Consider the following 57,671-nt stretch of genomic DNA (forward strand, 5'->3'; position numbering starts at 1 on the left):
TTGCGTTGGGTCAAGACCGTCGCTCCCGCAGCCTCGCCCTCCGCGGTTCCACAACCCAAGACTCCTCCGCCGGCGGCGCTGGCGGTGAGGGCCAACGACCCCCGCCGATCCGCGCACCGATTAGAGTCGGTCGAATCGTGAACGCTCGACCGGCGCCTTACCCGGACGCTATCCGGCAGATCGTGGTATTTAGCTGTGGCTATAGAGCCTGTGTCTGAACTTGTTGGGGTGGGTTGTGTTAGGGGTGTCGGGCTCGTCGTCGGGTCATGGTGAGGATGGCGGCCCAGTGGGTCATGGTTTCGTGGTGGTCGGTGAGTCGTTCGTAGTCGCGGGCGCAGCGGCGTCGTCGGCTGGTCCAGGCGAAGGTGCGTTCGACGACCCATCGGCGGGGAAGGATTTGTAGGCCGCGGATGGTGGGGTCGCGTCGGACGATCTCGATGGTGATGTCCCATAGTTCTTTCGCGGTGGTGATCAGGGCGTCGACGTGGTAGCCCTTGTCAGCCCACAGGTGTGTGATGCCGTGTCGGTCGGCGTCGGCGAGCAGGGCTCGGGCGGCGTGTTGGTCTTGGACGTTGGCGGGGGTGACTACGACGCCTAGTAGGAGGCCGAGGGTGTCGACGGTGATGTGGCGTTTGCGGCCGTTGACGCGTTTGTAGGGGTCGAAGCCGCTGGTGGAGGTGGGGACGGTGGCTTCGGCTGTTTCGGCCACGGATTGGGAGTCGATGCAGCCGGCGGATGGTTGTGGGTTGCGGCCCAGGGCTTGGCGGAGGTTGGCGCGGAGTCGGTCGGTCAGCTCGATCGTGTTCAGGTTGTCTGACCAGCGGGCGAACAGGCCGTAGACGGTCCGCCAGGGTGGGAAGTCCGCGGGCAGGGCCCGCCATTTCACACCGTTGTCGACCAGGTAGAAGATCGCGTCCAGGACCGCACGCCGGTGATGGCGTTCGGGTCGGCCACCGGAGGGCAGTTGGCAGGCCGGGACCGGTAGCAGCGGCTCCAGGATCGCCCACTGGGCGTCGGTCATGTCGGTCGGATACCGGCGGGTGCGGGTGAGACAACCGCACTGGCACGACACCGCCGTGGCAGGCTTGGCCTCGGTGAGCTGGGCAGGGTTCAATGACATCGCGGGCTCTTGAGGGTGGGTAGGTGTAGGAACCGTCTACCTATCAAGAGCCCGTACCCATACCCCCCACGCCACGCCGAACACCCCTAACACACCACCACCAAACCAGTTCAGACACAGGCTCTATAGCGACAGCTAAATACCACGATCGCTGGCGTGCTCCGACTAGCATGCGGACAAACCGGCTAAAGCGCCCAACCCGAGGTGTCGCTGTGGCCAAGCCCGCGAGATCTAGTCGACTTCCTGTCGTCCTGACGGCAGAAAGTCGACTAGATCCAGAGTTTCCGTCGGGAGGGCGCAGACTCGGCGCCGGAAGTCATTCCGGGGAAAGTCATGGTCGCTATGGCAGCAACAGACTTCCCCAAAGCCCCGACCGGCGCTCAACGACCCGACCCAACCCGGCACTCCGCACAGCCTCGCAGAACGCCCAAGTCATCGCCATGATCAAACTAGGCTGAGTGGCACTGGGTCCGGACCACCACGGACGTCGCGGTAGCTCAATCTCATAGCCTGTGGCGAATGTCCGCGATGCGCGCCGCGCCCACGGGGCTGAGCCTCATGATCCGGTCGTGGCTCTGTCCAGCAACGACCGGACGGTCCGGAGCGCTGGCCGAAACGGTCTATCATCCGCCCGAACGGACATGCCGCACAGGCAGTGGCGTTTGGCGGACAGAGTGTGCGCTTCCGGCCGTCGATCTCCGCTGACCCTCGCAAGTGCAAATGACCATGCGGGCACACAGCAAGGAGAATCCATGACACGTAGAGGTCGGTCGCGCCGTTCCGCGCTGCGAGTGGCTCTCGCCGCGGCCGTCGCGCTCTCGTCGCCACTCCTCCTAAGCTCAACGGGCACGCCGGCATCGGCCACCCCGCCCACGCCCAACGCCGTTGTCACCTGGGACGCTCTCGCCCAGGAGTCCATTTGGGACGTCGCGCAGCAGGGCCCGCACGTGCAGGCTCGCAGCTTCTCGATCATCCACGGCGCGATCTACGACGCGGTCAACGCGATCGCGCGCAAGCCGTACCAGCCGTACCTCGGTGCCCCGCCGGCGACGGGCAGTGAGTCGGTTGACGCCGCAGTGGCGACGGCGGCGTTCCGCACGCTGGAGTGGCTCTTCCCGGCTCAGCAGGCGGCGCTCCAGACGAAGTACGACAACTTCATGGCCGGTGTCCCCAACGGCTCGTCGAAGACGGCCGGCGCGGCGATCGGGCAGAAGACCGCGAACACGATGATCGCGTTCCGGACGAACGACGGCGCGTTCGGCTCGCGCCTGTGGCGGGAGGGCACCGGTCCCGGCCAGTGGCGCCGTACCCCGCCCGGGTTCGGCTCGGACGGCGGCTGGGTGATGGACCTGAAGCCGTTCCTGATTCCGGACGCGACGATGTTCACCACGTCCGGCCCGCCGGCGCTGACCAGCGCGCAGTACACGCGGGACTTCAACGAGGTCAAGGCGATCGGTGCGGCGAACAGCACCATCCGTACCCCCGACCAGACCGACTCCGCGCGGTGGTGGCACGACCGCAGGCTCACCGAGTGGGAGATCAAGCGGCAGCTCGCCGTCAAGAACCGGCTGACCAACCTGCAGGCGGCGCGGATGTTCGCGATGGTCGACATGACCGAGATGGACGCGCTCATCGCCTGCTACTACGAGAAGTACCGGTGGAGCTTCTGGCGCCCGTTCACCTCGATCCCCGAGGCGGGCACCGACGGCAACCCGAACACGGTGGCCGACCCTGCCTGGACGCCGCTGCTCATCACGCCGCCGCACCCTGACTACACCTCCGGCCACGCCTGCTTCACGGCCGCGTCGATGGGTGCTCTGGCGTACTTCTACGGCACCGACCGGATGTCCTTCAGCGCGACGAGCGCCGACACCGGCACCACCCGGCACTTCGACCGCTTCTCCGAAGCGGTCGCCGAGGTCATCGAGGCCCGGATCTGGGGTGGCATCCACACCCGTACCGCTGACGTGCAGGGCGCGCTCATCGGCGCCAGGACGCTGGCGTACATGATTCCGCGCTACTTCAGGCCGACCCGCTAGGCCTAAGAGGAGGGCCGGGCCATAGGTCCGGCCCTCCTCGCCGTCTACGCTCTAGATCGTGCGCATCGGCACCTACAACGTGGAAAACCTCTTCAACCGCGCCCGAGCCCTCGACCAGCGCACCTGGTCGGCCGGGCGGCCCGCGCTGGAGGCGTACGAGCAGATCAGCGAGCTCCTCGAAGAGCCGCTGTACACACCGGACATCCAGGCCGGCATCCTGCGGCTGTTGCGCAGGCTCGACCTGCTGAACAGCGACACGGCCAAGTTCGCCCGCCTGCGGCAGAACCGCGGCCGCCTGCTCCGCCGCTCCAAAAAGGACGGCGTGCTGGTGGTGGCGAGGGGGCGCGGCGACTGGATCGGCTGGGTCGAGCTGACCACGGACCGCGTCGACGAGCAGGGCATGCTGAACACCGCGCGGGTCATCCACGACGTCGGCGCGGACATCCTCGGCGTGATCGAGGCGGAAAACCGCATCGCCCTCAAGCGCTTCACCGACGCCGGCCTGCTTGTCGGCGGCGCGCCGAGGTACCCGCAAGTGATGGTCGTGGACGGCAACGACGAGCGCGGTATCGACGTGGGCGTGCTCGCCACCGGCGCGTACCCGCTTGTCTCCCAGCGCAGCCACGTGGACGACACCGACGAGGTGGGACGCGTGTTCAGCCGCGACTGCCCGGAGTACCACTTCGCCACCCCGAGCGGCGGCCGGCTCGTCGTGCTGGTCAACCACCTGAAGAGCAAGGGCTATGGCGGCAAGATCGCCTCGGACACCACCCGCCGCCGCCAGGCGAGCCGCATCGCGCAGATCTACCGCGACCTGGTGGCGGACGGCATCACGGACGTGGCGGTGGTCGGCGACCTCAACGACACCCCGGAGAGCGAGCCGCTGGCCCCGCTGCTGACCGGCACGGACCTGCGCGACGTCTCGACCCACCCGTCCTTCGAGGACGGTGGACGCCCCGGGACGTACGGCTACTGCACGGCCCGCAACAAAATCGACTACGTGCTGCTGTCGCCGTCGCTGTGGGCGCGCACGAAGGGCGGCGGCATCTTCCGCAAGGGCGTCTGGGGCGGCAAGCGCGGCGTGCTGTGGCCCATCTACGACACGATGACCAAGGCTGTACACGCCGGCTCCGACCACGCCTGCATCTACGCCGACATCGACCTCTAGATTTTTGAGCTACCGCGATGTCCGCGGTGGTCCGGACCGCTGCTCCCGCGGCCTCACCCTCCGCGATTCACAACCGAACCCCGGCCGGCGCGGCCGGCACCGCGCCATCCGCCAGATCGGTGGAGGGTCAGCGGAGGCTGGTGGCCGCGCGGAGGTGGTCGAAGATGATCTGGTCGACGGGTGAGACGCGGTGGCGGTCGGCGTGCGTGAGCCAGGCGACTTCCTCGATCTCGCTGCTGGCGCGCAGTACGCCCGCGTAGTCGGCGGTGTAGCAGGTCATCCGGACTGTGATGCCGGTCGCGTGCCCGTGCGCCTGCGCCTCGAAGGTGCCGAGGTGCGCGGCGCTGTCCGGCGCAATCGCCACGCTCAACTCTTCGCGTATCTCCCGGACCAGCGTGTCGACGTCGCTCTCGCCCGGCTCCCGTTTGCCACCCGGGAGGTAGTACACGTCCTTGCTCTTGGATCGGGTGCTGAGGACCGCACCCTCGACGAGGTGGATCCACGCGATCTTGTCGATGACGGCCACCCGCCCATCATCAGAGTGGCCGCGCCGGCGATCAAGGGCCTTGCCGCCGGGTGGGCCTCTGGTCCTGGATGATGCTGGTCCCACAGCGACCGCGCGGACCCGGTTCCTTTGATCGGTTCGGTCGGGTGCGCGAAAGATCGTGGTATCCAACCGCCCCCAGAGAGGCAGTTCGATACCACGATCTGCCGGACGGCTGCCCGCTTGAAGATCTCTAGTCGGCGGTACAGGTCGTGTCGTTGAGGGTGGCGGTGGTCGGGGGTGGGTTCGTGCCGCTGTACGTGGCCTGGAAGCCGAACGTCGCGTTGCCGCCAGCGGGGATGGTCGTGTTCCAGTCCTGGTTTGTCGCGGAAACCTGGGTGCCGCTCTGGGTGACCGTCGCGTTCCAGGCGTTGGTGATCGCCTGGTCGCCCGCGAACTCGAACCGCGCCGTCCACCCGCTCACCGGTGCCGCGCCGGCCGTGACCTTCATTTCGGCGACGAAGCCGTCCTGCCACTGGTTGCTTACCGCGTAGCGGAAGGTGCACAAGGCCGTGCCCACCGTCTGCGTCGTCGCCGCGGCCTGCGTGGTGGGCGCGGGCGGCCGGGTGGTCGGCGCCGGCGGCGTGGCCTGCGGCGGCCGCGTTGTCTGGGCGGGCGGCCTCGGCGCGGGCGGCGTGGTCTTCGCGGGCGGTGTCGTCTGGGCGGGCGCTGCCGTCTGGGCGGGCGGCGAGGTGGGGCGGCCCGCGTAGCTGAGGCCGAAGCCGTACGGGAACAGGGCCGGCTTGCCGTCGCCGGCGTTGATGGGCTGCTGGGCCACGTTGCGCATCCAGGTCATCGGCAGCTTCGCGCTCGGGTTGTAGTCGCCGAACAGTACGTCCGCCACGCCCTGCCCCTCGGTGCCGGGCAGCCACGCGGCGACCAGCGCCGCCCACCCGCCGACCTGCGCGGCGATGTCCAGCGGGCGGCCCGAGACCAGGACCACGATCACGGGTACGCCCGACGCGCGCAGCCGCGACAGCACCCGCAGGTCGGCGCTGTCCAGCCCCATCGCACCGGTGCGGTCGCCCTGTCCCTCGGCGTACGGGGTCTCCCCCACCACCGCGATCGCCGCCCGGTACGAGGAGTCGATGCCGGTGCCGTCCCGGTTGTACGTGACGGTGGCGCCCGAGCCGACCGTCTTGCGGATGCCCTGAAGGATCGTGGTACCCGGCGTGATGTTGCCGGCCGAGCCCTGCCACGAGATCGTCCAGCCGCCGGACTGGAGGCCGATGTCGTCGGCGCTCTTGCCGGCCACGAAGATCTTGCCGCCGCCCTTGGCGAGCGGCAGGACCTTGCCCTCGTTCTTGAGCAGCACCTGCGAGCGGCGTACGGCGTCGCGGGCCAGGTCGCGGTGCGCCTGGTTGCCCACCGTGGGGGTGAGCGCGCGGTCGGTGAAGCGCCGCTCGAAGAGGCCCAGCTCGAACTTCTTGGTCAGGATGCGGCGGTTGGCGTCGTCGATCCGCTCGATCGGGATGCGGCTGGCGTCCACCTCGTTGCGCAGCAGTTGGAGGAACTGCCTGTAGTCCGTCGGCACCATCACCATGTCGATGCCCGAGTTGATGGCGGTGGCGATCTCCGCACCGGTGAAGCCGCGCTGCCCGTCGATCTGGTCGATGCCGGCCCAGTCGGAGACCACGAACCCGGTGAAGCCCAACTCGCCCTTGAGCAGGTCGGTGAGCAGTCGCCCGTGGCTGTGCAGCTTCTGCCCGTTCCAGCTGCTGAAGGAGACCATGATCGAGCCGACGCCCTGCGAGATGGCCGCCTGGAACGGAGGCAGGTGTACGGCCCGCAGCTCCGCCTCGGAGATTTCGGTGTTGCCCTGGTCGCGACCGCCGCTCGTGCCGCCGTCGCCGACGTAGTGCTTGGCCGTGGCAAGGATCGACGTGGGCCCGCCGAGGTCGCCGCCCTGGAGCCCGCCGATGATCGAGGTCATCGCGGTCGGGATCTCGGCCTGCTCACCGAACGACTCGTACGTGCGCCCCCACCTGTCGTCGCGCGCCACACAGACGCACGGCGCGAACGTCCAGTCGATGCCGGTGCCGGCGACCTCCTCCGCGGTGGCCCGGCCGACCGCCTGTACGAGCCCCGCGTCCCGGGTGGCGCCGAGGCCGATGTTGTGCGGGAAGATCGTCGCGCCGCGCACGTTGTTGTGCCCGTGCACGGCGTCGATGCCGTAGATGATCGGGATGCCCAGCGGCGTGGCCTGCGCCGCGCTCTGAAACCCGTCGTACATGTCCGCCCACCCGGTCGGGCTGTTGTCGGCCGGCGCCGAGCCGCCGCCGGAGAGGACCGAGCCGATCCGGTACGCCGCGATGTCCTGCGGGCTGGTCAGCGCGGCCCGGTCCACCTGGGCGAGCTGGCCGAGCTTGTCTTCCAGCGTCATCCGCCCGAGCAGGTCGGCGACCCGGGCCGGCACCGGCTGCGCCGGGTCCTGGTACACCGGAGCGGCCCGGCCCGCCGTCGCGCCCGCGTCGTGCGCCGGCCCGACGAGATCCAGCGCCGAGGCGACGAGCGTGGCCGCGGCCAGGCACACGCAGACGACCGTGACCGCGATCATCGTGCGCCCGTGGCCGTCCAGGCGCGGGATCTTGCGGTGCTGCGCCGGAGCGTTGGGCTCCTCGTCCTCGGTGGGGGGTGTCGCGGGCATGCGGGACTCCTTGGTGGACAAGCCGAGTTTGCCGCCGATCAGGTACCGACGGAAGTGCCCTTGATCCCGCAGTGACCCGAATCTATGCGCATCCCCGCGACGGGTCAACCCGGCTGTTGATCAGGGACTTCGTGTGGCGACACGCCGCCCGACACACCCACCAACTCCCTGATCAACAGCAGGAACTGGGGGGTGCGCTGGTCGCGGACAATGCGAGCATGGGGGAGCTGGATGGGCTTGGAGTTATTGGGATTGCGCACTTGCGGGGTGGGGGTTGGGGGCGGTGCGCACTGGGTTGGCGATGTTGTACGTGCGGGGGGCCGTGAGCGCTCGCGACGGTACTGTTCGGCGTAGTGGTCGGGTGCCGCGCGGGGCCGAGCCGCTGGAGTTGGCGCTGTTCGGGGCCTTGGAGGGCGAGCTGCGGCCGCGCCAGCTCGCCGACCGGCAGTGGGTGCGGGAGGCGATCGGCGACGTCCGGCGGGACCTGATCCGCCGCGGGCTGGTCCGACCGCAGCGGCGCCGGGTGCTGCTGCCGCTGGCCCTGGTGGTCGTACCGCCGTGGCTGCTGGGACGGCTCATCGAAGTGGTCAGCGTCCACATCGGACTCCTGACGAGCGTGGTGCTGGTCGCCGTCGCCTGCTGGTTCCTGCCGCGGCGTACCCTCGCCGGCGCCCGCGCGCTGCGCCAGCTCCAGGCCCGGTACCCCGCGCCGACCGACTCGGACCGCGTGACGCCTGATGGCATCGGGCCGGCTGTCGCCCTCTACGGCCCGGCGGCCCTGGTCGCCACAATGCCGCGCTTCGCCCGCGAGGCCGGCCTAACGCGCTTCGGCGGCACCGACGCGGCCTAGCGGCCTTACGCCGGGGCCGCAGAGCAAGCGAAGCCCGCGAGGCGGCCTTACGCGCTTCGGCGCCGCCCACGCGCCATGGCGGCCTGACGCCGGGGGTGACGCGGCGTAGCCGCTTTAGGTGGGGCTGGGGAGCCAGCGGAGGACGAGCGCGAGTGCCTCGTCCAGGCTTGTCGGGCGGGCGATCGCCGGGGGCAGGCCGGCCCGGGGCCAGCCGGGCCCGGCGGCGGCGACAAGCGGGGTGCCGCGGAGGCTGTTCAGCTGGGTCGGGTCGGCAGTGGACGGTGCGTGCGACCAGAGCACCACGACGGTCGGTCCGAGGCGGCCGACCACGGCGGCGAGCGCGCGGGGTGGGACGCGGGCGCCGAGCAGCAGCGAGCGGTGCCCGCGCTCGGCGAGCGCGGCCGCGAGGGCCTCGACCGGGAGGCTGTGCTGCTCCTCCTCGGCGCAGGCGAGCAGGGTACGCGGGGCGGGCGCGCCGGCCGGGCGGGGCACCGCGGCGAGGGCGTCGGAGGCCGTGCGGGACAGCAGGTGCTCGACCTCGACGAGGGCACCGCTGGCGGCGTGCCGCTCGCCGACGCCGGCCAGCACCGGGCGGAGCAAATGGTCCCAGGTGTGCACCACGCCGCGTTCCCGGATCATGCGGGTGATCACACTGGACATCGTGGCGACGTCGAGGCGCATCGCGGCCCGGGCCAGACCGCGGGCCTCCGGGCCGGCACCGCCGACCGGGATCGTGTTTCCGCCACCGGCGCGGGCGCTGGGAATGCCCGCCGCGGCGGGCCGCTCGGACACGTCGAGCGGGTGGACCGCGAGCGCGGCTCGGGCCGCCTCGGCGGCGGGCATGCCCTCGCCGGTGAGGCGACACATCACCTCGAGGCGGGACAGGTCCTCCCCCGTGTACCGCCGGTGGTGGCGGGCCTCGTGCTGGTCCGGGCCCAGCCCGTACCGCCGGTGCCAGCTGCGCAGTGTGGTGACCGCGACACCGAGCCGGCGGGCCACCTCGCCCGCGCTCAGACCGTCTTCGGCCACAGTGCCCACGGCGTCAGGGTAACGTACGGTAGAGTCGCCATTGCGTCGCTTGTTGCATCGATAGCGTCACAGGATCGATAGCGTCACAGCATCGATTGACCGCTTGCGAGAGAGGGGCAGGATGGACCCGGCACTTGCCGCCGCGTACGCGCGCTGCCGTGCCCTGCACCGCCGGCACGGCCGCAGCTACTACCTGGCCACCCGGCTCCTGCCCGCCTGGAAGCGCCGCCACGTCCACGCGCTGTACGGGTTCACCCGCTACGCCGACGAGATCGTCGACCGTACCGACGGGCTCTCCGGCGCCGAGCGTGCCCGGCAGCTGCGCGACTGGTCCGACCGCTTCCTGGCCGGGCTGGCCGGCGAGCGGGTGGACGATCCACTCCTGCCCGCGGTGCTGCACACCATCGAGGTCTTCGCCATGGACCGGGACGACTTCGGCACGTTCCTCGCGAGCATGGCGATGGACCTGGCGGTGCGCGAGTACGCGACGTACGACGAGCTGCTGTCCTACATGGAGGGTTCGGCGGCCGCGATCGGCGCGATGATGCTACCGATCCTGGAGCCGGCCGACCGCGCGCTGGCCCGCGAGCCGGCCCGCCAGCTCGGCCTCGCGTTCCAGCTCACGAACTTCATCCGCGACGTCGCCGAGGACCTCGACCGGGACCGGGTGTACCTGCCCCGCGCCGACCTCGCGATTTTCGGCCTCACCCGGGCCGACCTCCGCGCGGCCGCGGACCGCCGCGCCGCCACACCCGCCATCAAGGCCCTCGTCGCGTACGAGGTGGGGCGCGCCCGAGAGCACTACGCCTCGGCCGCGCCCGGGGTGCCGATGCTGGCCCCCACGTCGCAGGCGTGCATCCGGGCCGCTTTCCACCTGTACGGCGGGATCCTCGACGAGGTCCAGCGCGCCGGGCACGACGTCTTCACGCGCCGGGCCGTGGTGCCCAACCGGCGGCGCCTGGCGATGGTGGCCCGCTGCCTGCTCACGCCGCCCGGTACGCCGGTCGGGCTGCCCGCGGCGCGGCGGCCCTGAAATGCGGACCGCTGTCGTCCTCTTCACCCGCGACCTGCGCGTGCGGGACAACCCGGCGCTGCACGACACCTGCGCCTCGGCCGAGCGGGTGGTACCTCTTTTCGTGGTCGACCCGAGCATCCGCTCCTCCCCCAACCGGCAGCGCTTCCTCGCGCAGTGCCTGGCCGACCTGCGCGAGTCGCTCCGCGCGCGCGGCGGCGACCTGGTCGTCCGGCAGGGCGACCCGGTTCGCGAGGCGGTGCGGGTGGCCCGCCAGGTGGGCGCTTCCGGGATCGGGCTGGCCGCCGACCACAGCGCGTATGCGGCCGCCCGCCAGCGCCGCCTCGCCGAAGCCTGCGAGGCGGAACGGCTGGCGCTGACGCTCTTCGACGGCGTGACGATCGTGCCGCCCGGTGCCCTGAAGCCCACGGGCGGCGGCGACCACTACCGGGTCTTCACGCCGTACTGGCGGGCGTGGCAGGACGCCCGCCGCCGCAAGGTGCTCGGCGCACCGGGCCGTATCGCGTTGCCGGACAAGCTGGCGGCGGGCCGCCTCCCGTCCGCGTCTGTGAAGGGCGGGTCCCCGGACGTGGTGGCGGGCGGCGAGAGCGCGGCCCGGGAGCGGCTCACCGCCTGGCGGCGGCGGGCCAATGAGTACGCGAAGGGCCACGACGACCTCGCCGGCGACCGTACGTCGCGGCTCAGCCCGTACCTCCACTTTGGATGCGTCTCGCCGCTCGACGTCGAATCCGAAGTGGACTCCCCGGAGTTCGTGCGGCAGCTGTGCTGGCGGGACTTCTACCACCAGGTGCTCGCCGGCTTCCCGGAGCTGCCCCGGCGCGCGTACCGCCGCGGCGTCACCGAGGACTGGCGGGACGACCCGGCCGCGCTCGACGCGTGGAAGGAAGGGCGGACCGGCGTGTCCATCGTGGACGCCGGCATGCGCCAGCTGGTCGCCGAGGGCTTCATGCACAACCGGGCCCGGCTCATCACCGCCAGCTACCTGACCAAGCACCTGTGGGTGGACTGGCGGGAGGGGCCGCGTGGTTCGCCCACTGGCTGCTGGACGCCGACATCGCCGACAACTGGGGCAACTGGCAGTGGGTGGCCGGTACCGGCAACAACCCGAGGCCGAACCAGCGGTTCAACCCCGAGCGGCAGGCCACGCGCTTCGACCCGGATGGCCGGTACCGCGAGCGGTACCTCGGCAGCCGGCCAGAGAGCGGCCGGCAAAAGAGCGGCCGGCAAAAGAGCGGCCGGCCAGGGAGCGGGTAGCTCCCTGGCCGGCGGAGGGGGTTCAGTTGACGATCTGCTCGCAGTTGGTGTAGGTGTCGCTGCCGCCCTCGCCCTCGCAGAGGTCGGTCACCGCGCCGGTCGTCTCGGCCTGGCCGGTCCCACCATCCAGGTCGTCCCCACCGTCGCCACCCAGGAGGGTGTCGCTGTCGGCCTCGCCGTTGAGGTCGTCGGCGCCGATCTGGCCGTCGATGTAGTCCTCGCCGTCGCCACCGAAGATCGTGTCGCTGTCACCGAACGTGGTGGTCGGCGAGCCCGAGTCGCCCCAGATGAAGTCCGGGCCGGGGCCGCCGAAGATGAGGTCCTCGCCGCGCCCGCCGTACACGTTGTCGACGCCGCCGCGGGCGCAGATCGTGTCGTCGCCGCCCCGCCCGTCGATCACGTCGTTGCCGTCGGTACCGATGATGACGTCGTCGCCGGCCGTGCCGGTGTTTCCGCTGACCGTCTCCTGCTGCCCGTTGCAGGTGACCACCGCGAACGCCGGCGACGGCACCGCCACCGCCGCCGTGGCCAGCGCCACGATGGCCGCGGCGACAAATCCGATCCGTCGTACCATTTCTGCTCCTCTGGTCCCAGGCCAGCACCCCAACGGCGCGGCCTCAGGCCAGACTCCGGACCGACCTCAGCGCCACATCACCACGCGGTCATCATGGGCCTTCTTCGCTAGGGACGGGGAAGATTTGAGCTACCGCGATGTCCGCGGTGGTCCGGACCGCTGCGCGGGGTCCCCGGGGAAACGTGGAGCGCAGCGGAGCGTTTTCTTGGGGTGCTTTCCCGCGGCCTCACCCTCCGCGGTCCACAACCGCGCTGGCCGCGCCTACGACGACACGTGCGTCAGGCGGCGCGGGCCCAGTGGGAGCGGACCGCGCTCGCGGCCGAGAGCACCCGAATACTGGCGTCGCGCGCGGTCAGGCCGGCTCGCGTGGCGGGGATCAAGAGCGCGGCGCCGCGGGCCACGCCGCGCTGGCGGGGGTCGACGAGCGTGCGGTGGCGCGACTCGTACGCGGCGAGGGCGGCACCGTGGTCGTGCGGGTGGGCGGCCAGGGCATCGGCCAGCGTGGCGGCGCCGGCCATGGCGAGCGTCGAGCCGTCGCCGAAGAGTGACACGCACGACGCCGCGTCGCCGAGCAGCGTGACGCGGCCGTTGGACCACCGTGGCAGCCGCACTTGGCAGACACCGTCGAGATACAGGTCGGGCGTCGTCCGTACAACATCGAGAAGCTCAGGCACCCGCCAGCCGGCGTCCGCGTATGCGTCGGTGACCAGCGTCCTGTGCCGCGCGATGTCCCTATGGTCGAGGCCCGGCACCGCCGGGCCGCGAAACATGAACGCGGCGAGCGCCCGCCCGCGCGACGGGTGGATGGCGACCGTGCGGCCGGGGGCGGTCCACATCGTCACGTCGCGGCCGCCCTCGGGCTCGCCGGGAAGCGGCGCCGTGGCGATGTGGAGACCGAGGTGGCGCACGAACGCCGCCTCCGGGCCGAACGCCAGCCGCCGCACCGCCGAGTGCAGCCCGTCCGCGCCCACGACCAGGTCGAAGCGGCGCGGCGCGGCGTGCGCGAACGTGACGTCGACCCCGCCCGCGTCCTGGTCGAGGGCGGTGACGTGGTCGCCGAACACGTATTCGACAGTGTCCCGGCCTGCCTCGTAGAGGATCGTGGCGAGGTCGCCGCGGGGTAGCTCGACCTCGCCGCGCCGCGCGGACCCCATCGGGATCCGCCCCACACGGCGGCCACGGGAGTCCACGAAGGTGAGGCCGGTGACGGCGGTGGCCGCGGCGCGGAGGTCGGGCACCACGCCCATCCGCTCGGCGACGGCGAGGGCCGGGCCGCGCACGTCGACCGGGCTGCCGCTGGAACGTGGGGCGCCGGCCCGCTCCACCACGGTGGGCCGCAGGCCGGCGCGGGCCAGCCAGTACGCGAGGGTGGGGCCGGCGATGCCCGCCCCGGAGATCAGCACAGTACGCATGCATTTGACGGTAGCTGCACTCAGTGCAGAGTTGCAACGAGTGCAGAACTGCATCGGGTGCTAGCCTGATCACGTGCCGACACTTCGCGACCGCAAGCGCGAGCGCACCCGCCGGGCGCTCGTCGAGGCGGCCACCGACCTCTTCGAGCAGCGTGGTTACGAGCGCACGACCGTCGCCGACATCGCGGCGGCGGCGGACATCGGCACGCGGACGTTCTTCAGCTACTTCGGGAGCAAGGAGGAGGTGCTCTTCCCCGAGGCCGACGACCGGGTGCGCGCGGCGGTAGCCGCGATCGAGGCGCGCGGCCCCGGCGACCGCCCGATGGACACGCTGCTCAGCGCGCTCGCCGAGGTCAACCAGGGTGGCGACGAGATGGTCGGGCGGCTCGCCGCGCTCCGGGTGCGGCTCACGCAGACCGTGCCGGCTGTCCGCGGCCGCGCGCTCCAGGTGCAGCTCGACGCCCAGCGGGAGATCGCGCGGCACCTCCACGCGGCGTACCCGCGGGAGCTGGACGAGGTGGCGGCGGGCGCGCTGGTCGGCGCGTTCGTGGGGGCGGTCACCGGGGCGCTCCAGGTGCTGCTGGACGACCCCGACGCGCTGCCCGCCGACTCCGACGAGCTGGGCGACCGCCTCCGTACCGCCACGGAAATCGCACTGCGACCCTGGCGGAGCGTGTGAGAAAGTGGCCGGCGATGACCGAGCTGCGTACCGAACGGCTGCTGCTGCGTCACTGGCGCGAGGCAGATCTCGACCCCTGGGCGGCCCTCAACGCCGACCCCGAGGTCCGCGCCCACCTCGGCGGCCCGATCGCCCGCGAGCAGTGCGCCGCCTCCATCGCCCGCTACGAGGCCGACCTGACCAGCCGCGGCTGGGGCTGGTGGGCGGTCGAGGTTATGGCGAGCGGGCAGCTCGTCGGCTTCGCCGGCCTTGACCCGGTGGACGACGGACTGCCGTTCGGCGGCGTCGAGGTCGGGTGGCGGCTGGCCCGGTCGGCGTGGGGCCACGGCTACGCGACGGAGTCGGCACGGGCGGTCCTGGCGTACGGGTTCGACGCGCTGGAGCTCCCGGAGATCGTCGCCGAGACGATGGCGGAAAACCTCCGCTCCCAGGCCGTGATGCGCCGGCTCGGCATGACCCACGAGCCGTCGTACGACTTCGCCGGGACGGCGGCCAGCACGTCGTCTTCCGACTCGCCCGGCCGCCGTCCCCGTAGGAGGGGTCAGGACAAGCTCATCCGGTCGAGCACAAGCGTGGCGTACCCCACCAGGTCACCGTCGAGGAACGGCACCCGCTCGTCCCGTCCCGCCTCCCGCACCCAGTAGCGCAGCTCGTCGATCGCCTCCTGCCCCGCCTCGATGCCGAAGACCCGGGTCTGCGCGATCGCGGTCGCCCACCGCACCAACGGGCGCGGATCGTCGAACTCGGTCGTCACGCCGAGCAGCCCCATCGAGACCCGCGCCGTCGCCGCCAGCGCGTCGTCCACATCGGACGCCAGTGCGGCGAGGGCGGGCAGGCTGGCATCCGCGTCCTCCGGAAACCACCCAAGCGTGTACGCCGCCACGGCCCGCACGCCCGGCTCGTCGTGCCCCAGCAGCGCGCGCAACAGCGGCAACCCCTGGCGCACCGCCTCGTGGGCGGACACGGCCACGTGGGCGAGCATCGCCTCCTGCTCGCGGTCGGAGAGCGCCTCCACGTACGCGGCGTCGCCCTCGTCCTCGTCCCACTCGTCGTCGCCCGGATGCGGCGCGGCGGCGAGCACCATCCCACCGATCTCGGCGGTGCGGCGGCGCTCGGCGATGGGCAGCCCGTCGGGCAGCCAGGACTCGTCGTACCCCACGGCGATCGCGGCGAGGAGCAGCACCAGCTCGCCCTTGTCGGCGCCGTCCGGGTCGGCGAGCACCTCCAGCAGGAACGGCACCGCGTACGCCGTGGCCTCGTAGCGCGTGCCCTGATGGTAAATATTGCCGTGCAGCTGCCAGCGCGCCTTCTCCCGGCGATCGGGATCGGCTGCGCACAGGTCTCTTATCTGATCGGGTACGTCGGTGGCCGGCCCGTAGGCGTGCGTGATCCGGGCCCAGTCGACGTCGTCGAGTCGCTCCAGCACGTGCGGCATCGTGCCACCGCGAACGCTGGCACAAGCACCCCAACGCGAGTGGCCGGACACCGGCCGGACCAGCCACAATGTCCCGGCGTACTGGCGAGGCTGAGGGGGCGGCGAGCATGCGAGACCTGGTGGATCCGATCGATCCGGTCGTGGACGCGGCGGAGGCGACGCCGTTCCCGGACGTCGAGGAGTACCGCGCGGCGGTCGAGCGGATCCGGGCCGCCGCCGAGGCGTACTACAGCGGCCCTGACCTGGCGATGGACGACGCGACGTACGACGGGCTGATGGCCCGGGTCGCCGCCACCGAGGCCGTCCACCCGGAGTGGAAGGCGGCCGACTCCCCCACCGAGGCCGTCGGCGCGGGTGGCGGCGTGGTCGGCGACATCGAGCACAGCGAGCCGATGCTCAGCCTCGAAAACGTCTTCGGCGCCGACGAGCTGCACAAGTGGGCCGCGCGGCTGGAGAAGATCGTGGGTCGCCCAGTCGCCGGGTACACGGTCGAGCCGAAGATCGACGGGCTGGCCATCGCGGCCCGGTACACCGACGGGGTCCTGACCTTGGTGGCGACGCGCGGTGACGGGCGCGCGGGCGAGGACGTGACCGCCCAGGCCCGCCGCGCCAAGGGCCTGCCGGCGCGGCTGCGCGAGCCGGTGACGGTCGAGGTGCGCGGCGAGGTCTTCATGACCGACGAGGACTTCGCCGAAGCGCAGGTGCTGCGCACCGGGGCGGGCGAGCCGGCGTTCGCGCATCCGCGCAGCGCCGCGGCGGGCACCCTCCGCGCACCGAAGCGGGTGTACGAGGCGCCGCTCTCCTTCTTCGCGTACTCCGCGCACGGCGTCGCCGAGCCGACGGCGCACTCGGCCGCGATGGAGTGGCTCTCGGATCTTGGCGTGGCCACCACCGCCTACACGCTCTGCGGGACGGTCGACGAGGTGTACACGGCGGTCGAGGCGCTCACCGCCACCCGCGGCACGCTCGGCTTCGGGGTGGACGGCGCGGTGGTGAAGGCCGACCAGCCCGCCGACCGGGCCGCGGCCGGCTCGTCCACCCGCGCGCCGAGGTGGGGCGTGGCGTACAAGTTTCCGGCCGACACCCGTACCACCAAGCTGCTCCGCATCGAGGTGCAGGTGGGGCGCACGGGTGTGATCACGCCGGTCGCCGTGCTGGAGCCGGTACAGGTCGGCGGCGTGATCGTCACCTCGGCCACGCTGCACAACTTCGAGGACCTGGTACGCCGCAACGTCCGCGCCGGCGACACGGTCTTCGTCCGCCGGGCCGGCGACGTGATCCCCGAGGTCACCGGCGCCCAGCTGGACCTGCGCCCGGCGGACTCGGTGCCGTTCGAGCCGCCGGCCGACTGCCCGCGCTGCGGCGGCGAGATCGACCGTTCACAGAAGCGGTGGCGGTGCACCCAGGGCCGGGCCTGCGGTGCCGGGGTCGCGCTCGAGTACTACGTCGCCCGTAACTCCATGGACATCGAGGGGCTCGGCGACAAGATCCTGCACGCGGTGGTCGCCGCGGGGCTGGTCACCGACCCCGCCGACCTGTACGACCTGGACGTGCCCACCCTCGCCGCGCTCGAACGGCTCGGCGAGGTCTCCGCCACCAAGCTGGTCACCAACATCCAGGGCTCCAAGGCCCGGCCGCTGTCGCGGGTGCTGACCGCCCTGGGCGTACGGATGACGGGCCGCTCGATGTCGAGGCGGCTGGCCGGCCACTTCGGCACCATGGACGCGCTGCTCGCCGCCTCGGTGGACGAGTTGCAACGGGTGGACGGCGTGGGCCCCGAGCGGGCGGTGACGATCGCCGCCGAGCTTGTCGAGCTGACCCCGCTCATCGCCCGCCTCGCCGAGCGCGGCGTCAACATGACCGAGCCCGTCGACGCCCCGGCCGCCGCCGGTACCGGTGGAATGCCGCTGCAACGCCCGGACGGTACGCCGATGACGGTGGTGGTGACCGGCTCGGTGCCCGGCCTGACCCGCGACGAGGGCAACGAGGCGGTGGAGAAGCTGGGCGGCAAGCCGTCCGGCTCGGTGTCGAAGAAGACCGACCTGGTGGTGGTCGGCGACGGCGCCGGCTCCAAGGCCACGAAGGCCGAGCAGCTGGGCATCCGCGTCCTGCCCGCGGAGCGGTTCGCCGCCCTCCTGAAGGCCCACGAGGACGGCGACCCCGACGCGGTGGCGGAGATCCTGGCCTAGGGGCCATACCGCCAATCCGATTCCAAACAAAGAGATCCGAGCTACCGCGACGTCCGCGGTGGTCCGGACCGCTGCTCCCGCGGCCTCACCCTGCGCGCTTCACAATCCAACCCGTGGTGGGCGCGGTCCGCCCGCGTTTGCTCTGCTTCCGTGAAGGACCCAGGCCAAAGTTTTGTGAACGTTTCCCGTTGCTGGGGCAGCAGGAAACGTTCACAAAGGGCCGACTCCGCTGAGTCGGCCCGGAAGGGGCGCCGGCTCCAGGGCAGTCGTTGCGGGCGCATCGGTGCGCCCAGCTCCAGAGCCCACCGGGCCCGCCGGGCCGCCAGATGCCGCGTGTTGAGGTTGTGCGAGCGCGGAGGGTGAGGCCGCGGGAGCAGCGGTCTGGACCACCGCGGACATCGCGGTAGCCCAAATCTTCTGCCCTTGAGCAGATCCTCTAGGGGATTTCGATCGTGTACTCGGCGGTGTGCACCTGGCCGCCGACCTGGAAGTCGAAGAACGCGCGGTAGCGGCCCGCGCTCGGGGCGGTCAGCCAGAACTTGACCGCGCCGTCGACAAGCTCCATTTCGGGGTGGACGTGCACGTACCCGAGGTCGCCCTCGCGCACCACGACGAGGTGGCCGAACGCACCAAGGTACCGCTCCAGCTGGGCCGGCCCGGGCGCGCCGGTGCGGCTGACCCGGAAGAGCATCGGCGCGGTCACGCCCACGGTCGGCGTGCCCTCCATCGACACCGCGAACGGCCCGGCGGTCGCCTGCGCCGCCACCGGTGGCAGCGCGGCCGGGGTGTGCGCGCCGGGCACCTGGTGGTCGACGCCGAGGACCAGCGGGACCTGGGTGCCGTCGGCCGCGGTGACGGAGAAGTCGGCGTAGACCCGGTAGCCGCCGGCCCGCGCCAGCTTGAGGGGGACGCTCCAGGTGCCGTCGGGGGCCATCGTGGGGTGCAGATGCTGGTACCCGGACAGGTCCCGGCCCACCACGATCATGTGCAGGGGCTTGTCGTGTACCACCGCGAAGCGCGTCGCCGCCTGCTTGTCAGCGCCCACGATGCGGAACGTGTAGTCCACAGCGGCGCCGGCGGCCTGGCTGCGCTGGGTCGGCTGGAGCGTGTACCCGCCGGCGCTCACGGTCGTCCCGGTGGCCTGCGCCGCCGTGCTCGCGTCGCCCGGGTGGTTGTGCGCCCCTGTACCGGCCGGGTGCTGGTGCCCGTCGCCCGCCGAGAGGCCACCCGGTCCGCCCGGTGAGGTCGGCACGCCGGCCGGCGCGGTCGCGACCGGCGCACCGGTGGCCGAGTCCCCGGTGCCCAGGCGCCCCAGCCCGAACCCGGCGAGCAGCGCCACCACGAGCCCGCCGCCCAGCAGCGCCAGCCGCGTGTTGCTCAGCCCGATCCCGGACGGCGCGGCCTCCACATCGGACTCGGCTGGCTCGGGCGCGGCTTTCGCCGCGGTGTCCGTCGCCTTGGTCGCCGTCGCCGTCCGGGCTGTGACGGCCGCGTCGCCCTTGCGCGCCGCGGCGGCTGTCGGGGCGCGCTTCTTGGCTCCCGGAGTGCCCGAGCCGCTCGCCTTCCGGGGGCGGGTGCCTGGGCCGGAGCGGGCCGGGCGCTTAACCGCCGGCGCCGGGCGGCGGCGCCAGGCGAGGAAGCCCGCGACGGCGGCGACGATCGCCACGGCCCAGCCGGACCAGGCGATCCAGCCCACGCCACCGTCCTCCTCCGCGGCGGCCGGGGCAGCGGCCGGCGGCGGGGGCGACGAAGCCGCCGGGGCCGTAGAGGAGCCGGTCGAGCCGTGGCCGGACGAGCCGTGCTGCTCGACGGCTGCGACAAGCGCCGGGTCCGGCTGGTTGGTCGGCGGGCTCCACCCCTGCGGAGCCGCCGTCGCCTTGCCGTTGTAGCGGAACGACATCGTGCCCCGCACCGCCTCGCCGTCCGAGGCGACCGACAGGTAGCTCACCGAGTACAGGCCGGCGGTGGGCAGGTGCGCCACCGACACCACGGCCGGGAAGCCCGTCGCGTACTCGCGCGGCTCGAACTTGCCCTCCACCATGAAGTACTCGCGGATCGGCTTGTCCAGCGACTTGGGTGAGCCGTACGTCCAGCCGTTGTCGATGCGCCCGCCGCTCGGTGCGGTGATCGTGAAGAACGCGTTGGAGGCGACCTTCTCGGTGAAGTACAGCTCGACCGATGCCGGCGGCTCCGTCACCGTGGCGCCCTCGGCGGGCGTGGACATCGCGAGGGTGCCGTGTGCCGCGGCGGGCGGCGCGGCGGCGAGGACGGCGGCCGCGGTCGCGAGCAGGAGCGCGAGCGAAGCGGAGAGCGCGCGGCCGAGCGTCGTGGGGAGGGGGCGCATCGCCACATCTTCACGGCTTTACGAGGCCGAAACAAGAGACATCGGACGACTTGGCAGGCGTTACGTCCCGGATCGCACCGTCCCGGGTACCAGCTCCGCGAGGTCCTCGGGGGCCTGGCCGGCGATGCGGAGGGCTTCGACAAGGCGGCGGTATAGGTCGTCGGTGGCCAGTAGCTCGGCGTGCGTTCCCTGCGCGCGGACCCGGCCGTCCTCCAGCACCACGATCGTGTCGGCGTCGAGCACGGTGGAGAGGCGGTGGGCGATGGTGACGACCGCACCGGCCGCCGCCCGGTCCCGGATGCACTCCTGGAGCGCCGCCTCGGTCAGGCCGTCGACCTGGGCGGTCGCCTCGTCCAGGAGCAGCACGTCCGGCGTACGCAGGATGGCCCTGGCCAGTGCGATGCGCTGGCGCTCACCACCGGAGACCGCGCTCGACGTGAGCGGGGTGTCCAGCCCCTCGTCGAGGGTGTCCACCTTGGTGTCCAGCCGGACCGCGGCGAGCACCGCGCGCAGTTCCTCCTCGGTCGCGTCCGGGTGGGTGAAGAGCAGGTTGTCGCGGATCGTGCCCGGGACGATCGGCGTCTCCTGCTCGACGTACGCCAGGCGGGCACGCACGTCGCCGTGCCCGTACGTGCGGTAGGGCCGCCCGTCCAGGAACATCTCGCCGCTCTCCGGTTCGAGGAAGCGCAGCATCAGCGAGAAGAGCGTGGTCTTGCCGGCACCGGACGGACCGACGACCGCTGTGTGGCCGCGGCGCGGGATGTCGAGGTCGATGTCGCGTACCGCCGGTTTGGTGTCCGGGGTGTAGCGGGCGGTGACGCCGCGGAGGGCGAGGATCGGATCGGCCGGGTCCGGCTCCCGGACCGGCGCGGGCGCCGCGGGTGGCGGCGCGGGCTCGACCTCGATGGCCTCGATCTGTCGGATGCGGGCCGCGGCCGCGATTCCGGCCTGGAGGGCCGTGACGTTCTGGGTCAGCTCGGTGATGGGCCCCATCAGCTGGAACGCGTACAGCAGGAACGCGATCAGGCTGGAGATCTCCAGCAGCCCGCGCTCGGCCCGCCAGGCGCCGATGCCCAGGATCGCGATGACCGAGAGCTGGATGCCGCTCCACGCGATGGTCCACACCACGGCGGTACGGCGTGCGGCGCGGATGCCGTACTCGGCGGACTCCCGCGCGTCGGCGACGATCCGCTCACTCTGCCGGTCCTCGGCGCGGCTCGCCTTGACGGTACGGATCGCGCGCAGGGCGCCGTCGAGCGTGCCGCCGAGCCGCCCGACCGACTCCTGGGCGGCCTCCTGCGCCTTGGCGATGGTCGGCATGAGCGCGGCCATGATGGCGCCCACGATCACGACGGCGGCGAGGGTACAGCCGAGCAGCACGAGGTCGAGCACGCCCATCAGTACGAGCGTGGCGAGCATGGCCAGTGAGCTGTTGACGATGCCGACGATGCTGCTGGACGCCTCGCGCAGCAGCCCGGTGTCGGAGGTGGCCCGGGTGACGAGCTCGCCGCTGGGCCGCCGGGTGATGTCGCCGACGGTCGCCGCGAAGTACCGCCGGATGATCGAGATCCGCGCGTCCAGGATCACCCGCTCGGCGAGCGTGTTCAACAGGATCCACTGGCGCAGCGAGATGCCGGCGCCGACCACCACGAGCGCGACGAGCGCGGTGAGCGGCCAGGCCATCGAACCGCCGAGCGAGTCGAGCACCCACTTCGTGACCAGTGGGGTCGCGAGGCCGGCGGCGTTGGCGACGAGCCCGAGCAGGAGGCCGACGACGAGCGTCGGCGTGTGTGGCGTGAGGAAGCTGGCGAGGGTACGGATGCGTGGCCCCATGCCTCGGAGTGGAACACGGGCGTTCCATTTCGGTCAAGTGGAATACCTTAAAGGCACACTGATAGCCTGCTCACGTGGTGGACACGCAGGAGACGGCGAGCCGTGCCCGCACCCGGCAGGCGATCATCGACGCCGCCATCACCGTGCTCGGAAAGAACCTGTCCGCCCCGCTCAGCGAGGTCGCCACCGCCGCGGACGTGGGCCGCACGACGCTGCACCGCTACTATCCGGAGCGCTCCGACCTGATCAAGGCGATCAAGGCGGAGAGCGTGGTCCGGCTTCAGCGGGCCACCGAGCGCGCCCGCCTGCACGAGGGCACCGGCGCGGAGGCGCTACGCCGGCTCTGCGAGGAGTATTTCGAGCTCGGCAACGTGCTGAATTTCATCTTCAGCGAGCACCAGTTCCTCACCGAGGCCGACTGGTGCGAGTTCGGCGCGGCCGAGGACAGCTTCGAGACACTTGTCGAGCGCGGCCACGGCGACGGCTCGATCGACCCGGACCTGCCGACGAGCTGGCTGGAGAGCGTCCTCTGGTCCCAGCTCTACGCCGCCTGGAGCTACGCGGCCGAGAGCGGCGAGTCCCGGCACCAGGTGCTCCGCCTGACTCTGCGCACCCTGATGGGCGCGATCGCGCCAAGACCGTGAGCCAGGACACCTATTGAGGGACGGCCAGCGGCTAAACCGGTGGACCGTGTGATCCTATCCACTGAATAGTGCGGGGGACGGCGGCCGCTGCGACCGGCTGCCGGGATCTGGAGGGCAACGTGACAACTCAAGCCGCAGCCGCGCCCGACAAGCTGGACGGGACAGTCCTCAAGATCGCCGGAGTGGTCGTGCTCGGCGCGATCATGTCGATCCTCGACATCACCGTCGTCAGCGTGGCACTCCCGACGTTCCAGAGGGAGTTCGACGCGACGTATGCCGAGGTCGCGTGGACGATGACCGGCTACACCCTGGCCCTGGCCACGGTGATCCCACTGAGCGGCTGGGCGGCCGACAGGTTCGGCACCAAGCGGCTGTACATGCTCGCGGTGCTGCTCTTCACGCTCGGCTCCGCGCTCTGCGCCACCGCCGACTCGATCACGCAGCTGATCGGATACCGGGTCCTCCAGGGCCTCGGCGGCGGCATGCTCATGCCGCTCGGCATGACGATCATGACCCGCGCGGCCGGCCCGGCACGGATCGGCCGGCTGATGGCGGTGCTCGGCATCCCGATGCTGCTCGGCCCGATCGGTGGACCCATCCTCGGTGGCTGGCTGATCGACGCCGCGAGCTGGCACTGGATCTTCCTGATCAACGTCCCGATCGGCGCGATCGCGGTCGTGTACGCCTACTTCGCGCTGCCCAAGGACGCGGCCGAGCCCTCCGAGTCGTTCGACTTCCTCGGCATGCTGATGCTGTCGCCGGGTCTCGCGCTCTTCCTCTACGGCCTCTCGTCGCTGCCAGAGACCGGCACGATCACCGCCACCAAGGTATGGGCCACGATGCTGGTCGGCGCGGTCCTGGTGGTCGTCTTCGTGCTCTACTCGTTCCGGCCCCGGCACCCGCTGCTCGACCTGCGCCTCTTCCGCAACCGCAGCCTGACCGTGGCGTCGGTGTCGCTGTTCGTGTTCATCATCGCGTTCATGGGCGCCGGCCTGCTGTTCCCGAGCTACTTCCTCCAGGTCCGCGGCGAGTCGACGCTGCACGCCGGCCTGCTGATGGCGCCACAGGGCATCGGCGCGATGCTCACGATGCCGATCGCGGGCACGCTGGCCGACAAGATCCCGGTCGGTCGCACGGTGCCGTTCGCCATGGCTCTGATCGCCGTCGGGTTTTTCGCCTTCACACAGGTCGGCACAGACACGTCGTACCTGCTGCTGTGCGGCTCGCTGTTCGTCATGGGCCTCGGCATGGGCGGCACGATGATGCCGATCATGACCTCCGCGCTGCGGACGCTGAGCGCGCACGACACGGCACGCGGATCCACGTTGGTGAACATCCTCCAGCAGATCGGCAGCTCCGCCGGCGCGGCGATCATGTCGGTCATCCTCACCAGCCGGCTGAACGGCTCGCCGGAGATCCCCGGCCTCACCGACCCCAACAGCGGCAAGCCGGTCACCGAGGCCGGGGCCGCCATCGCCATCCAGCAGGGCGCGCCGCTGCCGGTCGAACCGTCGATCTTCGACCGCGGTATCGCCTTCGTCGCCGACTCGTTCGCCACGACCTTCTGGGTCGGCTTCGCGCTGGTGCTGTGCACCTTCATCCCGATCGCGTTCCTGCCGCGCAAGCGCGAGGCCGCCCGCGTGACGGACACCGTGAGCGACCTCGACGGCGGCAAGGCCGCGCCAGCGCCCACGCTCATCCACTAACCCACCAACTACACGGCATTGGAGCCGGCCGGCTGCTCGTCAGCCGGCCGGCTTCCTTGTCCGGTCAGGCGGGACCAGCTCGCCTCGTCACCCCAGACCGAGGTCGGCTCGAGGTACGGGCGGAGCAGCGCGGTCATCCGCTCGTCGGCGCGGCCGTGCAGCTCGTCGGTCGCCAGCTTGCGCGCGGCACCCGCGATCAGGTCCGCGGCCTGCACGCGCGGGTCGAGGGTGGAGTCCGCCAGCCGGAGCCCGGCCAGCTGCCCGCCCAGCCGCGCCTCGATGCGGGCGACAAGCGCGGGCGACAGCGTGTTGGTCCGGTCGTGCACCACGGTCACCCGCTCGCGGGACGGGCCGCCCCAGTGCCGTACCGCCGCGACGATGGCCGGCACCAGCGGGTCCACAGTGGACCGGCGGAACACGCCCTTGCGCAGTGGCGGCGGGAGCGCGTCGAGGAAGCCGTCCACCGGGCGGCCGCGCAGGAAGTCGTTCGCCGCCGCGAGATAGGGCACCCGCAGCCGGTACAGCTCGGCGGCCACGTCGCCCGGCTCGTCCAGCAGCGCGCGGGCAAGCGCGTCGAGCACGAAGTACGCCTTGTCGACGAGGTAGACGCGGGCCCGGCCGTACAGCGGGCTCGACGGGCCAAGCGTCCACTCCAGCGCCTTGCGGTGCTTCTCACGCAGGATGTGGCCCGCCTTGTACTCCGTGGCCGGCGACCGGATCCGCTCGCGCAGCTCGGTGAAGCACCGCCGCGCCTCGTCCACCGGCAGCCGTACGCTCGCGTGGGCGAAGACCTCGGTGGTGCTGCCGATGAGCCGCTCACCCTCGTACCCGGACTCGTCGCAGGCGATCTCGACGGCGCGGGACATGCCGCCACCATGCCACGCACCCGGCGAATGGTTCACCCGATAAATGAGCTACCGCGACGTCCGCGGTGGTCCAGACCGCTGCTCCCGCGGCCTCGCCCTCCGCGATTCAAGAACAGATTTCCCCAAAGCCCGACGAGCGGCGATCTTGCTGGAGCGAAAGGGGTCGGGCGACGCCGCAGAGCGGCGAGGGCTAGACGCTGGCGGAGCCGGGGCGGACCAGGCCTGTTTCGTAGGCGAATACGGCTGCCTGTACGCGGTCGCGGAGGCCGAGTTTCGTGAGGATGGCGGAGACGTGTGTCTTTACGGTGGCCTGGGTGAGGAAGAGGCGTTCGCCGATTTCGGCGTTTGTCAGTGCGCCGGCCACCAGGGTCAGTACCTCTACCTCGCGGGCGGTCAGCACGTCGAGGCGCGCGGACTGGGATGGCTCGGACGGGAGGCCGGCGGCGAACCTGTCCAGCAGGCGGCGGGTGACGGTCGGTGCGAGCAGTGCCTCGCCGCGGGCCACCACGCGGACGGCGTCGGCAAGCTCGGCCGGGCGGATGTCCTTGAGCAGGAAGCCGCTCGCGCCGGCGCGCAGTGCGGCGAAGACCGGCTCGTCCAGGTCGAACGTGGTCAGCATGACCACCCGTGCTCGGCTGCCCGAGTCGACGATCCGCCGGGTCGCCTCGATGCCGTCCAGGCGGGGCATGCGCACGTCCATCAGCACCACGTCGGGGTCGGTGGTGGCGGCGAGCTCGACCGCTTCCTGGCCGTCCGCCGCCTCGCCGACGACCTCGATGTCCTCGCGCGCCTCCAGGATCATCGCGAACCCCGCCCGGACCAGCTCCTGATCATCCGCGAGAAGCACACGCACGCCGGTCACGAGACCTCCAAAAGACGCCGGGCAAAGGCGGAAGCGAGAAGCACACGCACCCCGGTCACGAGACCTCCAAAGGAAGTGGGCGGCGGGCCTCGATGGGCAGGCGGGCCGTGACGCGGAAGCCGCCGTCCGGTAGTGGGCCGGCCTCCAGCGTGCCGCCTACCAGCCGGGCCCGTTCGCGCATCCCGATCAGGCCGGCTCCCCCGCCGGCGTCCGGCGGGCGGGGTACGGGGGCCGCGGTGCCGTCGTCGGTGACCTCAACGAGCAGCGCGCCCTCGGTCCAGCGCAGGTCGACGTCGGCGTGGGTGGCGCGGGCATGGCGGAGGGTGTTGGTGAGCGACTCCTGCACGATGCGGTACGCGGAGAGGCTCACGTTCGCCGGTATGTCCCGCTGGGCGCCGGCCCGCTTGACCGCGACCGCGAGCCCAGCCGCGCCGAGCGAGGCGGCCAGCGTGTCCACCTGGTCCAGGCCGGGCTGGGGGCCGCGCGGGTCGGGGCCACCGCCGGTACGCATTGTCTCCAGCATCGCGCGCAGCTCGACGAGTGCGGCGCGGCCGTGCTCCTGGATGGTGTCGAGGGCGGCGCGGGCTCTCTCGGGGCGGGCGTCGAAGACGTCGGCGGCCGCCCCGGCCTGTACGACCATCAGCGACACCGTGTGCGCCACCACGTCGTGCAGCTCGCGGGCGAGGCGGGCCCGCTCGTCCGCGACGATGCGGCGGCGCTCCTCGGCACGGCGAACCGCCCGGATCCGGGCCAGCTCGCCCCAGCTCCAGCCGAGCAGGGTGGCGAGGAGCGCGAGGAGGAAGTTCTGCCAGCCGCCGGTGACCAGCTTGACCGGGGTGAGCGCCACGACAGTGCCGAGCACCCAGAGGGACTGGCGGGGCGGGCGCAGCCGGGACACGTACGTGAGCGGCGCGGCGATCAGCCCAAGCCACCCGGCGTGCGGTGCGATCGCCTCGAAGCCGGCGCCGGCGACAAGCGCCACGGCGATCGCCCACCCGGTGTGACGGCGCATCAGCGACAGCGAGCCGCCCTGAGCCACGGCACAGGCGATGGCCACAGCGGCCCAGACGGGCGCGGGCCGCTCCTCGGGTACGGCCAGCACGAGCGTGACCAGCCCGGCGGCGAGGACGGCGCCGATAATCCCGTCGAGGAGGGCGGGGCGGCAGCGGATGGGGTTCATGACCATCACGGTATGCGGCGGCGCGCCCCGAGCCATCGGGCTCGGGACCGACCGGGCGCCGTCTCCACCTCCGCCTCGCGACGGAGTACGGGTCCGGTCCGGCGGGCGATCCGGGATGAGGCTCGGGTGGCGGATCGTGTTCGGCGTCGATCCACTCCAGGAGGTGCCCCGAAATGACCACAACTCTGAAACCGAAGGCTCGACCCGTCGCCCGTACCCGCGCGGTCGTGATTTTGGTGGCGACGGCCGCGACCTGCGCGATCTGGGCGGTCGCCCGCGGCCTCGGCACCGATTTGACCGCGAACGAGCGGGCGGTGGCCCTGCCCGCGGTGATCCTCACGACGGTCCTGGTCGGCCTGGCCGCGTGGGCGCTGCTGGCGATCCTGGAACGCGCCACGCGGCACGCCGCGACCGCCTGGACCTGCGTGGCGGCGGTGGTGCTTGTGCTCTCGCTGGCCGGACCGGTCGGCGGCGCCGAGACGACCGGCGGCACGGTCGCCCTGGCGGCGATGCACCTGGCGGCCGGCGCGGTGCTGATCCTCGGCCTCCGCCGGACGGCCCGCCGCTAGGTCTCGTCGTGCCGCCAGCCCAGCAGCCGCTCCGCCTTGGCGCAGTCGAAGAGGCCGGTGTGGCCGGGCAGCTCACCGCGCACCGGCACGTCCGGGAAGTGAGTCGCCAGCAGCTGCGCCGTGGGAGTATTCACAATGGTCTCCGGGGCCACGATGTAGAAGACCTCGTGTCCCGGAAGTCGGCGGTCAGCGCCAGCAGGAAGGCCCGGGCCGCCGCCGGGCGCAGGACGTACCCCCACAGGTCGCGGACCCGCACCGGGGCGTCGGCCGGGATGTCGTCCGGCCGGTCGGTCCGCACGCCGTGCAGGCGCAGGCTGGCGATCGACATGTGCGGGTACCGGCGGGCGATGCTGTCCGCCTGGGCCTCGGCGATCCACTTGGAGAGGCTGTACGGGTCCTCGTTGTACGACGGGTGCGCCTCGTCGACCGGGAAGTAGTCGAAACGGGGTCGCGCGAGTAGACGCCGCCGATCGCGTTGACGCTGGAGGCGAGGCAGACCCGGTCGATGCCGAGCTTGGCCGCGGCCAGCAGCGCGTTGTAGCTGCCGGTGACGTTGTTCTGGTGCACCTCGTACTCCGGGCGCAGCTCCGGCCCGGGTACGCCGCGAGGTGCACCAGCGCGTCGCACCCCTCGATCGCGGCGGCCACCGCGTCGTACCCGGTCACGTCCAGCTCCGGCAGGTCGAGCCCCACCACCTCGTGCCCCTGGGCGGCGGCGAGGTCCACGACCGCGCGGCCCACCCGGCCGGCTGCCCCGGTGACCGCGATCTTCACGGGGTCAGCGTCACGGTGGTCGTACGGGTGTAGAAGTCACGCGCCGCCGGCCCCTGCTCGCGCGGGCCGTAGCTGGACTCCTTCGCCCCGCCGAACGGCGCGTGGAAGTCCACCCCGGCGGTCGGCGCGTTCACCTTCGCCATGCCGACGTCGAGGCGCGGCGCGAGCGTGAGCGCGTGGCCGAGGTCTCGGGTGAAGAGGGCGGCGACGAGGCCGTACCGCACCGCGTTGGCCGCCTCGACCGCGGCTTCGGGCGACGCGGCCGGTACGACGGCGCAGATCGGCCCGAAGACCTCCTCGGTGAGCAGCTCGTCCCCCTCGGGTACGGCGGTGACCACGGTCGGCGCCACGAACCACCCGGCGCGGTCCAGCGCCCGGCCGCCGGTGAGCACCTTCGCGCCGCGGCCCGCAGCCCGGTCGGCCGCCGTGACGACCGCGTCCCGAGCCGCCGCCTCGATGACCGGGCCGACCGCGGTACCGGGATCGGTCGGGTCGCCCACGCCGAGCGCCTCGACCGCCGCGACGAGCCGCTCGGCGAAGCCGTCCGCGTCGCCGACCACGATCACGCGGCTCGTGGCGGTGCACTTCTGGCCGGCGTACCCCATCGCGGCCATGGCGATCGCCCGCGCGGCGGCGTCCAGGTCGGCGTCGGGGAGCACGACGGACGGGTTCTGGCCGCCCATCTCGCACTGCGCCGGGATGCCACGCTCGGCCGCCGCGCGCCGTACAAGCGAACCGACCCCGACCGATCCCGTGAACGAGACCGCGTCCACCCGCTCGACAAGCGCTGCGCCGACCGCGCCACCGCCGGTGACCAGCGTGAACACGCCGTCCGGCAGCGCGTCCGCGAAGATCTCGGCCAGCCGCACCGCGACCGCCGGCGACTGCTCGGCCGGCTTGAGCACCACCGAGTTGCCGAACGCGAGCGCGGGCGCGGCCTTCCACAGCGGGATCGCGACCGGGAAGTTCCACGGCGTGATCAGGCCGGCGACGCCGTGCGGGCGGCGCCGGGTGTGCAGCAGCGAGGCGCCGTCGGCGGCCGGGTAGACGTCGCCTTCGGGCAGCAGCGTGGCCTGCGCGAAGTACCGCAGGATCGCCACGGCCCGGGCCACCTCGCCGGCGGCCTCCCCGACCGGCTTGCCCACCTCGCGCACGACGAGCGCGGACACCTCGCCCGCGTCGCCCGCGAGGGCGTCGGCGCAGGCGGCCAGCGCGGCCGCCCGCTCGGCGGCCGGGCGGCGGGCCCAGTCGGCACCGGCCACGCGCGCCCGCTCGACCGCCGCCGTCACCTCGGCGGCGCCGCTGTCCGGCACCTCCGCGACGAGGTCGTCCGGCGCCTGCGGCGAGCGGCTCTCGATGTAGTCCACGTTCATCCCCCTGTACCGACCACCGTGACCGGGTTGCGGAGAGTACCTACCCCCGCGACGTCGATCGTCACCACGTCGCCCGCCCGGAGCGTGAAGTCACGCTCCGGGACCACACCGGTGCCGGTGAGCAACACGACGCCCGCGGGAAAGTCCAGCGCCCGCGTCAACCAGGAGACCAGATCCTCGGGGTACGGGCCAGCCGGGCGGTCGATGTCTCGGCGGCCCACGCCTCGGCGCCGTCCCGGTCCACCCGCACCGCCACCGGGAACGGTCCCGGTCCCGCCTCCCACACCGGCACGATCGCCGGGCCGAGCGCGCAGGAGCGGGCGTATACCTTGGCCTGCGGCAGGTAGAGCGGGTTCTCCCCTCGATCGAGCGGCTGCTCATGTCGTTGCCGACCGTGTACCCGAACACCTCGCCGGCCGCGTTGACGACCAGGCCCAGCTCCGCCTCGGGCACGTCCCACCCGGAGTCGGCGCGGATGCCGACCGGCTCGCCGTCGCCGACAACCCGCTCGGCGGTCGCCTTGAAGAAAATCTCGGGACGGGCAGCGGCGTACACGTGGTCGTAGAGCCCGGCGTGCCCGGCCTGCTCCGACTCCTCCCGCCGCCCCTCGCGGCTACGCTGGTACGTGACGCCGGCCGCCCACACCTCCTGCGCGTCGACCGGCGCTCGCAGCGGCGCCCACTCGACCGGCTCGGCGGCGGCCTCGTACCTGGCACGTGCTTCGGCCAGCGGCAGCGCGAGCAGGTCGGCGAGGCTGGCGCCGAGCGCGGCCAACCGCCCTTCACGGTCCACGGCCCAGCCGTCCCGGGTACGTACAAGTCGTGTCACGGTGTCCCCTTTCCGCTCGCTAGTATTGCCTCCTTGTGATCGACTTCGACAGGGCCGCTCTTGAGCGCTTCCGCTCGCGCGTCCGCGGCTGCCTTGTCGGCGGTGCGGTGGGCGACGCGCTCGGGGCGCCGGTGGAGTTCATGCACCTGGACCGGATTCGCGACGAGTACGGGCCGGACGGCCTCACCGACATCGTCACCGGCGACTCCGGCGTCGCGCTGGTCACGGACGACACGCAGATGACCCTCTTCACCGTCGACGGCCTGATCCGCGCCTCGGTGCGTGCCGACCGCGGGGTCGTCCATCCGCCGTCGGTGGTGTACCGCGCGTACCTGCGCTGGCTCGACACCCAGCGCCTCCCCGCACCACCGCCGGACGTGAGCGGCTGGCTCGCCGCCCAACCGTGGCTGTACAACCGCCGCGCCCCCGGCAATGCCTGCCTCTCCGGCCTCAGCTCGCCGGGCATGGGCACCCCGCACCAGCCGAAGAACCCGGATTCCAAGGGCTGCGGCACGGTCATGCGCTCCGCCCCCTTCGGCCTCTACCCGCAGCCCTCGGCGACACCGGAAGCCGTCTTCGACCTGTCCGTGAAGTGCGCCACGCAGACCCACGGCCACCCGACGGGCTACCTGGCGGCCGGCGCGTTCGCCGCGATCATCCGCACCCTGGTGGACGGCGAGGACCTGCGCGCGGCGGTCACCGTCGCGCTCGACCTGCTCGCCACCCGCACCGGCCACGAGGAGACCACGGCCGCGCTGCGGTCCGCCCTTGTGGCCGCGGACGACAACCCGCGCTCCCCCGACGCGATCGAACGGCTCGGCGGCGCCTGGATCGCCGAGGAGGCGCTGGCCATCGGCGTCTACTGTGCACTGTCCTACCCGGACCCGGCCGAGGTACGCGAGGCGCTGCTGCTGTCCGTCAACCACTCCGGCGACAGCGACTCGACCGGCTCGATCTGCGGCAACATCCTCGGCACCTGGCATGGCGAGACCGCGCTCCCGCCCGACTGGGTCGCGGTGGTCGAGGGCCGCGGCGCGATTCTCGAACTCGCCGACGACTGGGCCATGGAGCAGACCCAGTCCCCCCAACTTCACGGCGACCACGGCCCGTACACCGAATGGCTCCGCCGCTACCCCGCGTAAGGGCCCGTATGGTGGTGGCGTGCGAATCGCGTTCGGGGCGGACGACGACAACGAGACCACCCGGGCGGTGGTCGACTACCTGTCGGGGCTCGGCGAGGTCGTCCGCGTCGACGCCTCCCAGCCGTGGCCGGAGATCGGCGCCGGCGTCGGGCGGGCGGTGACCGGCGGCGACGCGGACCTCGGCGTGGTCATGTGCTGGACCGGTACCGGCACGGCCATCGCCGCCAACAAGGTCCCCGGCGTCCGCGCCGCGCTCGCCTGGGAGCCGTGGATCGCCACCGGCGCCCGCCGCTGGAACGACGCCAACGTCCTCGCCATGAGCCTCAAGCGCCTCGCCCCGGACGTCGCGGTCGAGGTCGCGCGCGCGTTCTTCGAGACGCCCGAGCCCGACCCCGACGAGGCCGAGAACATCGCCCTCCTGTCAAAGCTCGACCGCGACTAGAGATCTCTCGGGGTCGGGGCGGGGTCGGTCGAGGGCCGGAGGTCCCAGATCCCGCGTTGGCGGGATCGCATCATCGCCTGATCGGATCGGAACGCGCAGCGATCGTGGTACGCAACGGCCCCCAGAGGGGCCGCTACGTACCATGATCTGCCGGATTGCGCCCGGTCGCGGCGCCAGCTTGGTGGGCGGGCCGTGGCCGCACCGCCGGCCGCGCTGGGTCCAGCCTCGGACCCCGCCTTGATCGGCGCGTGCGCGGCAGGTGGGCCGCGGGCTCACGGCCGGCTATGCCGGCCCGGGGTTGGCTTGTGTATCGCGGAGGGTGAGGCCGCGGGAGCAGCGGTCCGGACCACGGCGAGCGTCGCGGTAGCGCTTGCCAAGATTTCCAACTACTCGAAAGCCGACACCGTCTAGTTCGAAATTTTCGTCGGTCTATTGGCTTCTTGCAGTCATCGGCGTTAATCTGTCGGCCAACACGCGGCTGACACGCAGCCGCAACATCGCAGTAAACGTGGCCGGCTCACGCCGAGAACCCCGGCCGCGCACCCCACAACGCCCGGTGGCCGCGGACGCCGGGCCCAACCCCCACGTGCCCCGCAGACCTCGCGCCCCCACCCGCGGCGGCTCGGCGAGCCGTCGCGCCCGTACCCGGGAGATCCCATGGTGCGTTCTGGCCGTCGCCGTACCCTCTATACCGCCCTGGCCTCGCTAGCGGCCGTCGTCGTGAGCCTCCTCGTCGCGCCCCCGCCGGCGCAGGCGGCCGCGTACTCCGTCCTCGTCTTCTCCAAGACCACCGGCTTCCGGCACGACTCGATCCCGGCCGGCATCGCCGCGATCCAGCAGCTCGGCACCGCCAACGACTTCACAGTGGACACCACAGAGGACGGTGCCGCGTTCACCGACGCCAACCTGGCGCGGTACGCCGCGGTCATCTGGCTCTCCACCACGGGTGACGTGCTCGACGCCACCCAGCAGTCCGCGTTCGAGCGGTACATCCGAAGTGGACGCGGATACGTGGGCGTCCACGCGGCGGCCGACACCGAGTACGGCTGGAGCTGGTACGGCGGCCTCGTCGGCGCCTACTTCGCCTCGCACCCGGCCAACCAGACCGCCACCGTGAAGGTGGAGGACCCGGCGCACCCGTCCACGTCGCACCTGCCGGCGCGCTGGTCCCGCTTCGACGAGTGGTACAACTTCCAGTCCAACCCGCGCAGCTCGGCACACGTGCTGGCCAGCCTGGACGAATCCACGTACACGCCGGGCGCCGGCGCGATGGGCGCGGACCACCCGACCGCCTGGTGCAAGACGTACGACGGCGGCCGCTCCTGGTACACCGGCGGCGGGCACACCAACGAGGCGTTCGCGGACGCGGCGTTCCGGCAGCACCTGCTCGGCGGCATCCAGACCGCGGCCGGCGTGGTGAGCGGCGACTGCGCCGCCGCGCAGACCAGCAGCTTCGAGAAGGTGACGCTGGACAGCAACACCAACAACCCGATGGAGCTCGACGTCGCGCCGGACGGCCGCGTCTTCTACGTCGAGCGGGACGGCCGGGTCCGCGTCATCAAGCCGGACACCCAGACCACCGTCACGGCCGCGACGATCCCGGTCTTCACGGGGAACGAGGACGGCCTGCTCGGCATCGTGCTCGACCCGGCGTTCGCCACGAACCGCTGGGTGTACCTCTACTACGCGCCCAACGGCGGCGCGGCCCGCAACGTGCTCTCCCGCTTCACCGTCAACGGCGACACGCTCGACCTGGCCAGCGAGCGGATCCTGCTCCAGGTGAACACCCAGCGCAACACGTGCTGCCACGCGGGCGGGAGCATGACGTTCGACGGCGCCGGCAACCTCTTCCTGGCCACCGGCGACAACACGAACCCGTTCGAGTCCGGCGGGTACACGCCGATCGACGAGCGGTCCGGGCGGCAGGACTTCGACGCCCAGCGCTCCTCCGGCAACACCAACGACCTGCGGGGCAAGGTGCTGCGCATCAAGCCGCAGGCGGACGGCACGTACACGATCCCGTCCGGCAACCTCTTCGCGCCGGGCACCGCGCAGACCCGGTCGGAGATCTACGCGATGGGGCTGCGCAACCCGTTCCGGATCGGTACCGACCCGCGCAACAACGTGCTGTACGTCGCCGACTACGGACCGGACGCCGGGCAGTCCAACGCGGACCGCGGACCGGGCAACACCGTCGAGTGGAACATCGTGCCGCAGGCCGCCAACCTCGGCTGGCCGTACTGCACCGGGCAGAACGCCGCCTACCGCGACTACACGTTCCCGTCCGGGCCGAGCGGGCCGGCGTTCAACTGCGCCGCCCCGGTCAACAACTCCCCCAACAACACCGGCCTGACCAACCTGCCGCCGGTGCAGCCGGCCACTGTGGACTACGACTACGACGGCAACCCGCGCTTCCCGGAGATCGGGGGCGGCGGCGCGCCGATGGGCGGCCCGGTCTACCGGTACGACCCGGCGCTGGTCAGCTCGCGCAAGTGGCCGGCGTACTTCGACGGCAAGGCGCTCTTCGGTGAGTGGAACCAGAACAAGATGTACACGATGCAGGTGACGCCGGACGGGCGTTCCCTTGTGGACATCAACCAGCTCCTCACCGGCATGTCGACGATCCGCCCGATGGACTTCGAGTTCGGGCCGGACGGCGCGATGTACCTCATCGAGTGGGGCACCGGCTTCGGCGGCAACAACGACGACTCGGGCGTGTACCGGATCGACTACCGCAACCTCGACCCGGCCCCGATCGCCCAGGCCGCCGGCACGCCGACGAGCGGGCGGACGCCGCTGACGGTGCAGTTCTCCAGCGCCGGCTCGCGCGATCCGGACGGGCAGCCGGTCACGTACTCGTGGACGTTCGGCGACGGCGGCACCTCGACCGCGGCGAACCCCAGCCACACGTACACGGCGAACGGCAACTTCACCGCCCAGCTCACCGTGCGCGACCCGGGCGGCCGTACCGCCGTCGCGAACGTGCCGATCACGGTCGGCAACACCGCGCCGACGGTGACGCTGACCGCACCGCCCAACGGCGGGTTCTTCGACTGGGGCAACCAGATCGACTACACCGTCACGGTCACCGACCCCGAGGACGGCACGATCGACTGCTCCCGGGTGGTGCTCCAGTACTCGTTCGGCCACGACGAGCACGCCCACCCGATCCAGCAGGCGACCGGCTGTAGCGGGCGGATCCAGACGTCGCAGGCCGGCGGGCACGACGCGGACGCGAACATCTTCGCCGTCCTCGAGGCCACGTACACCGACCGCGGCGGCGCGGGCGGCAGCGCGGCGCTGACCGGCCGCTCACTGATCCAGCTCCAGCCGAAGCGGAAGCAGGCCGAGTACTTCTCGGCGACCGGCCGGGTGGCCGGCGCGCCCACCGGCGGCACCGCGGGCGTGCAGCGGGAGACGACAAGCGACCCGCAGGGCGGCTTCCAGAACATCGCGTTCGTCGAGAACGGCGACTGGTGGTCGTTCGCGCCCACCAACCTGACGAACATCACCTCGGTACGGCTGCGGGCGGCCTCGGCCAACGGCGCCGGCACCGTCGAGGTGCGCGGCGGCTCCACGACCGGCCCGCTGCTCGGCTCGGCCGCGGTCCCGAACACCGGCGGCTGGCAGTCCTACGTGGACGTCAACATCCCGCTGTCCGCCAGCACCGCCACCCAGCAGCTCTACTTCATCGCCCGGTCCGCCGCCGGCACACCGGCCGGCACCGCGCTGGTGAACGTCAACTGGGTCGACTTCGTCGGCTCGGGAGTCGGGGTCAACGACCCGCAGGCGCCGCTGTCCCGCAACGTCCACCTCTTCTACTACCCGTGGTACGGCAGCCCGTCGGTCAACGGCAGCTACCGCCACTGGCAGCAGGGCGGCCACACCCGCCGAACGACATCGGCGCGAACCTCTACCCGACGCTCGGCACGTACGACTCCGGTGACTTCGCCGGCGCGGTCGCGCAGCACATGAGCTGGATCCGGCAGTCCGGCGCGGGCGTGATCGTGTACAGCTGGTGGGGCCAGAACTCGTACGAGGACCAGCTCGCGATGGGCGTGCTCAACGCCGCCCAGCAGCAGGGCATCAAGGTCGCCTGGCACCTGGAGCCGTACGCCGGGCGGACCGCCGCCTCGACGGTCGCGGACATCAACTACATCAACACCCGGTACGGCTCGCACCCGGCGTTCTTCAAGTCGGCCGAGCACAACAACAAGGCCGTCTTCTACGTCTTCGAGAGCCTCAACATCGCGGACTGGACGGCACTGGACCAGGTCACGGCCAGCAACATCGTCCTGGCGCAGACCACCGACACCTCGAAGATCGCCCACTTCTCCGGCATGTTCACCTACGACGCGATCGCCGCGACGACCGCGCCGGGCTGGGAGAACGCCGGCGAGTACGCGAAGGCGAACGGCCTGATCTGGGCACCGTCGCTCGGCCCCGGCTACATCGACGACCGAGCGGTGCCCGGCAACACCACCCCGACGCTGGCCCGCAACAACGGCGCCACGTACGACCAGGTGTGGAACAACGCCCTCGACCCGACCAAGGGCGGCGTGCCGACCTGGGTCTCGGTCACCTCGTTCAACGAGTGGCACGAGGGTTCGACGATCGAGCCGGCCGACTCCACGCCGCCGTCCGGGTTCGGGTACGAGACCTACGACGGTGCGTACGGCAAGACCGGCGCCGCCGCGGAGACCGCGTACCTGGAGCGGACCGCGTTCTGGACGGCCGAGTTCGAGCGGCGGCGCACCGGTACCGGCGGCGGGCTCGTCGCCGACCCGGCGAGCGTGGCGTTCGGCAACCAGGACGTGAACACCACCAGCGCCGCGCGGCCGGTGACGATCCGCAACACCGGCACGTCGGCGGTCTCGCTCTCCGGGGTGACGGTCACCGGCGACTTCGCCCAGACCAACAACTGTGGTACCAGCCTCGCGGCCGGCGCCACGTGCACGGTGAACGTCACGTTCCGGCCCACGGCGGCGGGCAACCGCACCGGCGTGCTCACGGTCGGCTCCGTGACCGTCGGCCTGTCCGGTACCGGTACCACCCCGAGCGGTGGCAACCTGGCGGCCGGCAAGCCGGTGACCGCGACGAGCTCGCAGGGCGGCTTCCCGGCGGGCAACGCGGTCGACGGCAACGCGGGCAGTTACTGGGAGAGCGCCAACAACGCGTTCCCGCAGTCGCTGACGGTCGACCTGGGCGCGTCGGTCAACACCAACCGGCTGGTGCTGAAGCTCCCGCCGGCCTGGGGCGCCCGCACCCAGACGCTGTCGGTGCTCGGCTCGACCGACGGCTCGTCCTACTCCACAGTGGTCGCCTCGGCGGCGTACAACTTCAACCCGGCGACGGCCAACACGGTCACGATCCCGCTGACGTCGGCGTCCCGCCGGTACATCCGGCTGACGTTCACCGCTAACACCGGGTGGCCGGCCGCTCAACTGTCCGAGTTGGAGGTGTACGGCGGCACCACCACACCGGCGCCCGCGCTGACCGTGTCGCCGTCGAGTGTGTCGTTCGGCAGCCGGACGGTCGGTACAGGTGGGCCGGCGTCGCCGGTGACCGTCACGAACACCGGTACGGCGGCGGCCAGCATCACCGGCATCACCGCGACCGGCGACTTCGCGCAGACCAACACCTGCGGTACGAGCCTGGCCGCCGGCGCGTCCTGCACGGTGAACGTGACGTTCACGCCGACCGCCGCGGGCAGCCGCACCGGCACGCTCTCGGTGGCGTCGAACGCGCCGGGCAGCCCGCACACTGTCGCGCTGTCCGGCACCGGTACGACCGCCAACACCAACCTGGCGGCGGGCAAGCCGGTGACCGCGACGACCACGCAGGGCGGCTTCCCGGCCGGGAACACGGTCGACGGCAACGCGTCGTCCTACTGGGAGAGCGCGAACAACGCGTTCCCCAGTCACTGACGGTCGACCTGGGCAGCGCGCAGTCGGTCTCCCGGATCGTGCTGAAGCTGCCACCGGCCACCGCGTGGCAGACCCGGACACAGACACTGTCGGTGCTCGGGTCCACCAACAACACGACGTACTCCACAGTGGTCGGATCGGCCGGGTACACGTTCAACCCGGCGACCGGCAACACGGTGACCATCACGTTCCAGGGCACGAGCCAGCGGTACCTGAGGCTCACCTTCACCGGTAACACCGGTTGGCCCGCGGGGCAACTGTCCGAACTGGAGGTATACGCTCAGTAGTCTGAGAGGCCGGGCCGTCGTGGGGGCGGCCCGGCGCTCATCTCCACGACCAGCGGCCGGTGGTCGGAAAAGGGCACCCGCGGCGTCTCCGCGGTCCCCTCGCCCGACCACCGCGCTCCCCCACGGCGGTCCAGCAGCACATGGTCGAGCTGGACCCGCGGCTGCCAGGCCGGGAAGGTCGGCACCCGGGCCAGCGGCCGCCACCCCGAGACGAGCGCCGCCACGCGGGCCGGCATGTTGAGATCGCCGAGCAGCAGCCGCGGCGACGGGAGCCGGCGCAGCGCCCGCACCACCAGGCGCAGCTGGGCGGCATTCCACGCGGGTACGAACGACAGGTGCGTGGTCGCGACGGTGAACGGCCCGTCCGGCCCCTCGACGACCGCGGCGAGCATGACCCGCGGCTCGTCCCGCAGCCACAGGAAGCGCCCGCCCGGCCCGGGCGGTTTGTGGGCCGGGCTAGCCTCGCCCACCGCGGCCGCGAAGGGTCCGTCCCCTTGACCTTGGCCCCTTCGGGGCCAGGACCGGCGAGCGCAGCGGCGCGCCGGTCAGCCGGGTGACGTGCCACGACCGCACCGGCCAGCGGCTGACCAGGCCCACCCCGAAGCTCGGCTCGTCGGCGCCGTCCTCGTCGTCGGTCAGCCGGCGGTAGGTCTCCCCCGGCGTGCCGATCAGCGCGGGCGCGAACCGGCAGGTGACCGCGCCGCTCGCCTCGGCGGCGACCTGCGTGAGGTCGATGTGGCCGCTGCGCGGCTGCCCGCGGTCGACCTCCTGCATGCCGAGCACGTCGGCGTCGAGCGCGGCGACCGCCGAGCGGAAGCGCTCCCGCTCCACCTCGCCGTCGTCGAGCGACCTCCCGTGCAGCACGTTGAACGTGGCCAGGCGCACGGGTTCCAGCCTACGGGGTCGCGATCCGCCCGTCGCGCGCTCTTACTATGAACAAAGTTAACTGATAAGCTTCCTGCCCAATCGATAAGGATGATTGGGGTTGTCATGCGCGTTCGGCGTCTTGTGTTAGCCCTGGTGACAGGGGTGGCGGCAGCGGTTGTCGCCGGGATCGGCCTCGCGCCGAACGTCGGGGCGGCGCCCCAACTGCTCGTGGTCTGCAACGCGCCGGCGTGGGCCGAGGGCAACACGTACCCGGCCGGCGCGCAGGTGGTCTACAGCCTCCGGCTCTACCAGGCGCTGGTCACGCACACCGCGCACCCGGGCGCCGGCTGGAACCCGGCGGCCACTCCCTCGCTCTGGCGCGACCTCGGCGCCTGTGACGGACAGCCGCCGCCGACGCCGACCCGTACCCCCTCGGCCACGCCCACGCCCACGCGGACTGCCACCCCTCACCGACCCCGACGCGGACCGCGTCGCCCACCCCGACCACACCGGCGCCGACCGGCGGGACCTGCGCGGTCAAGTCGCGGCCCGGGGCAAGGTGCTTCACGGGTACTGGGAGAACTGGGACGGCGCCGCGAACGGCGTGCACCCGCCGCTGGGCTGGATCCCGATCACCGACGCGCGGATCCGCCAGCACGGCTACAACGTGATCAACGCGGCGTTCCCGGTGATCCTCTCCGACGGCACCGTGCTGTGGCAGGACGGCATGGACGCCGGGGTCAAGGTGGCCACGCCGGCTGAGATGTGCGCGGCCAAGGCGGCCGGCCTCACGATCCTCATGTCGATCGGCGGTGCCACAGCCGGCATCGACCTGTCGTCGTCCGCGGTGGCCGACCGGTTCGTCGCCACGATCGTGCCGATCCTCAAGCGGTACAACTTCGACGGCATCGACATCGACATCGAGACCGGCCTCACCGGCAGCGGCAACATCAACCAGCTCTCCGCCTCGCAGGCCAACCTGATCCGCATCATCGACGGCGTGCTCGCCCAGATGCCGTCGAACTTCGGGCTCACGATGGCGCCGGAGACCGCGTACGTGACCGGCGGCAGCGTCACGTACGGCTCGATCTGGGGCGCGTACCTGCCGATCGTCAAGAAGTACGCGGACAACGGCCGGCTGTGGTGGCTCAACATGCAGTACTACAACGGCAGCATGTACGGCTGCTCCGGCGACTCGTACGCGGCCGGCACCGTGCAGGGCTTCACCGTGCAGACCAACTGTCTGAACAGCGGGCTCGTCATCCAGGGCACGACGATCCGGGTCCCGTACGACAAGCAGGTGCCGGGACTGCCCGCCCAGCAGGGCGCCGGTGGCGGGTACATGTCGCCGAGCCTGGTCAGCCAGGCGTGGAACTCGCACTCCGGGCAGCTCAAGGGCCTGATGACCTGGTCGATCAACTGGGACGGCTCGCGCAACTGGACCTTCGGCGACAACGTCCGCTCGCTCCAGGGCCGCTGAGTTGAAGAGGGGCGTCCCTTGTGGGCGCCCCTCTTCACATTCATGATCGCCAGCTGTACGGCCGCGTCGGTATAGTGACGGTGCGCGAAGGCGATCACGAAAGACCCCCGGGGACGCGCCATGAGAACGCAGCGGAAGACGTCTCGCCGGGTCGGTCTGGTCGCCTCGCTGGCCGCGCTGCTGGTGGCTGCCGCCTGCACCAGCGACCGTGACCCTTCCCCGGGTCCAGCGGGCCAAGCCCGAGCGATACGCGCCCATCGGTCCTGGCATGGACGCTGGCCGCCGCGACGGCCCTCGGCCACCCGAAGAACGTGGGCGGCGTCGCCGTCGCGTACCTGGTCGAGGCCAAGGAACTGTACCTGATCGGCATGGACCCCAAGACCGGGAAGGAGCTGTGGCGCCAGCTCGCCTCGCCCGGCCAGATCACTCCCGGCATCCCGGTGACGGTGCAGGACGTCGACGACAAGGTCGTCTACATGCGGCCGGAGCGCGGCGACCCCAGGTTCACCCGGCTGGTGATCGCCGACCCCAAGACCGGAGCGGACATCGTCGTGAGTGGACCGGCGATCGTCTCGTCCAGCCTCAGCAGCTGCGGAGCGGACGTGTGCACGACGGCCAGGCGGAGCGTCAACGCCCGCGGCACCCTGCACCGGCTGCGCGTCGCGGACGGGAAGCTGGCCGAAGAGCCGGCGCAGGCCGCGATCCCGGCGGGCGCGCGAAGCATCGGCGACGGTGGGCTGCTCGACCTTGGCATCCGCAGTCCGCAGCGCGAGGAGTTCGCCCTCTTCAGCGACAACAAGGTGCGTTGGAGGATCCCGGTCACCGACGCCTTCCCACCCGGGTACAGCACCGACTACGGCTGGCGCTTCCACCACTACGAGAGCCAGAAGCTGATCGTCGGAAACATCTACCCGGACGTGAAGCGGGCGCCGGACTCCAGCTTCACCCGGCAACTCGAGGGCCGCGCCGCGGCGGCCGGCATCTCCACCGTGGACGGCTCGGTCCTGTGGAAGGAGCCCGGCGCCGACCTCTTCTGCCGCGGCGCGATCGACGTGGAAGATCCGGCTACAGAGGATCTCATTCCCGTCCGCTGCCGGTACCGGGGTATCGAGACGTACGACGGCAAGACCCGACAGGTGAGCCACCGCGACCTGAGCGTCACCGTGGAAGGCTTCTCCCCCACCACGGGCAAGACCACCTGGACTGTGGACGCCGGCCCGGCCGACCTGCTGGTCGAGCCCGGCAACGGACAGGTCACGGCCGGACGCACCACGGTCATGGCCCGCTTCGGGGCTGAGCCTCTCGCCATCGACATTGCGACGGGTAAGACCACGGTGCCCGCCTCGGACGCCACCTTCTGGTGCCCGCGCAAGGTCGAATTCAAGTACCGGGTACCCATGCGAATCCTGGGCGACCTGATCTACGACCGCTACGGCGAGGCGATCACGAGCATCTGCGACACAAAGGGCGAGCCGGCGACCCAGCCACCGCCGTCGAGCGTGACCCGGTCCGTCGGCACCAACTTCGACGACATCACCATCGTCGCCACCAAAGAGGGCTTCACCGCCTACCGGACCGAGCCCGCGTAGCGAGCCCGTCGCGCGCTCGCCTTACGGAAAACCACGCTCTTGACGCATGGGGTCATATCGATGACCCTGATGTTCAGTAACCGCCTCTTCGGCGCTGTGGCGGCCCTTCGCGGGTCCGCCTCGGGCGGTGCCTTCACCATCGCCCGACGCCTGGAGGTGTCATGTCGCAGTACTCCCTTGTCCGGACGCGACCACGCAGAGCCCTCGCCGCGGCTCTAGCCGTGGTCGTCGCCGGCCTGCTCGGCGCGGTCGCCATCGCCCAAGGGCGGGCGGACGCGGCCGGTCCCCTGATTTCCCAGGGCAAGCCCGCCACCGCGTCCTCCGCCGAGGGCGACGGCCTGGCCGCTGCCTTCGCGGTCGACGGCAACCCGGGCACGCGCTGGTCCAGCCTGTTCAGCGATCCACAGTGGATCCAGGTGGACCTCGGGCAGACCGCCGCGATCGACCAGGTGACGTTGGTCTGGGAGGCGGCGTACGCGAGCGCCTTCCGGATCGAGACCTCGACCAACGGCACCACCTGGACGCAGATCTACGCGACCACGACCGGCACCGGCGGCACGCAGACGCTCGCGGTGAGCGGCTCCGGCCGGTACGTGCGGATGTACGGCACGGCCCGGGCGATCGGCTACGGGTACTCGCTCTGGGAGTTCCAGGTCTTCGGCACGATCGGCGGCGCCCCCACGACGCCACCGACAAGCCAGCCGCCGACCAGCCAGCCGCCGCAGGGCGGGACGGTCATCTCGGAGTTCAAGAACGTGACCGCCTCCTCGTACGAGGGTGGCAACGCGCCGGCGGCCGCGCTCGACGGGCGGACGGCGACGCGCTGGTCCAGCCAGTTCAGCGATCCACAGTGGATCCAGGTGGACCTGGGCGGAGCGGCCACGATCACCGGGGTGACGCTGGTGTGGGAGGCCGCGTACGCATCGTCGTACCGGATAGAGACCTCGACGAACGGCACCACCTGGACCCAGGTCTACGCCACGACGGCCGGGCGGGGCGGCACCGAGCGGCCGGCCGTGACCGGCAGCGGGCGGTACATCCGGCTGACCGGCACCGCGCGGGCGACCGGCTACGGGTACTCGCTCTGGGAGTTCCAGGTGTTCGGCACGGTGAACACCGAGGCGAGCACGCCGCCGCTGCTCTCCGGCCCGACCCGCCCGCCGGGCACGACCGGGCAGTTCCAGCTCAGCGCGCCGGCCAACGGGGCGATGGTCACGACCACGCGCCGGCCGCCGCTGTCCTGGGCCGCCGTCGGCGGCGCGGCCCGCTACCAGGTGTGGCTCAACGTCAGCCGTACCGACTACGACTTCGCCGCCTCGGGCAACCTCATCGACGTGTACACGAAGGTCGCCGAGCCGACCGGCACCAGCTACACGCCGACCTGGGACATCGCCGACCGGTGGACCTACAAGTGGTACGTGGTCGCGGTCAACGGCGCGGGCGGCACCGTCGCCACCTCGAACATCCGGCAGTTCAGCCTCTACGTGCCCACGCTGGAGGCGGTCGCCGACGGCGTCGGGATCGTGAACGGCGCGCGCGACCTCAACCGCAACGGCGCGATCGAGCCGTACGAGGACTGGCGGCTGCCGGTCGAGTCGCGGGTCAGCGACCTGCTCGGGCGGATGACGCTCGAGGAGAAGGCGTACCAGATGTTCTACAACGCGCAGCTGTTCGCCCAGGCGGGCTGGCACTTCGGGCCGGCCGGCGCGGCCGACCTGCACGCCAACCTGCTGCGGTCGAGCGGTACCCGGCTGGGCATCCCGTTCATCTCGGCTGGTGACACGATCCACGGGTACCAGACCACCTACCCGACGCAGAGCGCGCTGGCCGCGGGGCGCAACTACCCGCTGGACTACAAGCTCGGCGACATGCAGCGGCGGGAGCAGCTCGAGGTGGGTACGCGCGGCGTGCTCGGGCCGCTCGCCGAAGTGGGCACGAAGGTGCTGTACCCCCGCATCCAGGAAGGGAACGGGGAGAGTGCCGAGGTCGCGGCCGCGCAGGTGCGGGCGCTTGTCTCCGGACTTCAGGGCGGGCCGGAGCTGAACCCGCAGTCGGTGCTCGCCACGGTCAAGCACTGGCCCGGCGAGGGCGCGGGCGGCGAGGCGCTGATCGTCTTCGACGCCGTCACGATCAAGTACCACATGATCCCGTTCCGGGCCGCGATGGAGGCCGGCGCGGTCAACATCATGCCCGGGTACGCGGGCAGCTCGTACCTCGACCCGGGTGGCCCGGGTGCGGGCGACAGCGCGCCGATCCTCAACTACCTGCGGCAGAACCTCGGCTACACCGGCCTCATCACCACCGACTGGCTCCCGTCCGGCTCCTGGGTCGGTGCCGCGCGGGCCGGCTCGGACGTGATGGGCGGCGCCGACCCGGGCGCGCCGGGGTACAGCATCGGCACGTTCACCGCCGGTGTGCCGGCGGCCCGGATCGACGACGCGGTACGGCGGGTGCTGCGGCTGAAGTTCCAGCTCGGCCTCTTCGAGAACCCGTACGGCGACCCGGTCAACGGCCCGTACCGCTTCCACATGCCGCAGTACGCGGGGCTCGCCAACCAGGCGGCGCGGGAGTCGATGACGTTGCTGCGCAACAACGGCGTGCTGCCGGTACGCCTCAACGCCGGCGACAACATCGTGGTGGCCGGGCCGCGCGCCGCGGACACGTCGGCGTGCTGCATCTGGACCAGCTACTTCCACCAGGAGTACGGCTCGCAGACGTTCCTGGAGGCGATCCGGGCGCGAGCCGCGCGGGCCGGCGTCAACGTGTACCAGGACACCGGGCCGTCGCCGAAGCTGGCGGTGGTGGCGGTCGGCGAGAGCTCGTACACCCACGGCACCAACTGGGTGAAGGAGCAGCCGTACCTGCCGCCTGACCAGCTGGCCGTCATCCAGAACTTCCAGCGGCAGGGCATCCCGGTCGTCGTCCTGCTGGTCATGCCCCGGCCGTACGTGATCAGCGAGTGGCACGAGCTGTCCAGCGCGCTCGTCGTCACGTACCGCGCCGGCGAGGAGATGGGTCCGGCCGCGGCCGGCCTGCTCTTCGGCGACTACCAGCCGCGGGGCAAGCTCCCGTGGCAGCTGCCGCGCACGCTCGACCAGGTGCTGCGGCCGGGCGGCAGCGACGTGCTCGCGGACGCCAACGAGCAGTGGGACCTGCCGTACGACCTCGGCGCCACCGCCGCCCAGCGCAACGAGATCCGGGCACGGATCGACGCCGGGCAGCCGGTACCGACGAACTACGGCAACCCGCTGTACCCGTTCGGGGCCGGCCTGACAGCGTTCTGACCGGTGTGGACGGGGCGGGCGCCCCTCTCCTTAGGGGCGCCCGCCCTCTACGCTCAGCGTCGTGAAAGAGCCCCAGGACACGCCGACGGCCCGGCTGGCGCTGCGCGTCGGCACGCCAGAGCTCGACGCGGCGGCGGAGGCGCTGGCCAAGCACGTCGGGGAGAAGCGGATCGACTCCGCCGAGTACGAGCGGCGGATGGAGGCAGCCAAAACGACGACGACACAGGGCGAGCTGCTCCAGATCTTCGCCGACCTCCCGGCGCCCCACCCCGACCTGCCTGGCGTTCCCGAGCCGCTGCCGCTGCGCAAGACGGGCGACGGCGACGACGACATCCCCATCTACGCGGCCGCCTGCGCCCTCGCGATCCTGCTCGGCGAGCCGGTCGCGATCGTGCTCGCCATCGTCTACGACGCGTGGTGGCTGATCGCGATCCCAGTCGCCTTCTGCGTCCTCCTGGTCACCGGCGTCGCCATCCACGACCGCCTCCGCCGCCACTAGATCTTTCAGGGCCGGGGTCACATTCAATTTCTTGAGACAAGGTATTTGCCCCGGTCCGCGCCAGTCGCAGACCGTATGCTCCCGCGGGCACCGCGCAGGTCGGCGCCTCGCTAGCGCTCGCCGAAATCCCCGACCTCCGCTGCCACGTCCGCGGTCCAAGCCCAAACCCCAACCCGGGACCGCCGTCGGACGAGGAGCAAGGAGGTGGGTGCGGGCTGGGTGTACGCGAGAGATCGCCGCGCTGCTGGCGGCGCTGCGGGAGGCGGTGTCGGCGATCGCGCAGCGGCTCGACGCTGTACTTTGACAACGTTTGACACGAGGAGGATGACGATGGGCCTGGCGGAGCGGCGAGCGGCACTGGCGTTCAGCACCGAGGAGTACCCGGGGTGGAGGAGCAAGTTCGATCAGGCCGCCTGCTTCGAGGTGCCGGTCGAGGTCGCCTGGGACGAGCTGGCGGTCGACGGTTACGCCGACGACTATTCGGCGTTCTTCACGAAGGTGTACTTCAGGCCGCTGGCCGAGGCGCTGGCCGCGATCACTATCGATGACCTCGGCAAGGACGCCCTGAAGGCGGGCTGAAGAAGATCGTCGTCAGGAACTCGGGTCAGTACTACAGCGACAGCGGCTTCACGTTCGTCGACGGTGTGCTGACGGTCGACCACCAGGCCCAGTCCAATGTGGAGTACTACGACGAGCGCGCCAAGCAGCTCCAGCGGCTCCTGGAGTCCGGCCTTTAAGTCACCGCGACCAACAGCGGCGGGTGAGGCCGCGGGAGCGACGGTCTGGACCACGACGGACGCCGCGGTAGCTCGAATGATGATTGAAGGTCACTGGCCGCGGAGGCGCAGCTGGCGGCCGGGCCAGCGGGCGCGGAGCCAGCGGTCGTGGCTGGCCATGACCACCGCCCCGGGGCTGATCCCCAGCGCCTCCTCCAGCTCGTCGCAGAGCCGGGGCGAGAGGTGGTTTGTGGGCTCGTCGAGCAGGAGCAGCTCGGGCGGGTCGGCCACCAGCAGGGCGAGGGCTAGGCGCCGCCGCTGGCCGACCGAGAGTTCGCCGACCGGCCGCGCGATGTCGCCTGGGCTTAGCAGGCCCAGAGACCGCAGGGGTACCGACTCCGCGCGCTCAAGGCCCAACGCCAGCTCGTACGTGTCCTGCGCGGTCCGATCTGGACGGTCGAACGCCGTGTCCTGGGTCAGCAGCCCCACCCGCAGCCCGCGCCGCCGCCGCACCTCGCCCCCGCCGTGCAGCCGGCTGGCTAGCACGGCGAGCAATGTGGACTTTCCGGTGCCGTTGGGGCCGGTGACCAGCAGCCGGTCGTCCGCGCGCAGGTCGAACCGGTCGAGGCTGAGCCGGCCCGGCACGCGCAGGTCGCGCACCGACACGAGCAGCCCGTCGGCGGCGGGACTGACCAGTGTGGACACCCGGAAGCGCAGCGGCTCGGGCGGCTTGCGCACCTGGTCGCGTTCGAGGTCCTGGAGGCGGCGGGCGGCGTTGCGTACCCGGCGGGAGACCTGCTGCTCGACGCGGTTGCCCATCGTGCCGTACGACATCTTGTTGTTGTCCTTCGGCGGCCGCCCGTATCCGACCTGGTGCGCGGTGACCGCCACCGCGTGCCGCAGCTCGCCCAGCTCCTCCTGCTCCTCGGCGTAGCGGCGCTGCCACCGTTCCCGTTCGGCGCGCTTCGCGGCCTGGTAGTCGGTGTAGTTGCCGCCGTACCGGGCGGGCCCGTCGACGGCGGGGTCGAGGTCGACGAGGTCGGTGCAGACGGCGTCGAGCAGCGTACGGTCGTGGCTGGCCAGCACCACCACGCCGGGCAGGCCGCGCAGTTGCTCCTCCAGGAAGGCGGCCGCCGCGTCGTCGAGGTGGTTGGTCGGCTCGTCCAGCAGCAGCGCCGACGGGCGGCGGATCAGCAGCGCGGCGAGGGCGAGCCGGCCGCGCTGCCCGCCGGAGATCGAGCCGAGCGTGCGGTCATACGCGAGATCGCCCACCCCGAGCCCGGCCAGCACCAGCCCGGCGCGGCGGTCGGCGTCCCAGGCGTCGGTCTCCTGGGCGCGGTCAAGCCGCTCGCCGTACTCGGTGAGCAGGTCCGCGTCCTCCGGCGTGGCGGCGAGCGCGGCGGTGAGCCGGTCCAGCGCGGCGAGCACGTCGCGGGCCTCGCGGAGCGCGTCGTCGACCACGTCCCGCACTGTCGCGGTGAGGTCGAACGGCATCTCCTGGTGCAGGTAGCCGAGGTCGGGCGGGCGGACCACGCTGCCGCCGTCGGGCTCGTCGACGCCGGCGAGGAGGCGGAGCAGGGTGCTCTTGCCCGTGCCGTTTTCGCCGATCAGGCCGATGCGGTGGCCGGGCGCGGCGACGAGGGACACGCCGTCGAGCACGCGACGCGCGCCGAACGTGCGGACGAGATCATTTGCGAGGAGGGGATGACGTGACACGGGACACCACCGCGGGATAGACACTTCCGCCCGCCGGGCAGTGCCTCGGGCGCGGGCGCGACAGGGTGTCTACGGATCACATCGCCGTCAACGGTAGCCACGCCGCCGCGCCCGCCGCAAACGATTAACCGAAGTAGCCACGGACACGGCCGTGTCCTCACTCGTTCCTCATCAGAACTTGATCTGCCGGCCGCTAACCTAGCGGCGAATTCTGACGTGGGGTTGAAACGTGACGCGGTGGGGGAAAGAAGGCCCCGTGGCTACGACGGTTGAGGCACGGACAAAGGTCCGTCAGGCGCGAGTTACCCTTCCCACGGCCTGGCTGGTTCTCCTCGGCCTGGCCAACGCGCTCTGTTTGGTCGCGGTGTGGCGGTTCTTCGTGCGCAGCGAGCGGGGGCAGCTGCTGGACACCGTCGCCCTGGAGGGGAACGCGATCGGCCAGGACCGCGTCGACGGTCTGGCCAACACGGTGCTCAACGCCGTCTCCCTGGCCTCGCTGGCCGTGGCGACGATCGTCGTCGCGGTGATCGCGCTGGCCCGGGGCGGGTACTGCTCACGCTGGTGGTCACCGCGTTCGTGGCTACCGCCAACGTGGTCACCCAGGTGCTCAAGCAGGGGCTCTACCGACCCGACTTCGGCGTAGACCCGGAACGGGTGACCGCCGGCAACAGCTTCCCCAGTGGCCACGCGACTGTCGCCATGTCCGTGGTCATCGCGCTCGTCCTGGTGGTACCGCCCCGGCTGCGCGGAATCGTCGCGATCCTCGGCGCCGTGTACGCGGCCGTGGCCGGCGTCGCCACCATGTCGCTCGGCTGGCACCGCCCCAGCGACGTCGCCGGCGCGGTGCTCATCGTCGGCGGCTGCGTCGCGCTCGCCGGCCTGCTGCTGGTGCTGGCGCACGGCCGGGAGGCCCGGGTGAAGGCCGACGACGCCCACCCGTTCGCCGTCACGTTGCTGATGATCGCGGCAGTGGTCCTGCTCCTGGCCGCGGCCGGCGCCTTCTGGCGGGTCAACGGCGTGGCCACGACACCGGTCGACGAGCTCCCCCGCGACACGCTGCTCACCGCGTACCTGGGCGCGGCCGCGGGCATCGCCGGCATCGTCTCGGCGGTCACCGGCCTCACGCTCGCCGCGATGCACCGCGTGGTCCCCTGGCGCATCAGCTGACTAGCTGACAGGCTGGCGTCGCGTCAGGCTCGCACCGACCGGGCCGCATCTCCGGGCGTCAGGCGCGCAGCGACCGGGCCGCACCTCCGGGCGTCAGGCTCGCAGCGACCGGTCCAGGAAGGCGGCGACCGTGCGGGCCAGCGCGACCCGGTGGTCGGCGAGCGAGTGGTCGGTCGGGAATAGGTGGTGCTCGAAGCGAGGCAGCGCCCCGAACGCCTCGACCACCGGCAGGTGGTGCTCCTCCGGCGGCGCGACCACGTCGAGGGCGGCGCCGATCAGCAGCACCGGGCGGTCGGCCAGGCGCGGGGCCAGCTCGCCCAGGCGACCCGACGCCCCGACCTCCTCCATCTCGTCGACGAGCGCCTCCGCGCTGGTACCCCGCAGCGGCAGCAGCTCCTCCTCGAAGGCGGCCACATACCCCGCCCGCACCTCAGGATCGGCCTGGCTGGCGGCGGCGCCCGCGCCGAAGTCGAAGGCCGCGATCGACGCGACCGCCTCCACCGACGGGTCGGCGGCGGCCGTGCGGAGCGCCGTGTACCCACCGAGGCTGTGCCCCACCAGCCCCAGCCGGGCGGGGTCGAGGCGGTGCGCCGCGGTGAAGGCCTCGTCGCGGACCGCGCGCACGACGAAGACGGCATCCTCGAACACGTTCCCCCACGACCAGGAGCCGCCGACACCCCACGAGCCGCGGTAGTGGAAGACCAGCGCGGCATACCCCGCGCGGCGCAACGCGTGGGCGAGGTCGAAGTTACGCTCGTTGCCCGGGAAGCCGTGCAGCAGCACCACAACCGGGTGCGGCCCGGGACCACCGGGCAGGTGGAGCACGCCGAGGAGCGTCTCGCCGCCACTCTCGAACGTCACCGGCCTCGTGCTGGCCGGCGGTGTCAGGTCGCCCGACGGGTCGGTCACCAGGAAGTCGGACATCCTCGGCAACCTAGCAGAGGGCCTACGCTCCTGGCATGCGAGCGCACGCACTCAACCCGATCCTCAACGTGAGCGACTTCGCGGCGACCATCCGCTGGTTCGAGACACTGGGCTGGGAGAAAGCCTGGGACTGGGGCGACCCGCCGACCTTCGGCGCGGTGCGCTCCGGCGCCTGCGAGATCTTCCTCTGCCAGGACGGCCAGGGCGGCCGAGGGCACGGCGGCGTGGCGGCGACCTTCGGCCCGGACGGCGACACGAGCGCCGACCGCGGCGTGTGGATGTCAGTCTGGGTCGACGACGTGGACGAGCTACACGCACACTGCGTCGCGTCCGGCATCGAGGTCGCCTGGCCCCCGACCGACATGCCGTGGGGCGTACGCGAGATGCACGTCCGACACCCGGACGGCCACGTCTTCCGCGTCAGCCACCCCACCCACGCCGAAGACCACCCACACCCGCATTAGAGACTTTCAGGATCGAGATCTGAGCTACCGCGACGTCCGCGGTGGTCCAGACCGCCGCTCCCGCGGCCTCACCCTCCGCGCTCCACAACCCAAACCCACGACCCACAGCTCCGCGTCCCACCTTGTTGCTGCCCTGGAGCCGGTTGCAAAAATGCCCGCCGACAACCTGCGTCGGGAAAATACGGCTGTGTCGACCGCTGGCCGCCGAGCGGCGGCAAGCGAGGGTCAACGCGACCCCTCATCTCATGCGAATCTGGCGATTCTGTCCCCGGCAGCAATAAGTGCTCACAAACCGCCCGAGCCCGGGGCGGACCCGAGTTCTGGATCTAGTCGACTTTCTGTCGTCAGGGCAGCAGAAAGTCGACTAGATCCAGAACTTTGCCGGGTCGCCCGCGAGGCGGGCAGACCCGGAAACATTCATGCGTTGCCGGGGTTGCGGTTACCCCATTTCTTGGCTCCGGCGGGGATCTCCGGCCTCCAGGATGGGGAAAGTGCGGGCTGCGTCGAATCTGATCGCTCAGCCGCCTCTGAACGCGGTTCCGGTCGCACTGGCAGCAACAAGCGGACCCAAAAGCCACTCGTTCCTTGATCGGCGCTACAGCCCGACGCCATAGCAGATCGTGGTATTTAGCTGTCGCTATAGGGGCAGCTAAATACCACGATCGCTAGCCTGCTCCGGCCGTAACGCGCCGATCAAGGGGAACCAGATTTCTGCGGTTGTGCGTCGCCCTTGCGTCCCCTGCGGTTATGCGTGAGGACGGGGTTCGTCGGGGCTTTGGGTGCGTTTTCCGTTGCTATAGCAACGGTTAGTGTTCACAAAGGCGCGGCGCCGGCTTGCAATGGTGGCGCCGGGCTACTCGGGTGGGAGGTGGGTCCAGGCGAGTTCGTTTCCGCGGGCGTGTGCGACGGTCGCTAGCCCGATCGCCGTGCAGCGCCAGCCGGCGCGGGTGCGTACCAGGCGGTGGGTGTAGTGGCCCCACACCTCCCACAGGGCGTCGCCCAGCGGGCGGGCCAGGCGGTTGAAGGCGTACCCCTTGGAGCGTGTGCTCGCCCGATCACCGTCCACGGTGATCGCGTGGTTGGTGCGCATGTGGAAGCTTGCCTTCTCCGCGTACAGGTTGCGCTCCCACCCACCGACCAGCTCGTCGGCGGTGATGCGTGCCGCCGGGCCGCCGCCCAGCGCGGCGAAGTCCACGTCCACCCGGTCGGTGAAGTAGGCCCGGCACCGCGCCCAGTCCTTGGCGTCCACCGCGTCGTCGATGCCGTCGAGCACCGCCCGGATCGCCTCCAGGTCGGCCGGTGACGCGGCCCGTGACGTGGCGGGCGGTGACGACGCCGAGGCCGGTGACGGTGCGACCATCGCCGCGCCGGCCACACCTATCGCGCCGGCCACCACGGCCCGTCGGGGCAGTTCACTGCTCTCCACCACTTTCTCCCATCAGGCGAGCATCAGGTGCGCGATCCACATCGCACGGGTTCACGCCAGCCACGCTAGGCGGGCTCCGGCGCCTCGCCGTTGTACGTTCTTGCGGACCTCGCGTACCCGCCCGGCGGGACACCCACCACGCGCCTGAAGTGCCGGGTGAAGTGGCTCGGATCGTAGAAGCCCGTGGCGTACGCCACCTCGGTCGCGCTCCGCCCGGCCAGCAGCAGCCGCCGAGCCAGCCCCACGCGGGCCTGGATCTGGTAGGCGTGCGGCGGCAACCCGTACTCGGTCGCGAATGTGCGCGCCAGGTGGTACGGGCTCAGGTTCGCCACGCGGGCCAGGTCGGCGAGGGAGACGTTGCGGGCGAGGTTGTCCATGAGGTATGCGCGGACGCGCTCAGCCTCGTGGCGGGCAGGTGCCGGCGGGCGACCCGGGCGTACACCGCGCTGCCGCTCCAGCAGCGCCACAAGTGCCGCCTGCGCGAGGCAGTCCCGGGTGAGTCGTGACTCAGCCTCCTGGTACGAGCGGTGCAGCCGCAAGAAGCGGTCGAACAGTTCGTCCGCCGGCACCAGCAGGTCGGCCAGCCCGGCCCGCGCCGGCCGGCCGGCGACCGCGCCCGCCACGGCGTCTACCGCGCCCGGGTCCAGGTAGAACACGCGGTACCGGCCGCCGGCCGGGCGGTCGTCGGGGTCGCGGGTCTCGTGCACCTCCTGCGGCGCCACGACGGTGAGGCTGCGCGGGGCGATCGTGTGCCAGGCCCGCCGGTACCACACCCGGCCGGGCAGCTCCAGGTTGAGGCAGACCTGGTACTCCTCGTGCGCGTGCCGGGGGTACGCCACCGCCGGGCCGGGCCCGTACCGGTAGCGCTCCAGCACGACACCGTCCACGCTCCACGCTTCGATCCTCACTCCCATCGCAGCCCGACAGTGCCGTACCGATGGGAAAGCGCGGCGAAAGGTGGTGCCAGCACCACTCCGAAGAGGCAAGCCCGCTCTATCGATGGCCACCTGCCCCGATCCATAGCGTCGACAGCGACGAATCCGGAGGGAGAGGGACGTGTTCGAGAGGTGGGGTACGGCTGTGGTCCGGCACCCGGTGCGGGTGATCCTGGCCTGGCTGGTGGTGGTGATAGGGCTGGGCGGCCTCGGCTACCTGGTGCTCGGGCCCGAGGGCGCGGCGGCCGTCTCGGGGCAGAACGAAACGGACTTCCTGCCCGACAAGTACGAGTCGGTACAGGCGGCCAGGTTCGCGGAGAAGGCGTTCCCGTCCGGTGTGGTGGAGGGGGCGACGGCCGTGCTCGTGCTGTCCCGTGTGGACGGTGCGGCGCTGGACCCGACCGACCAGGCCAAAGGACGGGAGGTGATCGGCGGCCTCGGCGGTGCGGGCGTCCGTGGTGTGAGCCCACCGTCCTTGTCCCCAACGCGAAGGTGATGCTGGCCCAGGTCACGTTCACGGAGAAGGTCGGAAACACCGAGGTTTCGAGCGCCGTCACCCGGCTGCGCACCGAGACCGCCGAGCGCCTCACCGGTACGCCACTGCGCTCCGGCTACACCGGCGAGGCGGCGGTCGCCAAGGATGTCGAGCGGCTCGACATACTGGTCAGCGTCGGCATGGTCGTGATGATCCTGGTGCTGCTGATCGTCATCTTCCGCAGCCCGTGGGTGGCGCTGCTCAACCTGCTCATCATCGCGCTGGTCGGCCAGGGCGCGGTGGCGGTCATCGCGATCACCGCCAAGCTAGCTGGCACCACATTGGACGGATCGGTCACCGGGCTGCTGCCCGTGGTGCTCTTCGGCGTCGGTACCGACTACGTGGTGTTCCTGCTGTACCGGTACCGCGAACGGCTCCGCCTCGGCGAGGATCGGCGTACCGCGATGGTCGCCGCGCTCGCCCGGGTCGGCTCGGCGATCGGCGTCTCCGCGCTCGCGGTGGCGGTGTCGTTCGGCGCGCTGCTGCTGTCCGGGTTCGGCTCGTTCCAGATCCTGGGGCCGGCGCTGGCGTTCGCGGTACTCGTGATGGTGCTCGCCGGACTCACCCTGATCCCGGCGGTGTTCTCGCTGCTCGGGCACCGCGCCTTCTGGCCCTCCAAGGCCTGGCGCCAAGAGCCGGAGGCGGGGCTCGCGGCCCGTACCGGAAATCTCGTGGCCCGGCGCCCGGCGGCGGTGGCCCTGGCCGCGGTGGCCATCCTGGCGGCGCTCGGGGCCGCCGCCCTGGCCCACAAGCCCAGCTACGACATCGAGGCCATGCCGGCCGGCACCGAGTCGGCGCACACGATGCAGCGGCTGGAGTCCGGCTTCCCGGCCGGCACGCTGAGCCCGACGACGGTGTACCTCTCCGGTCCCGGACTGACCGAACAGTCAGCGACCGCGTACGCCGAGCGCCTTGCCGCACTGTCCATCGTGGGCGAAGTGGGCGGGGTGCGGGCGACCGGCGACGCGGCCCAGGTCGACCTGCTGCTCGCCGCCGACCCGCTCAGCGAGAAGGCGCTCGACGCGATGGTGGACGAGCTCCGCCCGGCCGCGCACGCCGCCGCACCGCCCGGCACCACCGTGTACGTGGGCGGCGAGACCTCGATCTTCGCGGACATCCGCGAGGTGGTCGAGGTGGACCTCACGGTGATCCTGCCCGCCGCGGGGCTGCTGATCGGGCTCGTGCTGCTGCTGATGCTGCGCGGGCTGCTCGCCCCGGTGTACCTGCTCGGCGCGGTGGTCGGCGGCTTCGTCGCCACGCTCGGCGCGGCGGTGCTGGTCTTCCAGGGTGCGGTGGGGCGGCCGGGGCTGACGTTCACGCTGCCGCTGATCGTGTACATGTTCGTGGCGTCGATCGGCACCGACTACAACATCCTCATGATCGCCCGGATCCGGGAGGAGCTGCGCGGCGGCGCGTCCCGGCGCGAGGCGGTCCGCGTGGCGCTACGCCAGGCCGGCCCACCGGTGGCCGCGGCCGGCGTGATCCTGGCGGCCTCCTTCGGGGCGCTGACCATCTCGGCCACGCTCGCCGAGGTCGGGTTCGCGGTCGCGGTGGGGATCCTGCTCTCCACGTTCGTGCTGTCGTGGCTGCTCGTGCCGGCGTTGACCGCGCTGCTGGGGCGGGCCGCCTTCTGGCCGGCCCGGGTGGGGCGGGAGGTCGCGCCACCCCGGGTGGTTTCGTCCGAGACGCCCGTTGGGGCCAGAATGACACAGTGATGACGCGGGCGCTGCGGGACGTTCGGCACATGCTCGCCAGCACCGGGCTGGGGCTGGCCGCGCTGGGCCTGCTGCTGCTCACCGTCTTCGCGCTGATCCTGTGCGTACTGCCGCCGGTGGGCGGGCCCGCGCTGAGCAACATCGCGAGGCTCGCCCGCCGCTTGGCGGATCGGCAGCGGCGGCGGGTCGAGCCGGCGATCCCGTCGCCGTACACCGCTGACCCGGTCCGCATCCGCGACGTCCTGCTGGACCCCACCTTCTGGCGCGACACCGCGTGGCTGCTGGTCTACGGGCCGGCGGGCTTGGCCGCGGCGTTCGTGTGGGCGCTCTGGCCATCCGGGCTACAGGGGCTGGTCACCCCGATCCTCTACCGGCTGCTCCCGGCCAGCGCCGACCTCACGTTCCAGGCACTGCCGATCACCAGCCCCACCCGGTCGTACATCGCCGTGGGGATGGGCGCGGTGGTCCTCGTCGCGGCCTACTTCCTGCCCCGCTGGTACCGCCTCGGCGAGGCCCGCCTGTCGCGGTGGCTGCTCTCCCCCACCGCCGCCGCCCGACTCAATGCCCGGGTCGAGCAGCTCGTCGAGACGCGCACCGCGGCCGTCGACGCCTCCGCCGCCGAGCTGCGCCGCATCGAGCGCGACCTGCACGACGGCGCGCAGGCGCGGCTTGTCGCGCTGACGATGAACCTGGGCATGGCGGAGGACATGTTCGACACCGATCCGGCCACGGCCAAGGCGATGCTCGCCGACGCGCGGGCCGGCGCGCACTCCGCGATCAGCGAGCTGCGCGACCTGGTACGCGGCATCCACCCGCCGATGCTCGCCGACCGAGGGCTCGCCGGTGCGGCTGAGGCGCTCGCCGCGTCCAGCCCCGTGCCCGTCGAGCTGGACGTGCGGCTTGACCGGCGGCTCAGCGCACCGGTGGAGTCGGCCGCCTACTTCGTGCTCGCCGAGGCACTTGCCAACGCCATCAAGCACGCCGGCGCCGCGCACATCGGGATGTCCGTCGTGGACGAGAGCGTCCACATCAGACTTCGTGTACGGGACGACGGCCGCGGCGGTGCCGACGCCAGGAAGGGTACGGGGCTGCGGGGTATCGAGCGGCGGCTCGCGGCCTTCGACGGTACGGTCACGGTGACCAGCCCACCCGGCGGCCCCACGCAGATCGAGGCGGTGCTCCCGTGCGGGTCGTGATCGCGGAAGACCTCGTGCTGCTGCGCGACGGCATGGTGCGGATGCTCACCGCGTACGGGTTCGAGGTGGTCGCCGCGGTCGACGACGGCGCGACGCTCGCCGACACCCTCGTCTCGCTGCGGCCGGACGTGGCCGTGGTCGACGTGCGCCTGCCACCCACGTTCACCGACGAGGGGCTGCGCGCCGCGATCGCCGCCCGCCGCGCGGTGCCCGGCCTGCCGGTGCTGATCCTGTCCCAGTACGTGGAGCAGGTGTACGCCCGCGAGCTGCTCGGCGACCGCGCCGGCGGGGTCGGCTACCTGTTGAAGGACCGGGTCGGCGAGGTGCGCGAGTTTACCGAGGCGGTACGGCAGGTAGCCGGCGGCGGCACCGTAATGGACCCGGACGTGGTGGCCCAGCTGCTCGGCGG

General features: G+C 71.8%; 44 protein-coding genes and 7 pseudogenes (1 of these 51 cut by a window edge). 28 read left to right on the forward strand and 23 right to left on the reverse strand.

Annotated elements, in window-relative coordinates; all coding sequences use genetic code 11:
• Positions 1 to 238 precede the first annotated feature (238 nt).
• Complete coding sequence (locus tag Pflav_RS18415) at positions 239 to 1,120, reverse strand: IS5 family transposase (RefSeq protein ID WP_197938625.1); 882 nt, start codon at positions 1,118 to 1,120, stop codon at positions 239 to 241.
• Positions 1,121 to 1,872: 752 nt separating this feature from the next.
• Here Pflav_RS18415 and Pflav_RS18420 point away from each other — a divergent pair.
• Positions 1,873 to 3,159 (forward strand): vanadium-dependent haloperoxidase, encoded by a 1,287-nt coding sequence (locus Pflav_RS18420; RefSeq protein WP_173037250.1) that lies wholly within the window; start codon positions 1,873 to 1,875, stop codon positions 3,157 to 3,159.
• A gap of 58 nt (positions 3,160 to 3,217) precedes the next feature.
• Positions 3,218 to 4,327: an endonuclease/exonuclease/phosphatase family protein gene (locus tag Pflav_RS18425; protein WP_173037251.1), complete on the forward strand. Its 1,110-nt coding sequence runs from the start codon at positions 3,218 to 3,220 to the stop codon at positions 4,325 to 4,327.
• A 127-nt stretch (positions 4,328 to 4,454) separates the two neighbouring features.
• Here the strand turns inward: Pflav_RS18425 and Pflav_RS18430 are convergent, their stop codons facing one another.
• Positions 4,455 to 4,853: an NUDIX hydrolase gene (locus Pflav_RS18430; RefSeq protein ID WP_173037252.1), complete on the reverse strand. Its 399-nt coding sequence runs from the start codon at positions 4,851 to 4,853 to the stop codon at positions 4,455 to 4,457.
• Positions 4,854 to 5,064: 211 nt separating this feature from the next.
• On the reverse strand, positions 5,065 to 7,518 hold the full coding sequence (locus Pflav_RS18435) for a glycoside hydrolase family 3 N-terminal domain-containing protein (RefSeq protein WP_197938626.1): 2,454 nt from the start codon (positions 7,516 to 7,518) through the stop codon (positions 5,065 to 5,067).
• Between the two features lie 271 nt (positions 7,519 to 7,789).
• On the opposite strand from Pflav_RS18435, the pseudogene Pflav_RS18440 reads away from it, so the two are divergent.
• Positions 7,790 to 8,368 (forward strand): annotated as a pseudogene (locus tag Pflav_RS18440) (TIGR04222 domain-containing membrane protein); the annotation flags it as partial.
• Between the two features lie 114 nt (positions 8,369 to 8,482).
• On the opposite strand, the gene Pflav_RS18445 reads toward Pflav_RS18440, so the two are convergent.
• A complete protein-coding gene (locus tag Pflav_RS18445) occupies positions 8,483 to 9,397 on the reverse strand; it encodes a MerR family transcriptional regulator (protein WP_173042512.1) in 915 nt (304 codons plus the stop codon).
• Positions 9,398 to 9,518: 121 nt separating this feature from the next.
• On the opposite strand from Pflav_RS18445, the gene Pflav_RS18450 reads away from it, so the two are divergent.
• Positions 9,519 to 10,430, forward strand: a complete 912-nt coding sequence (locus Pflav_RS18450) for a phytoene/squalene synthase family protein (RefSeq protein WP_173037254.1) — start codon at positions 9,519 to 9,521, stop codon at positions 10,428 to 10,430.
• A 1-nt stretch (position 10,431) separates the two neighbouring features.
• Positions 10,432 to 11,684, forward strand: a pseudogene (locus Pflav_RS18455) (cryptochrome/photolyase family protein).
• Positions 11,685 to 11,706: 22 nt separating this feature from the next.
• On the opposite strand, the gene Pflav_RS18460 reads toward Pflav_RS18455, so the two are convergent.
• Both Pflav_RS18460 and Pflav_RS18465 read right to left on the reverse strand, forming a co-directional pair.
• Positions 11,707 to 12,258, reverse strand: a complete 552-nt coding sequence (locus Pflav_RS18460) for a calcium-binding protein (protein ID WP_173037255.1) — start codon at positions 12,256 to 12,258, stop codon at positions 11,707 to 11,709.
• Between the two features lie 278 nt (positions 12,259 to 12,536).
• The gene (locus tag Pflav_RS18465) at positions 12,537 to 13,670 is read right to left on the reverse strand and encodes an FAD-dependent monooxygenase (protein ID WP_173037256.1); all 1,134 of its coding nucleotides are present in this window, start codon (positions 13,668 to 13,670) and stop codon (positions 12,537 to 12,539) included.
• A gap of 73 nt (positions 13,671 to 13,743) precedes the next feature.
• On the opposite strand from Pflav_RS18465, the gene Pflav_RS18470 reads away from it, so the two are divergent.
• Positions 13,744 to 14,349 carry a TetR/AcrR family transcriptional regulator gene (locus tag Pflav_RS18470; RefSeq protein ID WP_173037257.1) on the forward strand — a complete coding sequence of 202 codons (606 nt, stop codon included), beginning with the start codon at positions 13,744 to 13,746 and terminating at the stop codon, positions 14,347 to 14,349.
• A gap of 14 nt (positions 14,350 to 14,363) precedes the next feature.
• The gene (locus Pflav_RS47480; protein ID WP_173037258.1) at positions 14,364 to 14,993 is read left to right on the forward strand and encodes a GNAT family N-acetyltransferase; all 630 of its coding nucleotides are present in this window, start codon (positions 14,364 to 14,366) and stop codon (positions 14,991 to 14,993) included.
• Here Pflav_RS47480 and Pflav_RS47485 read toward each other — a convergent pair.
• Positions 14,891 to 15,775, reverse strand: coding sequence for a HEAT repeat domain-containing protein (locus Pflav_RS47485; protein WP_173037259.1), 885 nt, complete (start codon positions 15,773 to 15,775; stop codon positions 14,891 to 14,893). The two genes, Pflav_RS47480 and Pflav_RS47485, sit on opposite strands and share 103 nt — an antisense overlap.
• Before the next feature lie 116 nt (positions 15,776 to 15,891).
• On the opposite strand from Pflav_RS47485, the gene ligA reads away from it, so the two are divergent.
• Positions 15,892 to 17,973: an NAD-dependent DNA ligase LigA gene (ligA, locus tag Pflav_RS18485; protein ID WP_173037260.1), complete on the forward strand. Its 2,082-nt coding sequence runs from the start codon at positions 15,892 to 15,894 to the stop codon at positions 17,971 to 17,973.
• A 436-nt stretch (positions 17,974 to 18,409) separates the two neighbouring features.
• Here ligA and Pflav_RS18490 read toward each other — a convergent pair whose 3' ends face one another.
• Both Pflav_RS18490 and Pflav_RS18495 read right to left on the reverse strand, forming a co-directional pair.
• Positions 18,410 to 20,317 carry a copper resistance CopC family protein gene (locus Pflav_RS18490; protein WP_173037261.1) on the reverse strand — a complete coding sequence of 636 codons (1,908 nt, stop codon included), beginning with the start codon at positions 20,315 to 20,317 and terminating at the stop codon, positions 18,410 to 18,412.
• Between the two features lie 60 nt (positions 20,318 to 20,377).
• Positions 20,378 to 22,150: an ABC transporter ATP-binding protein gene (locus tag Pflav_RS18495; protein ID WP_173037262.1), complete on the reverse strand. Its 1,773-nt coding sequence runs from the start codon at positions 22,148 to 22,150 to the stop codon at positions 20,378 to 20,380.
• 74 nt (positions 22,151 to 22,224) lie between these two features.
• Between Pflav_RS18495 and Pflav_RS18500 the strand changes: the two genes are divergently transcribed.
• Positions 22,225 to 22,794: a TetR/AcrR family transcriptional regulator gene (locus tag Pflav_RS18500; RefSeq protein WP_232071594.1), complete on the forward strand. Its 570-nt coding sequence runs from the start codon at positions 22,225 to 22,227 to the stop codon at positions 22,792 to 22,794.
• Between the two features lie 119 nt (positions 22,795 to 22,913).
• Positions 22,914 to 24,500 carry a DHA2 family efflux MFS transporter permease subunit gene (locus Pflav_RS18505; protein WP_173037263.1) on the forward strand — a complete coding sequence of 529 codons (1,587 nt, stop codon included), beginning with the start codon at positions 22,914 to 22,916 and terminating at the stop codon, positions 24,498 to 24,500.
• A gap of 8 nt (positions 24,501 to 24,508) precedes the next feature.
• On the opposite strand, the gene Pflav_RS18510 is transcribed toward Pflav_RS18505, so the two are convergent.
• The 3 genes from Pflav_RS18510 to Pflav_RS18520 all read right to left on the reverse strand — a co-directional run bounded on the left by Pflav_RS18510 (position 24,509) and on the right by Pflav_RS18520 (position 27,408).
• The gene (locus Pflav_RS18510; RefSeq protein WP_180201273.1) at positions 24,509 to 25,366 is read right to left on the reverse strand and encodes an NAD-dependent protein deacetylase of SIR2 family; all 858 of its coding nucleotides are present in this window, start codon (positions 25,364 to 25,366) and stop codon (positions 24,509 to 24,511) included.
• Between the two features lie 190 nt (positions 25,367 to 25,556).
• Positions 25,557 to 26,228 carry a response regulator gene (locus Pflav_RS18515; protein ID WP_197938627.1) on the reverse strand — a complete coding sequence of 224 codons (672 nt, stop codon included), beginning with the start codon at positions 26,226 to 26,228 and terminating at the stop codon, positions 25,557 to 25,559.
• 55 nt (positions 26,229 to 26,283) lie between these two features.
• A complete protein-coding gene (locus tag Pflav_RS18520) occupies positions 26,284 to 27,408 on the reverse strand; it encodes a sensor histidine kinase (protein ID WP_173037264.1) in 1,125 nt (374 codons plus the stop codon).
• 173 nt (positions 27,409 to 27,581) lie between these two features.
• On the opposite strand from Pflav_RS18520, the gene Pflav_RS18525 reads away from it, so the two are divergent.
• Positions 27,582 to 27,977, forward strand: a complete 396-nt coding sequence (locus tag Pflav_RS18525; protein WP_173037265.1) for a DUF6069 family protein — start codon at positions 27,582 to 27,584, stop codon at positions 27,975 to 27,977.
• Here the strand turns inward: Pflav_RS18525 and Pflav_RS45815 are convergent.
• The 6 genes and pseudogenes from Pflav_RS45815 to Pflav_RS18540 all read right to left on the reverse strand — a co-directional run bounded on the left by Pflav_RS45815 (position 27,974) and on the right by Pflav_RS18540 (position 30,951).
• Positions 27,974 to 28,111, reverse strand: a complete 138-nt coding sequence (locus Pflav_RS45815) for a hypothetical protein (protein WP_232072829.1) — start codon at positions 28,109 to 28,111, stop codon at positions 27,974 to 27,976. The genes Pflav_RS18525 and Pflav_RS45815 overlap by 4 nt on opposite strands.
• Entirely contained in the window at positions 28,108 to 28,305 is a 198-nt protein-coding gene (locus Pflav_RS45820) for a hypothetical protein (RefSeq protein WP_232072830.1), read from the reverse strand. The genes Pflav_RS45815 and Pflav_RS45820 overlap by 4 nt, the downstream gene beginning before the upstream one ends.
• Positions 28,306 to 28,579: 274 nt before the next feature.
• Positions 28,580 to 28,750: pseudogene (locus Pflav_RS47490) on the reverse strand (NAD-dependent epimerase/dehydratase family protein); the annotation flags it as partial.
• Positions 28,747 to 30,117, reverse strand: a complete 1,371-nt coding sequence (locus tag Pflav_RS18535) for an aldehyde dehydrogenase family protein (protein ID WP_197938629.1) — start codon at positions 30,115 to 30,117, stop codon at positions 28,747 to 28,749. The gene Pflav_RS18535 and the pseudogene Pflav_RS47490, both read right to left, overlap by 4 nt.
• 2 nt (positions 30,118 to 30,119) lie before the next feature.
• A complete protein-coding gene (locus tag Pflav_RS45830) occupies positions 30,120 to 30,251 on the reverse strand; it encodes a hypothetical protein (protein WP_232071596.1) in 132 nt (43 codons plus the stop codon).
• Positions 30,214 to 30,951 (reverse strand): hypothetical protein, encoded by a 738-nt coding sequence (locus Pflav_RS18540; RefSeq protein WP_232071598.1) that lies wholly within the window; start codon positions 30,949 to 30,951, stop codon positions 30,214 to 30,216. Before Pflav_RS18540 ends, Pflav_RS45830 begins: the two co-directional genes overlap by 38 nt.
• Positions 30,952 to 30,986: 35 nt before the next feature.
• On the opposite strand from Pflav_RS18540, the gene Pflav_RS18545 reads away from it, so the two are divergent.
• From Pflav_RS18545 to Pflav_RS49315, 5 genes and pseudogenes are all read left to right on the forward strand, one after another.
• Positions 30,987 to 32,093 (forward strand): ADP-ribosylglycohydrolase family protein, encoded by a 1,107-nt coding sequence (locus Pflav_RS18545; RefSeq protein ID WP_173037267.1) that lies wholly within the window; start codon positions 30,987 to 30,989, stop codon positions 32,091 to 32,093.
• A gap of 19 nt (positions 32,094 to 32,112) precedes the next feature.
• Positions 32,113 to 32,535 carry an RpiB/LacA/LacB family sugar-phosphate isomerase gene (locus Pflav_RS18550; protein WP_173037268.1) on the forward strand — a complete coding sequence of 141 codons (423 nt, stop codon included), beginning with the start codon at positions 32,113 to 32,115 and terminating at the stop codon, positions 32,533 to 32,535.
• A 657-nt stretch (positions 32,536 to 33,192) separates the two neighbouring features.
• The gene (locus Pflav_RS18555) at positions 33,193 to 36,510 is read left to right on the forward strand and encodes a ThuA domain-containing protein (RefSeq protein WP_173037269.1); all 3,318 of its coding nucleotides are present in this window, start codon (positions 33,193 to 33,195) and stop codon (positions 36,508 to 36,510) included.
• Positions 36,435 to 37,547: pseudogene (locus Pflav_RS49310) on the forward strand (choice-of-anchor D domain-containing protein); the annotation flags it as partial. The gene Pflav_RS18555 and the pseudogene Pflav_RS49310, both read left to right, overlap by 76 nt.
• 9 nt (positions 37,548 to 37,556) lie before the next feature.
• A pseudogene (locus tag Pflav_RS49315) lies at positions 37,557 to 38,749 on the forward strand (discoidin domain-containing protein).
• Here the strand turns inward: Pflav_RS49315 and Pflav_RS45845 are convergent.
• A pseudogene (locus Pflav_RS45845) lies at positions 38,743 to 39,634 on the reverse strand (endonuclease/exonuclease/phosphatase family protein). The pseudogenes Pflav_RS49315 and Pflav_RS45845 overlap by 7 nt on opposite strands.
• A 105-nt stretch (positions 39,635 to 39,739) precedes the next feature.
• Between Pflav_RS45845 and Pflav_RS18575 the strand changes: the two are divergent.
• The 5 genes and pseudogenes from Pflav_RS18575 (at position 39,740) to Pflav_RS18595 (ending at position 47,047) form a co-directional block, all read left to right on the forward strand.
• A pseudogene (locus Pflav_RS18575) lies at positions 39,740 to 41,096 on the forward strand (glycosyl hydrolase family 18 protein).
• Between the two features lie 311 nt (positions 41,097 to 41,407).
• Entirely contained in the window at positions 41,408 to 42,685 is a 1,278-nt protein-coding gene (locus Pflav_RS43710; RefSeq protein ID WP_232071604.1) for a hypothetical protein, read from the forward strand.
• A gap of 161 nt (positions 42,686 to 42,846) precedes the next feature.
• Positions 42,847 to 45,969, forward strand: a complete 3,123-nt coding sequence (locus Pflav_RS18585; RefSeq protein ID WP_173037271.1) for a discoidin domain-containing protein — start codon at positions 42,847 to 42,849, stop codon at positions 45,967 to 45,969.
• Positions 45,970 to 46,030: 61 nt separating this feature from the next.
• Positions 46,031 to 46,468, forward strand: coding sequence for a DUF1707 SHOCT-like domain-containing protein (locus tag Pflav_RS18590; RefSeq protein WP_173037272.1), 438 nt, complete (start codon positions 46,031 to 46,033; stop codon positions 46,466 to 46,468).
• A 330-nt stretch (positions 46,469 to 46,798) separates the two neighbouring features.
• Complete coding sequence (locus Pflav_RS18595; protein ID WP_173037273.1) at positions 46,799 to 47,047, forward strand: hypothetical protein; 249 nt, start codon at positions 46,799 to 46,801, stop codon at positions 47,045 to 47,047.
• Between the two features lie 248 nt (positions 47,048 to 47,295).
• Here the strand turns inward: Pflav_RS18595 and Pflav_RS18600 are convergent, their stop codons facing one another.
• A complete protein-coding gene (locus Pflav_RS18600) occupies positions 47,296 to 48,900 on the reverse strand; it encodes an ABC-F family ATP-binding cassette domain-containing protein (protein ID WP_173037274.1) in 1,605 nt (534 codons plus the stop codon).
• Positions 48,901 to 49,156: 256 nt separating this feature from the next.
• Here Pflav_RS18600 and Pflav_RS48005 point away from each other — a divergent pair, with 256 nt between their 5' ends.
• Together Pflav_RS48005 and Pflav_RS18605 are read left to right on the forward strand one after the other, a co-directional pair.
• Complete coding sequence (locus Pflav_RS48005) at positions 49,157 to 49,543, forward strand: hypothetical protein (protein WP_332107773.1); 387 nt, start codon at positions 49,157 to 49,159, stop codon at positions 49,541 to 49,543.
• Positions 49,477 to 50,067: a phosphatase PAP2 family protein gene (locus Pflav_RS18605; RefSeq protein WP_332107774.1), complete on the forward strand. Its 591-nt coding sequence runs from the start codon at positions 49,477 to 49,479 to the stop codon at positions 50,065 to 50,067. Before Pflav_RS48005 ends, Pflav_RS18605 begins: the two co-directional genes overlap by 67 nt.
• A gap of 93 nt (positions 50,068 to 50,160) precedes the next feature.
• On the opposite strand, the gene Pflav_RS18610 is transcribed toward Pflav_RS18605, so the two are convergent.
• Positions 50,161 to 50,991, reverse strand: coding sequence for an alpha/beta hydrolase family protein (locus Pflav_RS18610; protein ID WP_173037275.1), 831 nt, complete (start codon positions 50,989 to 50,991; stop codon positions 50,161 to 50,163).
• Between the two features lie 35 nt (positions 50,992 to 51,026).
• Here Pflav_RS18610 and Pflav_RS18615 point away from each other — a divergent pair, with 35 nt between their 5' ends.
• Positions 51,027 to 51,455: a bleomycin resistance family protein gene (locus tag Pflav_RS18615; protein WP_173037276.1), complete on the forward strand. Its 429-nt coding sequence runs from the start codon at positions 51,027 to 51,029 to the stop codon at positions 51,453 to 51,455.
• An 853-nt stretch (positions 51,456 to 52,308) separates the two neighbouring features.
• Here Pflav_RS18615 and Pflav_RS18620 read toward each other — a convergent pair.
• Together Pflav_RS18620 and Pflav_RS18625 are read right to left on the reverse strand one after the other, a co-directional pair.
• The gene (locus tag Pflav_RS18620; protein WP_173037277.1) at positions 52,309 to 52,881 is read right to left on the reverse strand and encodes a nuclear transport factor 2 family protein; all 573 of its coding nucleotides are present in this window, start codon (positions 52,879 to 52,881) and stop codon (positions 52,309 to 52,311) included.
• A 65-nt stretch (positions 52,882 to 52,946) separates the two neighbouring features.
• A complete protein-coding gene (locus Pflav_RS18625; protein ID WP_173037278.1) occupies positions 52,947 to 53,795 on the reverse strand; it encodes an AraC family transcriptional regulator in 849 nt (282 codons plus the stop codon).
• Positions 53,796 to 53,937: 142 nt separating this feature from the next.
• Here Pflav_RS18625 and Pflav_RS18630 point away from each other — a divergent pair, with 142 nt between their 5' ends.
• The 4 genes in view from Pflav_RS18630 to Pflav_RS18645 are tightly spaced (each overlapping or abutting the next) and all read left to right on the forward strand, a layout consistent with a single transcriptional unit that may run on beyond the window.
• The gene (locus Pflav_RS18630; RefSeq protein WP_173037279.1) at positions 53,938 to 54,312 is read left to right on the forward strand and encodes a hypothetical protein; all 375 of its coding nucleotides are present in this window, start codon (positions 53,938 to 53,940) and stop codon (positions 54,310 to 54,312) included.
• The gene (locus Pflav_RS18635) at positions 54,312 to 56,066 is read left to right on the forward strand and encodes an MMPL family transporter (RefSeq protein ID WP_173037280.1); all 1,755 of its coding nucleotides are present in this window, start codon (positions 54,312 to 54,314) and stop codon (positions 56,064 to 56,066) included. Before Pflav_RS18630 ends, Pflav_RS18635 begins: the two co-directional genes overlap by 1 nt.
• Positions 56,066 to 57,262 (forward strand): sensor histidine kinase, encoded by a 1,197-nt coding sequence (locus Pflav_RS18640; RefSeq protein WP_173037281.1) that lies wholly within the window; start codon positions 56,066 to 56,068, stop codon positions 57,260 to 57,262. The genes Pflav_RS18635 and Pflav_RS18640 overlap by 1 nt, the downstream gene beginning before the upstream one ends.
• On the forward strand, positions 57,250 to 57,671 hold the 5' portion of the coding sequence (locus Pflav_RS18645; protein ID WP_173037282.1) for a LuxR C-terminal-related transcriptional regulator. It continues 220 nt past the right edge of the window; the window shows 422 of its 642 coding nt (coding positions 1-422); the start codon lies at positions 57,250 to 57,252; its stop codon lies beyond the right edge, outside the window. Before Pflav_RS18640 ends, Pflav_RS18645 begins: the two co-directional genes overlap by 13 nt.

Source organism: Phytohabitans flavus, from assembly GCF_011764545.1.
Lineage (GTDB): Bacteria > Actinomycetota > Actinomycetes > Mycobacteriales > Micromonosporaceae > Phytohabitans > Phytohabitans flavus.

Bases quoted from the DNA above. Each gene is read 5' to 3' on its own strand.
- Pflav_RS18415 (WP_197938625.1), bottom strand. From the start codon at position 1,120: ATGTCATTGAACCCTGCCCAGCTCACCGAGGCCAAGCCTGCCACGGCG.
- Pflav_RS18420 (WP_173037250.1), top strand. From the start codon at position 1,873: ATGACACGTAGAGGTCGGTCGCGCCGTTCCGCGCTGCGAGTGGCTCTC.
- Pflav_RS18435 (WP_197938626.1), bottom strand. From the start codon at position 7,518: ATGCCCGCGACACCCCCCACCGAGGACGAGGAGCCCAACGCTCCGGCG.
- Pflav_RS18450 (WP_173037254.1), top strand. From the start codon at position 9,519: ATGGACCCGGCACTTGCCGCCGCGTACGCGCGCTGCCGTGCCCTGCAC.
- Pflav_RS18460 (WP_173037255.1), bottom strand. From the start codon at position 12,258: ATGGTACGACGGATCGGATTTGTCGCCGCGGCCATCGTGGCGCTGGCC.
- Pflav_RS18465 (WP_173037256.1), bottom strand. From the start codon at position 13,670: ATGCGTACTGTGCTGATCTCCGGGGCGGGCATCGCCGGCCCCACCCTC.
- Pflav_RS47480 (WP_173037258.1), top strand. From the start codon at position 14,364: ATGACCGAGCTGCGTACCGAACGGCTGCTGCTGCGTCACTGGCGCGAG.
- ligA (WP_173037260.1), top strand. From the start codon at position 15,892: ATGCGAGACCTGGTGGATCCGATCGATCCGGTCGTGGACGCGGCGGAG.
- Pflav_RS18490 (WP_173037261.1), bottom strand. From the start codon at position 20,317: ATGCGCCCCCTCCCCACGACGCTCGGCCGCGCGCTCTCCGCTTCGCTC.
- Pflav_RS18495 (WP_173037262.1), bottom strand. From the start codon at position 22,150: ATGGGGCCACGCATCCGTACCCTCGCCAGCTTCCTCACGCCACACACG.
- Pflav_RS18510 (WP_180201273.1), bottom strand. From the start codon at position 25,366: ATGTCCCGCGCCGTCGAGATCGCCTGCGACGAGTCCGGGTACGAGGGT.
- Pflav_RS18520 (WP_173037264.1), bottom strand. From the start codon at position 27,408: ATGAACCCCATCCGCTGCCGCCCCGCCCTCCTCGACGGGATTATCGGC.
- Pflav_RS18525 (WP_173037265.1), top strand. From the start codon at position 27,582: ATGACCACAACTCTGAAACCGAAGGCTCGACCCGTCGCCCGTACCCGC.
- Pflav_RS45820 (WP_232072830.1), bottom strand. From the start codon at position 28,305: ATGTCGATCGCCAGCCTGCGCCTGCACGGCGTGCGGACCGACCGGCCG.
- Pflav_RS18555 (WP_173037269.1), top strand. From the start codon at position 33,193: ATGGTGCGTTCTGGCCGTCGCCGTACCCTCTATACCGCCCTGGCCTCG.
- Pflav_RS18585 (WP_173037271.1), top strand. From the start codon at position 42,847: ATGTCGCAGTACTCCCTTGTCCGGACGCGACCACGCAGAGCCCTCGCC.
- Pflav_RS18595 (WP_173037273.1), top strand. From the start codon at position 46,799: ATGGGCCTGGCGGAGCGGCGAGCGGCACTGGCGTTCAGCACCGAGGAG.
- Pflav_RS18610 (WP_173037275.1), bottom strand. From the start codon at position 50,991: ATGTCCGACTTCCTGGTGACCGACCCGTCGGGCGACCTGACACCGCCG.
- Pflav_RS18615 (WP_173037276.1), top strand. From the start codon at position 51,027: ATGCGAGCGCACGCACTCAACCCGATCCTCAACGTGAGCGACTTCGCG.
- Pflav_RS18625 (WP_173037278.1), bottom strand. From the start codon at position 53,795: ATGGGAGTGAGGATCGAAGCGTGGAGCGTGGACGGTGTCGTGCTGGAG.
- Pflav_RS18635 (WP_173037280.1), top strand. From the start codon at position 54,312: ATGCTGGCCCAGGTCACGTTCACGGAGAAGGTCGGAAACACCGAGGTT.
- Pflav_RS18640 (WP_173037281.1), top strand. From the start codon at position 56,066: ATGACGCGGGCGCTGCGGGACGTTCGGCACATGCTCGCCAGCACCGGG.